The following is a 54,310-nucleotide window of genomic DNA, read 5'->3' as shown; positions in this document are numbered from 1 at the left end:
CATGTCACCCAACCCCAGCGAGTCGGAAGGTTTGCAATTTCTCAAGCGTCAAGAAGGCGGCTTTTTAGGAAAAGATTTTGTATCGCAAGCCGGATTACCTGTAATTAATATTCCCGGATGTCCCGCGCATCCTGATTGGATTACGCAGATATTAGTGGCGATCGCTACTGGACGCATAGCAGACATTGCTTTCGACGAACTAAATCGTCCCCAAACTTTCTTCAACACCTATACCCAAACAGGTTGTACCCGCAACGTCCACTTTGCCTACAAAGCATCAACTGCCGAATTTGGTCAGCGTAAAGGATGCTTATTTTATGACTTGGGTTGTCGCGGCCCCATGACTCATTCTTCCTGCAACCGCATCCTATGGAACCGCGTCTCATCCAAAACTCGCGCCGGAATGCCTTGCTTAGGTTGCACAGAACCAGAATTTCCCTTCTTTGACCTCAAACCGGGAACCGTATTCAAAACCCAAACAGTCATGGGAGTTCCCAAAGAATTACCACCAGGGGTTAACAAAAAAGACTACGCCTTACTCACAATGGTCGCCAAAGACGCAGCACCACCTTGGGCAGAAGAAGACTTTTTTACAGTTTAGGGAATTGGGCATTAGGCATGGGGCATTGGTTATTTCTTCCTCATGCTGCTCATCCCCACTCCCCACTCGTCTTAACAATTAAAGGATGGAAAAATGGGAATTCAATCATTAGATATTTCACCCGTTGGAAGAGTTGAGGGCGATTTGGATGTCCGAGTTGACATTGAGAATGGGCGGGTAGTCAACGCCTGGACACACGCCGAACTATTTCGCGGATTTGAAGTTATCTTACGCGGTAAAGACCCCCAAGCCGGATTAATTGTCACGCCTCGAATTTGCGGTATTTGCGGCGGTTCTCACCTAACTTGTGCATCTTGGGCATTAGATACAGCCTGGGAAACAGAAGTTCCTCGCAATGCAATTTTAGCGAGAAATCTCGGTCAAATTGTCGAAACAATTCAAAGTATCCCCCGCTATTTTTATGGACTCTTTGCCATTGATTTAACCAATAAAAAATACCGCCATAGTCGCTTTTATGAAGAAGCGGTGAGACGCTTTGCTGCTTTCACTGGCAAATCTTATGAACTAGGCATAACAATTTCTGCTAAACCTGTAGAAATTTATGCATTATTGGGTGGACAATGGCCGCACAGCAGTTATATGGTGCCTGGTGGGGTGATGTGCGCCCCCACCCTCACAGACATTACCCGCGCTTGGGCGCTTCTCGAATATTTCCGCACCAATTGGTTAGAACCAGTGTGGTTAGGTTGTTCATTAGAACGTTATGAACAAATCCAAACTTATGATGATTTTAGAAATTGGTTAGATGAAGACCGAAATCATCGAGATTCTGACTTAGGTTTTTATTGGCGCATGGGTTTAGATATTGGTTTAGATAGATATGGCGCTGGTGTTGGTAAATATGTCACTTGGGGATATTTAGCCCATGAAGATAAATACCAAAAGCCGACTATCGAAGGACGAAATGCGGCGATGATTATGAAAAGTGGAGTGTATGACAGCTTCGCAGACACTCACGTTTTAATGGATCAGTCATTTACCCGCGAGAATACAACTCACTCTTGGTACGATGAAGGGACAGAGGATATTCACCCTAGCGATCGCACCACTAAACCCACTGCAATTAATACCAAAGACTTCGATAACGCCTACTCTTGGTCGAGTGCAGTCCTGCACAAAGACTTCGGACGTTTGGAAACTGGCCCTTTAGCGCGGCAATTAGTAGCTGGTGGTAAACATGGCGAATCTTGGCAACATTACGACCCCTTCATCCTCGATGTCTTCAAAAACATGGGTGGTGCAAGTATTCATGTGCGTCAGCTAGCACGAGTTCACGAACTTGTCAAGTTATATCGGCAAGCCGAACACTGTTTACGCGAATTCAAATTAAACGACCCTTGGTATATCAAACCTAAAGAAAAAGATGGTCGTGGTTGGGGTGCAACGGAAGCAGCACGCGGTTCTTTATCTCACTGGGTGGAAGTAGAGGGCGGTAAGATTAAGAATTACCAAGTGATTGCCCCAGGTACTTGGAATATTGGCCCTCGTGACGGTGAAGGTATTCGCGGCCCCATTGAAGAAGCGTTAATTGGGACACCAATTTATGATTCTAGCGATCCGGTGGAAGTTGGTCATGTGGCGCGATCGTTTGATTCATGTTTGGTGTGTACAGTTCACGCCCATGATGCTAAGACTGGTGAAGAGTTAGCGCGTTTTCGGACTGCTTAAAAAATGCTAATGGCTAATGATTTTTTAGTTAATCATTAGCTCACTAGTATTAGATTTACTGATGTTACCTTTCCTATTAGGCTGCGACTATACATACTGTTGAGCAAATCGATAAGCAGAATAGTGTTTCAATTACACTTATTTACTCTACTTGCTAATACCCAGGAATTTGAAATTCATCTTCCTCATTCATTGTGATTAAATCACGGGCTTTATTGAACAAACTAGCTCCTATATTCGTTTCAGTATTATTGGCTAAGTGAACAATATCTTCTTTATGAGAGTGTCGGAGAATTATCTTAACATCTCCTTTTTGCAATATTGAACTCTCTGAAAGTCTTACCTCTAAAGGTTTAGTGACTAAATTAGTCTTAAGACTATGTTTACTTAGAGCTTGAGAAAAAAGTGGTAACATGACTTCTTTGTAAAGGAGATCATACTTAATAAATCCAAATGAGTTATTTTTTTGGATAAATATATTTGGCATTAGATCACGCTCAGGATATACAAATCGGAATGCCTCGAAAATCTCTAATGCAATAATTGAGGCTTGAACAACGTCTACCTGATTAGCTAGATAAGGTATAGAAGAAAAACTTGTCTTGTCAAATTGAACTTCTGAATTAAAGAACCTATCATGAAAAACCTCATTTCTGAAAGTTTCAAATTCTTGCAATTTTGGGAATATTCCTGAGCTATAAAAAACTTTATTTTCAATCTCTAGTAATTCAAAAACTGCTGTGAGGCGACCGTTGAGGTGTTTACCTCTAAAGTTTTTGAAATCCTTATCTTTAAGAAAACAAGCGATTTTTAGCAATGTGTTTATAAACGCTTCAATAGCAATAAACCAAAAACCTACTGCACTTATGGAAACATTTCCCTGATTGATTATGTCTTTTGATCGCTCCAGTTGCTCAAGATTCTGACATGAAAAGTAGAAAGCTTTAATTGAATAGTAAGGATAGGTGATTAGAAGCATAGAAGATTCATCATTTCCCTTTTTAGGGAACCAAGCATAAATCTGACCGATATTATCTTTTCTGAGGTCTTCCAATTTCATATTAGTGATTGGCTTCCAAAGCCTAGTAATTGATAATTGAGCGTAGACGCATAGAGCTTTTGGCTAGAGAGACTTACAGCTTACTGGATCAGTCATTCACCTAAGCGTAAACCCAGAGCCTCATCCTCTAGAAGCATCTCAATAACTTCACGCAAATTTTCCTGCAATTCATCCAAGGTTTCACCTTGAGAATGCGCTCCAGGAAAGCCAGGGACATAGCCAACATAGAACTTAGTGTCAGGATCTCTTTCAACGATCGCAGTAAAAGTTTTCATATCATAATCATCGACAACGCTCACTTTACAGCTTACTGGATTAGCCATCTACCTTAGCGTAGGTATAGCCCGTCGTAGACATCGCTCTTAATTTAGTCAGACCTAATCTTCGTGTTTCAAGGCTTGCATAAGAACTTCACCTGCACCAAACAAATTGTACGGTGTAGGCAAATCATAGGTCTTAAACGGTTCGAGAGGTGAAATATCTTTGCTGGTATCCAATTCTTCCGCCAAAATGCGGATTAGCTTAATTTTTTCTGATATAGAGAGTTTCCTGACAGCAGGAAGTAGCTCAGTGAGTGTCATGTTTCGCGCTCCATTTCTCCAACTAGAGTTACTTACAGCTTACTGGATTAGTCATTTACCTGAGCGATTGCCCAAAAGATAAATTTGGGTGAAATGAGAGATAAATAACCTATGCCTAATGCCATATTCCTAATGTCTTATATTCAAAACTCGTAGCGTAACACACTAAAACTTATAGAAATAGTGGGTTAGGCTTGCCTTAATCACTTCAACAAAACAGAAATTTACAAGGTAAGCTTGTGTCTGATTTAGCGCTACATAATTATCTCCCTCGCGTTCCCGATGCAGCATTGCAAGAATATATTGAATGGTGTGTTTTAGAACAGGCAAAAGCCGCAGAATGTAACTTTACTCCTGATACAAGTAAGTTAGATAATCTGCCACCAGAAGACTACGTTCCTAAACTTGTCGAGCAGTTCATGAAAGTTAAACCAGACCCAATTAAAGCAGGTTTGGTAGCTGCGATCGCAGGTAAGGAAGCAGACAAACACGCTTTATCCGGTTTAGCGATCGCAGCCGATTTTGTATCTCTTTATGTCAAGTATTTAATTCCTAAAGAAGGAAGTACTAAAGAACAGGCTGAAGAGATATTAACTCAAGCATCACAACATCAGTATGAGAAACTGACTGAAGTTGCCAAGAAACATGGTGTAGAGTTCTAGTTTCCTGCTGATAAGTTCTTTTTCAGAGGCTTTGTCTGTCCCATCAGTCAGAGCCTCATATTTTGCAAATTATGGCAATAACTCGAAATAATCAGTTTTATTTTATAATCGAGGAAACATATTATTAGTTTATAGTTAAATGGACAGAATCGTAGTTAACTCTCACATTCATTTCGGTAAACCTTGCATCGCCGGAACACGCATCACTGTACAAAGCATTCTTGAACTGCTTAATGACGGACTCTCATTTGAAGAAATTATCCGAGACTACTATCCAGACCTAGAAATTGAGGATATTCGTGCCTGCTTAGGATATGCGATCGCTCTAGTGGCAGCTGAAGACATTCGCCTAGTATCTATTTGAGCATGAGATTCTTACTAGATCAAGATGTGTATGCGGTAACAGCAAGATTTCTAGTTGATGCCGGATATGACGTAGTTCTTGTTGCTCAGATTGGTCTTTCGCAAGCAAGTGATGAAGAAATACTTAGAACAGCACAGGAACAAAACCGTATTCTCATCACGCGAGATAGAGACTATGGAAATCTTGTTTTTGTTAGAGCAATGGGATCTGGAGTCATATATCTCCGAATCTTACCTACAACTGTGAATAACGTTCATAACGAATTGGTACGAGTTATAGAAACTTACTCAGAAGTCGAATTGGTAGGCGCATTTGTAGTTGTAGAACCAGATAGACATAGGTTTAGAAAAGTATCTTTGTAAAACTTAAAAGTGGTCTAATAAGTTACCTTAAATAATTAAATCTCATCCCATGCTCACTATTATCGGTTGCGGCAATCTAAATCGCAGTGATGACGCAGTAGGCGTAATCATTGCCCAACGCTTACAGAAATATCTAGCTGAAAACCCTCATCCTAAAGTGCGAGTATATGACTGTGGCACGGCAGGAATGGAAGTAATGTTTCAAGCTAGAGGTAGTAAAGAATTAATAATTATTGATGCAAGTTCAACAGGTTCTGAACCGGGTGCTGTGTTTAAAGTTCCAGGAAAAGAACTGGAAGCTTTGCCAGAACCTAGTTATAACTTGCACGATTTTCGTTGGGATAATGCGTTAGCCGCCGGACGGAAAATCTTTCAAAATGACTTTCCCGAAGATGTGACAGTTTATTTAATTGAGGCGGCAAATCTTAGTTTGGGACTAGAGTTAAGTCCTGCTATTAAACATTCTGCTGATTTAGTTTTTGAAGAGGTAGCTGCACTTATCAGCCAGAATATCAACTTTTAATTAACAATCCAAAATCCCAAATCGTTCGACTGAGCGTAGCCGAAGTCTAAAATCCAAAATCGAATCATGCCCAATCCCGATAAACAGAAAGTTCATCTACCCTCATTTCAAAAGGTATGCCTTGACTTTCTGGCGGACAAACACGAATTTTAGCACTGCTAACAATTCCATATAGCAATGTCCCCATTGGCACAATTTTTTGCAAAATACGCCAATTAGTAACTTGATCGGGACATTCAATAACCAATGTTAGAGCATTGGCATGGGTTGTGACATACCACCGACAATCAGACAGAAGATTTTGAATAGTGCGATCGCACGCTTCATAAAAGTATCTGCTAATAGAATCCTCTAGTTGTTGCCGCAGTATAATATCTGCCGATGTCGGTTGCATAGGATGTGAGTCATCACCATTGAAGTAATACATCTTTCTAGCCATCTCTCTTTAGCTTCCTGCTTATATTCCAATCACCATTCCGTAAAGTACATCTTTATTTGTTTCTAATAATTCTTGGGTTTCGTCATCATAATACGCACCAATTCCACTACACTCAATCCCCAAATAATTACTAGTTAAATAAAGTCTCTGTCCAAGAAAACCAGCTATTTGCATAGCAGTTTGATAGTTTAAATAATCTGACACAAAAAATAAAGTTACAGCGCCATCTCTAGCAATAGCCTGATTAATGCATAAGTAACCTGTCTTTTCACTAAAATTACCTGCTTTAACCAGATACGTACCTTTATATAACCCAGGTGTCATTCCTTCTACTCGATGCACCACTGAGTAAATTTCTATTTCCTCATAGTTTTCTGTCGGTATTGACTGCTGAAGTTGTTGTACTACATATAAATAATCTTCTTGAGAAATAGACTCTTTCCGGAAACGTCTAATAGAACGTCTATCCCAAACTGTTTGAGAAAATTTATCCTTATTAAAGTCAAATTGAGGATACTCTAATTTCTGCTGACGACTCTTTTGTAGAGTAGTTGCTTTATAGGCATCTTCAATAAATTGATTGGATTCAAAATAATCAGTACCAGAGACAAAAGGAACTTTCAGCCTGAAGCGTCTGATTTTGTTGTCTTGTATTTCTCCTGACACCGCACAACCAGTAATAAACTCTTTATTCTCAAAACCCAAATCAGAATTGAGAGCAAGTTTATCAAAGTCAAAAAGTAGTTGTATATCTCGGTTGTGGAGAAAAGCTGAAGCTGCGAGAGGCTTCGCCACGCCAGAGGCGAACGCACCTAAATGGTGTCCGCTATCTAAGAAGCAATATCTGATGCTTCTATTTTGATATTTCCAGCTAGACCTATAATAAACACAACTAATTAAAAAGATGAATCCGTTGATACATTTACCCGGTATAATATAACTCTCTAACCCATCATCGATTAATTCATAGATGAGAGTTAGACAATTATTCTCAACTTCTACATGGTATATACCATTTACCATTCCCTCAATCTGGCGAATCTGTACGTAAACTTCTGTAGGATACAGAGCGCCTGCTGATGGATTCACCCGTAATTTATAAGGGCCATCTTTATATACTTTTTCTAGTGTTATCGCACTGGTTAATGAGATAAAAGCATGAACAGGATTATTGAGATTTAATTTCACTCTCCGATAAAATTTGGGATAAATTTTAAATGGAGATGGCTGTGTTGAAGCATCTACATAATTTGGATCAATTTGTACTGATAAGTAAGAATGCTTGGTAGCGTCATGATAAGCTTTGCCCGATATCTGACTTGATGGCATTTTTAATTATCCTTAAGACTTCTACATTGCTAGCAAAATCTATCGCTTTATAATCGTCTAAGTTTTTTAAATATAGATTAGGATTATGTTGTAAAAGTAACTTGACAACTTCTGTTTTTCCGGCTGATGCTGCGTACATTAAAACAGTGGCACCGTTATCATTTTGGTTGTCAATATTAATATTGAGGGACAGCAGTAAATTAATTAAATCGTAGTGATTACCAAAACAAGCAAACCATAAAGCATTGTTGCGATCGCTATTTCGAGCATTGATATCCGCACCAGCATCAATTAATTCTTTGACGACTGCATAAACTCCTTCTCTTGTCGCTTTCATCAAAGCTGTATCACCATTTTCACCTGGCTGATTTAAATTGCTAGGATTATAGCCTTTTGCTATTAGCCATTGGGTTGTTGCTTCACTCAAATTTTGACTATTGGTTCGATTCATAACTATTCCTTAGCTAACTTTATTTGTGCCAGTTTCCTAATATAAATTTGCTTGGCAAATAGAATGGTGAGCAATGCCCACCATTATTGGAAAAATGTTATCTAAATTCTCTTAACTTACATATATGTTATCAACTTTATAAGTTCAAATTCTGAATCATTTATAAAGAACACCAAACATTTTTCTTAAAAAAGCTTGAAAAATAATGGAAAGCAGTAATTATTACAGTTTTCTTCCATAAGATAGATTAACAGCAGATATGTTATAAAGGTGGATTTAGATCCCCGACTTCTTCAAGAAGTCGGGGATCTGTACTTGGACAGGAAGTGTATATATTTCTAAATTTACTGGCAACGATAAGAATATAAAATATTGTCTACATCTTCGATGGTAAGACTTTGTTTGTCAGCTAAAGTTTTCAACCTATGGGTAATATCTTTAAGTTGGGATAAATTAAATGAAAGCCCTAATTCATTAGCTCGGTGATTAACCGCCTGTTTTCCAGCCAATTTATGATTGATTAAAATTGAGCGAGTTACACCAAAACTCCGGGGATTAATAGCTTCATAAGTCTCAGAGTTATTGAGCATAGCCTTAGTATGAATGCCAGCTTTATGACTAAAAGCACTCTCCCCAAAAATACAGTGATTAAAAGGAATAGAAATTCCAACTTTTCTCGCCACTAATTCATGCAAGTAAGCCAGTTGTTCTAAGCGATATTTAGATTTAATTTGCTCTGGATTCGTAGCATATAACCTAGCGATGAATCCAGCTAGTGAGGTAATACCATTGCGTTCACCAATTCCCAGAACAGAAGTGTCAATATGAGTTGCTCCCGCTTCCAATGCTGTATAGCTGTTAGCATTTGCACATTCTGTATCATTATGTCCGTGAAACTCAATATCTAAATTGGTAAACTGGCGCAAAGTCTTTACTAATTCAAATACTTGCATTGGAGTACTAATTCCTACGGTATCGGCAATTCCTATGCGGTTGACAACTCCTAATTTTTCAATTTCCGAGTAAATTGTGATTAAATCTTCTATGGAAGTACGTGACGAATCCTCAGCAGAAAACCGTAACTCAATATCGGGAGCTTGCTGATGAATAAAAGTTAAAACTTCAGATGCTAAATCAATAATTTGATTAATATTTTTCCCATGACTGAACTGACGCATCAAAGAAGAACTACCGATAGTTAAATTAATTCCAGCTACGCCTGTTGCTAAGGCAACTTTAGCATCTTCTAAATGACAGCGAATATGAGTTAATATTTTGGATGGCAAACCTAACCGAGCCAATCGTTCACAATCCCGTCTAGATTGGGGTGAAGCAATTGGTGACGTTAATTCTATATATTCCACTCCAAATGCAGCAAGTGCTTCAGCAATTTCGAGTTTATCATCTAAAGAAAAATTGGCTTTGACGAATTGTTCGCCTTCACGGAGAGTGCTTTCTACAATTGCAAATTTAGATAGCGACATTGACTGCTCCTTTATGTTAATAGTTGACAATAATGTTTACTTATTATTTTTAATATCAACAGATTTGTCGATTCGAGAAATAATTGCTTTGGCTGATTGTTGAGGACTAGCTGTAGTCTCAATTATCAGAGAGCGATCGCTTGTATGCATCGCTTCTAAAATCTGTTTCGTGGCAACAGAATCATAGTTTTGACTCTCTTCCACAAATATTTTTAGTTTATCCCGCAATTCTACATCTGTAACAACTCGTTTGTTTACAAGTTCTAAGATTTCTTGTTCTTCTTTAGGAGTAAAATAGTTAGAAGCCTCTGGTATGCCCAAGCTAGCAAAATTCGTCAGTGCTTCTGGAAAAATTTGCCTATTATGTTCTAAATTTTGATTAGCAATCTGATCAAAAGGATCATCACGTTTTAAAAGCCTTTCTAAACGCAGCATATTTGGTGCAGTCAACATTATAAATTTAGCATTTTCTAACGCTTTAGCTGCATATAAAACTTCATTTACACCACGCAAACTATCAAAAACTAACATGGAATTGACTTCTTGGGGATTGACGTGCAGTGAAGCTAAAATGTGACCCATTCCACCAGGAAAGTATTCCCGATAAAGGCGAGCATAAGTTAGGCGTTGAATCCGGCAATGTGGTTGCACGACTTTCTCTTCCATTTTTAACATCGGCGCAATTATTAAGCGTTCGGTTAAAGCACGACGATTAGGTAAAAGTGTAAAATTTAAACCTTCTTCAGCCATAGCTTTTATGATTGTACTTTTTCCCACCCCAGTCATACCCACTATGATTAGTAAAGGAAAAGTTTTTATTGGCAACCAGTCTTTAGGAACAGGAAATCCTACGCCTACACCTGGACTTAAGTGTTCAAAAAATAGATTTTGCCTTGTTGTATTAACTAAATGCTGCACAAGATAAACCTCTTTTTTCGCCTCTCAAAATTGATTTTTAACTAAAATAGTCAAGGCTTTTCGTCCTTCAAAAAACGATGACTTCGTTTTGTAGCAAAGTTATTTGAGGTCTACTCTAATCCTTGATGCAACTATTTTTTCGTTAGTATAAATATAAAAATATTCTTCAGTCTTCGGTATTTATACATAAAAATAGCCATCTTAAATTGATGATATTATTTTTGATAGTGCCCATCAATATTAGCTTTTTTAAAATTGTCTTATCCTGAGTTTTGCAGCAAATGACCACACCTTATTGTAATGCTCATCAAATTTAGGTATCGCCGCTATATTAAGTAAATGAGAATTATTTCAAAATATTAAGATATCTTAAAGGAAATAAGTTTTAACATTAAAACTTGTTAACTTAATTAAAGTATAAATAGTTCAACTTAGCAAATAAAATCATGGAAATTAGCGCTCGCAATTCTCTCAAAGGCACTGTAAAAAAAATTACGCACGGGTCAGTTAATACTGAAGTAACTTTAGAAATAGCACCAGGAGTAGAGCTAGTGTCAATTATCACAAAATCATCAGCAGAAAAGCTAGGACTTGTAGAAGGTAAGCACGCTCATGCTGTGATTAAATCATCAGATGTGATAGTTGCTGTTGATTGAAAAAGAGGCAGATTTTCTAATCATATTTGATTTGTGAGAATTCAAGGCTATAGATCCCCGACTTCTTTAAGAAGTCGGGGATCTTGTTTTTGATTAAGTAATACTATACATAAAGATTAATTAATTTTAATTATCAATAATACGAACATAAATAGTGCCAATAGTTTCTAAATCTAGTGCCAAATCTGTGTCTAAAATTTTGATAATTAAAGAGGGTAATTTTTGTTTTAAAGTGATAGTAATTCCTGGTGTTACTTCCATTGATATCAATTTTTTCAATATTGTTTCGTCCTGACTTTTACAGAAGGTGACGATTCCTCGTTCTCCCGTTCTCAATAATTGTAATGAACAGCCAGTTACACTAAAGGGTTTAAACATTGTAATGATAAATTAGGAATTGTGAAGGATAGAAGGAAGTATATTTTCATCCTTCATCCTTCATCTTTTATTTGGTTGCTCAAAACAACAACCGAAGTAATAGTTTAGACGAGATATGCTTCTTGATGAGTCTTAATTGTGCAATTAGAACGAGGATAAGTTACACAAAGTAGAGCGTATCCTTTAGAAACCTGCTCGTCATCTAAAAAGTTTTGATCTTCTTGATTAACTTCACCTTCCACAACCTTGCCAACACAGCTAGAGCATGAACCAGCGTGGCAAGAAAAGGGCAACTCAATACCATTTTCTTCTGCTGCTTCTAAGATGGTAGTCTCTTCGTCAACTTCAATTGTGGTGTCGAGTTCTTCTTTTTTGTTGATTAATCTAACTTGGTACGAAGCCATTTTCCGATTCTCCTCAAACGTGATACAGTTGGTTTAATTTTTGAAGTTTTTGAGCAACCTATCCTACTATTTGCTTTCCTTCTTGTTACAGAGAAGCTACGCTTTAGCTAGTTTCTCTATTAAGGTTGAGGGATGCAAAGCGAAGGAGAAGCTAGTTAAAGGCAAGGCGATTGCATCTATAGAAAGCCTATACAATCAGACTTGGCGCTAACGGAATGATGTTAGCTGCAAGGTACACCAGTAGGCGTACCATCGTCTGTTTTAAAGGACTTTCCACAACCGCAGGTATCAGTTGCATTGGGGTTGATGAATTTAAAACCGCTTTCCATCACTCCCTCAACGAAGTCAACGATAACTCCGTCTAATAACGGCGCACTTTTGGCATCAACGTAAACCAGCACTTTGCCTTGCTGACTTACCAAATCATCTGGTTGGGGTTTGCTGGTGATATCGATCGCATATTCGTAGCCACTGCAACCACCATCTTTTACCGAGATGCGGACACCTTTAGTTACGCCATTAGCGTCGGGTGCGGAACCTTTGAGGAATGCCCGCAGATGAAATTCTGCTTTTTCTGATAAAATAACGGCCATTAAGTCTCCTGATTTGTAGCGATTAGTTGTTCTGATTTCAGGTGGGGACGAAAATTAACTATTTTGTGCAATACCTGTGGCTGTGGGTTCCATCGAATTGGATTGCGCGTGTCTCCAAGGCGCACTATTGCCGCATACTGGACAAGAGCGATCGCGGTGAGAACGGCGTTTAGCAAATTCCATCCGATTTAGGTCGATTGTCAGCAATTGCGACAATAGAGGCTGACTAAACCCGGTGATCAGCTTGATAGCTTCCAGTGCTGTTAGACAAGCTAGTGTTCCAGAGACAGCACCCATAACTGAAAAGCCGCGCTGATCCCAATCAGGCTTTTCTGGAAACAGACAAGACAAACAAGGAGTCACACCAGGAATAATCGTCGTCAGGTAAGCCTCCATCCCATTCATTGCGGCTTCTACCATTGGCTTACGCGATCGCACACAGGCTTCATTTAACAAATTACGCTCTGTAAAATTGTGGGCGCAATCAAGAGCCATATCAGCCGACTGCACTAACGAATCTACATTTTCCGGGGTGATGTAATCATGAACAGCTTCCACTTGGACATCAGGATTAATCGCATCCAGAGTTTCTTTAGCTTTGAATACCCTTGGCTTACCTACCCAATCATCAGTCATGAGAACCTGACGATTCATATCATCTAGCCGCAAGTCACCACCCCGGACTAGGATTAGCCGCCCAACGCCCGCTACTGCTAAGTAAAGCGCCGCCGTACCACCTAATCCCCCCACACCTGTAACCAAAACCGTCGCCGACTTCAGGCGTTTCTGTGCTGTTTCGCCAAAATTCGGAAGCATCATTTGGCGACGATAGCGTTCTAATTCGGTAGGCGTTAGGTTAACCAATTTATACCTCCTAATCAGAAGTGATTTCTGTCAGTGTGACTACATTTTTCGGCTTGTCGTTAAACACTTTGAACAGCTTTTGTTCATAAGCTGTCGATTCGATAAATAGCTGATAAGCTTTTTGCAAAGCCAAAGAATATTGATTTAGTTTCTCTTCTTGACTCAAGTCAGGAGAATTATCATCAATTTCCTGCATATATTGAGAAAATTTTTTCAGAATATGTAGACGATGTACATTTACAACTTCTAAGTCGTAGGACATATTAAAGAATTGAAAAAATTCTTCGGCATCTACGAGCTTCTTGAATTGATCAATAGTTCCAGTCATTTAGCATTCTCCAATTGTTTCAGATGTTGCTTAAGTTCATCTAACTGGCGATAGATTTCATAAGTTGCGGCGGCAACATCCATAAGTTGTTTGTAATCTGTTGGCAGACCTTCAGCTAAATCATGCAGATCCATCTTCATTTGACCTGCTTTGCTATTGAGGCGTCTGATTTTTGCTTGTAGTTCCTCAATTGTCATTTGTCCTTCGTCCTTTGTCCTTTGTCATTTGCTCTGACTTTTCACGGTATCTGGAAAACCTCTTTCTAAATCTCTCTCCTAGAAGGAGAGAGACTCTGAATTTTCCCCCTTACCGCATCGGGAAGGGGGCTAGGGGGTTAGGTTTTTCATGGGCTTTTCCACATGACCTGAATTGTCAGGTCTTTTACTAATGAGCAATGACCAATGACTAATTAAACTTTGCCAACTTCAGGAAAGCGTTGCGCCAAATCAAGGCCTTTTTTGACGTGGTTTTCTCCCTCTTCTGCTAATTTCTCTAGGGAGTCAAAGCCAAAGCGTTGAGCATCTCGCAAGGTTTTCACAGCTAGCAAAAGACGACCTGAAAAAACTAGCGCCCAGCCAAATCCTTCATGGCTCAAGTCAACTACAACCTGGGATATCAAACCTGTTTCTTGTTCAATCCCAGCAGCTACAGCTCGAAAAAATGCCATAATCCGAGCTTGAGTGATCGGATCAACTTCGCCCTCAACGGAGATTTCCCGTTTCTTTTGTTTGGTAACAATAAAGGGTTTGAGAATTAACTCATCCGACCAACTACGATAAACTCCATAACTGTCTTGACCACGGATTTGTTTAATTAATACCTTTAGAAAAGGCGAGTTCAAGACTTCAGTTGTAGCAGTTCCATTAACACTATTATTTGTGGTCATACTGTTGCTTCGTCTTCGATTTCATCAGCAAAGTTTTTGGTTTTTGGCTGCAAAGCTTTACGCAACCAAGGTGGAGGATTACCTTTGAGGGTTTTGACTAGCTTATTTAGCACTTCACTAATTTCTTCTTCTGGCGATCGCGCCTTCACTGGGGTGACACCTTTCTTGATTAACCGAGCAGCAGCACTACCACCAATTGCCACAACATAAATAATTGTGCAGTCTTCTAGAGCCGCAAGTTTTGGTGCGAGTCTACTCTCATTATTCTCTTCTTGGAGTTGGTCAACAAAGTTAAGAGTCTCTAGGAATCTATATCCTTCATCCGAGACTTCATAAACATCAATTTCGTCTGCTGCTCCAAAATGAGCATTAATATGAACTCGGTCACTTGTCGTGAAGGCAATTTTCATCGTATTTCTCCTCTCTACAGTTTTGAATTTTGAAGCAATACGGTTCAGTTAGTAATACTCGGAAGATCCCCCCAGCCCCCCTTAAAAAAGGGCCTAATTTAAAACTTGCTCTATTCCCTCCTTTTTAAGGAGGGTTAGGGAGGATCAATTTTTAACTGAACTGTTTTGAATTTTCAAGTGTTAATTCAAAACTCTGCGCTCACAATTCCGAACTCTTGGAACTGCTTAACTCTCGCTTCTTCTGCTTCTAAAAACAGGTTGCCGATGCCAAACACAATTTCCATCGTGCCTCGATAGCCAACTTTGGTAAATTGACCATTACCTAAGCGGTCGTAAATGGGCAATCCGAGACGATAAAGAGGAATCGAAAGGCGTTTTGCGATCGCACCCACATTCGAGTTACCAATCAGCAAATCAGAGCCATCTACTAAACTCTCAAAGTCTTCTAAATCGCCGATAGTGACGCTTTTCACCGGGAGTTTTTCTAAGAGGTGCGATCGCGTGGTTGTCACCACAGCATGAATCTGCGCTCCCATCGATTGCAGGAAATGCGCTGTTGACCACAACAAATCAGGTTCCAGCGCTAGGGAAACTCGTTTTGCACCGAAGTAAAAGTGGGTGTCCAGCATCGCATCTTGCAACTGACGACGTTGGCGGCGGTATTTTTCGGGTACGCTGTTACCGCTCAGAATCGCCAATGCTTGGATAAATTCATCTACTGGTTCTAATCCCGTCAGTTCGCCAAACACCTCATAAGGTGTGCCAAAGCGTTCTTCCAGAATCTTGGCAGCCCCCCGCATACTTTCACCCAATGCCAGGGTAAAGGCAGAACTACCGACTTCTCGTAGCTGTTTTAAGGTAGTTCCACTGACTGTAACCGCACTATAATTATCCTCTAAATGTCCATCTAGAGAAGCGCCAAGATCAGGTACAAAGATCGGCACTAATCCAAAGGATGTGACTATCTCCTTGATTTCCTGTACATCGCCAGGTGTGAAGGCAGAACCCGCCAAAATTGTGACTTGTTCAGTTCTGAGTCCACCTGCGCGAGGAATTTCCTGAACTATGCTTTCCACAGCGACAGCAAAACCATCTTGCAACGCACCTTTGAAATCTGGGGTAGGTGCAAAAACGATCGCTAAATCATTCAATTCTGGATGGCGATCGCGGATTTCCTTCAGAAAACCCTCAATGTCATCGCCTCTAGTTTCCGTTAACCCAGTACTACATAAACCAATAATTTCTGGGTTAGCCTTTTCCACCAGAGTCAGAATTGCTTCTTCCACATTCTCTTCACCACCCAAGATGGTAGTGACTTCCGTCATCGCTGTGGTAGCTAAAGGAATCGCTTCCCGGAAATGCCGCACTAGGACAACTTTAGCGAAAGCAGTACAACCTTGGGAACCGTGGAATAAGGGCATCGTCCCTTTCAATCCCAAAAAGGCTAAGGTTGCACCTAAAGCTTGACTTTGCTTGAGGGGATTAACTGTCAGTGCTTTGTTAGAAACGGTGACGATCGCCATTAAACTACCTCCTCATTTGCAAGCTCTTTACTCTGCGTTCTCTGCGCCTCTGCGGTTGAAAAATGATTTTTTTGAACCACAGAGGACGCAGAGAAGCCAGTGCGTTGCGGGGGTTCCCCCCGTTGTAGCAACTGGCGCGGCACAGAGAGAAAAAGATGAGAGTTTGGTGTACGCACAAAAACAGTTGCGATCGCCATTAAATTTCCTCCTCTTCTTCCCAAGGAGCGGGTTTACGTATTTGTTCCCAAATTGGGCTATACAGAGCTTCGTACAGTTCCCGCGCCATCTCAATCATTCCCACATAACCTGCATAAGGATGGTGACGTTCTTGGTTGATATCAAGGAAAGGAATTCGAGCTTTCAAAGCCGTGTATTGGTTACGTCCACCAGCAATCAGCATATCTGCGCCAGTGTCTTTAACCAGTTGTAGCAATTCTTGAGCGTTGCCTTTCTCCAGCATGATGCCATCGTTGCCGATCAACTTCTTGATTTTGGCTTTATCTTCTTCAGTACTTTTCCGAGTACTGGTAGCAACAACTTCAATGCCCAAGTCTCTAGCAGCCGATATAATCGACCAACTCTTAACACCACCTGTATACAACACAACTCGCTTACCTTTGAGTCGAGCGCGATAGGGAGCCAGTGCCAAATCAAGAGCAGCCGTTTCTTCTGCAATCAGCTTTTCTGTGCGCTCCTGTAAATCGCGATCGCCTAATTTAGCAGCGATATTTCGCAGACAGCGATTCATATCATCGATGCCGTAGAAAGACTCTTCAATGTAGGGGATGTTGTAACGCTCCTCCATCTTTCTCGCCATATTCAGCAACGCTCGTGAGCAGATCATGACGTTGAGCTTGGCGCGGTGGGCATAGCGAATTTCATCGTAGCGAGCATCGCCCGTAATTTTAGACAAAATACGGATGCCTAATTTTTCTAGCAGTGGTGTGACTCCCCACATTTCACCGGCGATGTTGTATTCACCGATTAAGTTAATATCATAGGGTGTTGTATGTTCCGGTTCTGCTGTTCCGACAACATATTCTAACAAAGCTTCACCGCCAAAACGGTTGCCGAGATTTTTACTGCCAATGAATCCTGGTGCAATGACGGGAACAACAGGAATACCAATTTTCTCAGCCGCCGCTTTGCAGACAGCATCCATATCATCGCCAATTAAGGCTGTAACACAAGTAGCGTAGACAAATATTGCTGCTGGTTGGTAGCGCTCTTTGAGTTCTAGAATCGCTTTGTAGAGTTTCTTTTCGCCACCGAAGATGACATCATTTTCACCCAAGTCAGTCGTAAAGCCCATTTTGTAGAGTTGCGGGCCAGACGACAGACTACCACGACTGCCCCAGGAATTACCAGCACAGGCGATCGGCCCGTGGACTAGATGCGCTGCATCTGCGATCGGTACTAAGGCAATCATTGCACCATCAAAGGCACAGCCCCCTTGAGCCGCGCCAGGTTGTGCCTGTTGAGCGCATGACTTGTTTTTCTTTTCAGTTTGTTTGTGCTGATTATGCTCGCATCCTGTCTCAGTCAGCAGCTCGTTGATTTTGCCTTGGGTGCTTTTCATCTCTATTCTCTTAATTGTTAATTGTCCTTTGTCATTTGTCATTTGTCCTTTGAATAACTAACAACTAATGACCAATACTTCTCTTACGAGACGCTACGCGGTAGTTGAATCTCGACTTCGCTCGATTACCGCGCAGTCGAAACTCAGTACAAGTGACCAATGACTAATGACCAATGACCAATGACTAACAAATGTATTTTGTGACATCCTCTCCACATACATCGGCAAGATAAGATAGAGCGCGGAAACGCAATCCTACAAATTCGTCATATAAAGGATTGAGTTTACATAGTGGTGGGATATCAATAGACTTCCCAAATAATTTAATTTGTCGCTCAAAGGGACAACAACAAGGAATTGTTTGGCAAATTAGATGAGCGAAGCGATTATTTTTAACCTGAATTCCATCCACTACACGCCGCAACGGATTAAGAAGATTGTGGAACCATCCTGGTTTTTTCTGGTTAGGTGGATGGTAATTAGGATGAGGGTGAGTGTGAGTATGTTCGTGAGTGTGATTGATGGTTTCCATTTATAAATCCCTTGGGTAAATGCTATCAAGAAAAAGGGGAGTTGGGGATTGGGAATTGGGGATTGGGCATTGGGTATTGGGTATTTTCCCAGTCCCTAGTCCCCAGTCCCTATTCCCTACTCCCCTTCTTTACCCTTTAATTAACACGTTGTGTTTCTACGCAATTTCTAACGAATCAAGTCGTAGGAAATATCTGTCTTAGAAGGAATGTTGGTGTTGCGATCGATTTCTTCAAACAGGGTATTTACAACCCAGTTAAGCAAGTTGATCACACCTTGATAACCAATGGTGGAATAGCGGTGTAAGTGGTGACGATCCATGATAGGATAACCAATTCTCACGAGAGGAGTCTTGGTATCGCGCCACAGGTACTTACCGTAGGTGTTACCGATGAGCAAGTCTACTGGTTCGGTGAACATCAAAGAACGCAAGTGCCACAAGTCTTTACCAGGCCAAACAGTTGCATGTTGACCGAAGGGGCTAGAAGCAAGCAGTTCTTTCATTTCTGCTTCAAATACTTCGTTGCTGTTGTGAACCAAGATATGCACAGGTTCAGCACCCATTTCTAGCATGAAGCCAACTACGCTGTATACTAAATCTGGTTCGCCGTAGATAGCAAAACGCTTGCCGTGAATCCAGGAATGGGAGTCAGTCATCGCATCAACTGCTTGACCGCGTTCAATTTCCAATTGTTCGGGAATGGGGATACCACTCAATTCGCTGAGTTTCATCAAGAACTCATCAGTACCCTTGATACCCCAAGGACGGGAAACTGAGGTTGGTTGCTTCCACTCTTTTTCAATATACTCGCGGGTTTTGAGGGTGGAGTGTGCTTGCAGAGCGATCGTAGCTTTCCCATTAATTGAATCTGCGGCATCTTCCAGCTTTGTACCACCTGGATACATATCGAACTCACCTGTGTTTGGTGAATCGAGGTAGTCGCTGTTGTCAGCTAGAATTGTGTAGTCAAAGCCGAACAAAGAAGCAATGCGCTTGATTTCGCGGTTGTTGCCTACGTAGGTGTCAAAACCTGGGATGAAGTTGATTTTACCATTGCTGGTTTCTTTCTTATGACCTGCGGTCAAGTTAGAAAGAATTCCCTTCATCATGTTGTCGTAACCAGTGATGTGGGAGCCAACAAAACTAGGGGTGTGAGCGTAAGGTACTGGGAAATCTTGAGGAACTGAACCAGCTTCCTTCGCGTTGTTGATGAAAGACTGCAAGTCATCACCAATTACTTCTGCCATACAGGTGGTGCAGACAGCGATCATCTTAGGCTTGTAGAGTTGGTAAGAGTTCGCCAAGCCGTCAATCATGTTTTGCAGACCACCAAACACGGCTGCATCTTCAGTCATTGAAGAAGATACACCAGAGAATGGCTCTTTGTAGTGACGGGTTAAGTGGGTGCGGAAATAAGCAACGCAACCTTGAGAACCTTGAACGAAAGGTAGAGTACCTTCAAAACCAACAGCCGCAAAGATTGCTCCCAATGGTTGACAACCTTTAGCAGGGTTAACGGTTAAAGCTTCACGAGCGAAGTTCTTTTCACGATAATCCCAACCCTTTGTCCATTCTGCAACCCGTTTTACTTCTTCGGGGTCGTGACCATTTTCAAACTGCTTTTTGTTTTCAAATAGCTGTTGGTACTCTGGTTGGTGGAATAACTCAACGTGATCTTGAATTTTTTCTGGATTCTGAGGCATTTCTGGATCTCCAAGCTTACTGAATTCTTTTACTGATTGAGGAATAAGGATTTGAGGCGGGGGTGGGAGATGGGAATATGATTCAAAATTCAAAATGCAAAAATCAAAAGAAATTTTTAATTTTTCAGTTTTGAATTTTGGATTCCCAACTCCCCTCTGGGGTTTTAGCCCCAGGTTATCCTTACTTATCGCTCTCTCCCATTTCCCTAGACGGCAGCCTTAGCCTTAGCTTCAGCCTTTTTAGCCTGAGCCTTTTCATTCCAAGGAGCGCCAATTAATGACCAGGTTGGGCTGTTGAGTGCCAAGTCCATATCACGAGCGAAGATGGCGAAGCCGTCATAACCGTGATAAGGGCCGGAGTAATCCATTTTGTGGTTTAATTCTTTTCAACTGTTTAATGTTTGCAGTAAGCAATGTCTCTGCTAAACATTGTTTTCTGAGAACACATTTATTTTTAGCCTAAATATAGGCTAAAAACACAGCGATGCATAATCAGGTTCAGGACTCACCAATCATCTAAATGTTGTCCTGAGCCGGGGCGTTGCTAAATCAAGGGATGATTCTTGTAGGGTGGGCAATCCTGCCCGTCTGGAAATACAAGGGACGGGCAAGACTTCGGCGTGAGCGCTCAGTCGAACGCTGCCCATCCCACAAAACCAGCAAAATCATCCCGCAAATATGCAACGCCGCCTGTTGTTTGTGTTCATCTCTGCAATTACAGCAATAAAGAGCGCACGATGAGAACTAAAGTACTACTGGAATTAGAGAAAGTTAATCTGCGTTTGAAGTCTGCAAAGGCAAAGGTGACAATTAGAGAATCGAATGGAAGTCTGCAATTACGGGCGACGTTACCAATTAAGCCGGGAGACAAGGATAGTAGTGGTACTGGGAGAAAGCAATATAATCTCAGTTTGAATATTCCCGCTAACTTGGATGGACTCAAGACGGCTGAGGAAGAAGCCTATGAATTAGGTAAGTTAATCGCTCGTAAAACGTTTGAATGGAATGATAAATATTTAGGAAATGAGGCAATTAAAAAAGAATTTAAAACTATAGGAGAATTACTCGAACAATTTGAAAATGAGTACTTTAAAACTCATAAACGCACAACTAAAAGCGGACATACTTTTTTTTATTACTTTTCCCGTACCAAGAGATTTACCAATCCTCAAGATTTAGCGAGTACTGCAAATCTGATCAGTTCAATAGAACAAATCGATAAAGAATGGGCTAAGTATAATGCAGCTAGAGCGATCGCAGCATTTTGTGTGACATTCAATATCGAAATTGACTTATCTAAATATTCTAAAATGCCTGAGAGTAATTCCCGAAATATACCAACTGATGCGGAAATATCTGAGGGAATTATCAAGTTTGAAGATTACCAAAATAACAGAGGTAATCAAGTTAATCAAAATGTTCAAGATAGCTGGCAACTTTGGCGCTGGACTTATGGAATGTTAGCAGTTTTTGGTTTGCGTCCACGGGAACTTTTTATTAATCCCGATCTTGCTTGGTGGTTGAGTGCAGAAAATACAGATTTGACATGGAAAGTCCATAAGGATTGTAAGACTGGTGAGAGACAAGCATTACCATTATATCGGCAATGGATTGAGGATTTTGATTTGAGAAATCCTAAATATTTAGAGATGTTAAGGGGTGCGATCGCTAAAAAAGATAACACAAATCATGCTGATATAACGGCGTTAACACAGCGAGTTAGTTGGTGGTTCCGTAAAATAGGATTGGATTTTAAACCTTATGATTTACGCCATGCATGGGCAATTCGGGCGCATATTCTGGGGATACCAATTAAAGCGGCAGCGGATAATTTGGGGCATAGTGTGCAAGTTCATACGCAAACCTATCAGCGTTGGTTTTCGCTAGATATGCGGAAGCTGGCGATTAATCAGGCTTTGAGTAAGAGAAATGAAGTTGAGTTGATTAGGGAAGAGAATGCTAAGTTGAGGATGGAGAATGACAATTTGAGATTGGAGGTTGAAAAGTTGAAAATGGAAATGGTTTATAAACAAAGTTAAATTTGCTAATAACATTGATGTAGTGTGTTGTGGCGCACTGCAACGCACCCCTTACAATCTGTACTAACTTAAATTTTGCGCCATGCAGCATTAATCCTTGATTTACCTGGCACAATTTCTATAAGTCTTTTACGCCGCAGTCTATCAAAAATATTATTGATTACTGCACGTGATTCTACTCCAATGGCTTCTCGGGCAATACGATTAGTTATTTCTTCATGAGATGCAAGATAGTTCATGACTAGTTGCTCATACTCTGGATATATCTCATATCCTGAAATGACATTTTCTTGACTAGAGTCAATAGTTCCAACTTTGCACCATGCTGCATTTCTTTTTGCTCTTCCAAAAACAGCTTCAATAAGTCTCCTATCTCTTAGTCTACAAAATGCTTCTTTGATAGTTGCTTCTGAACCAATTCCAGTTTCCTCTCGAGCAATTTTGTTAGTAATCTCTTTATGCTCGTCTAAATATGCCATTATTGTTGCTTCTATTGAAGCTAGAGGTTCGTGTTTAATGTGTACAACTACAGAAGTTTCAGTTTCATATATCTCAGGAGGTTGCAGTCTCAACCGAGCCATCGCTTGAAAAGCAGTATTCAGACCTTCTCCAACATCTTTATTAGGTGGGTTGGGAAATTTGTTGATTATACGAACAATAGCTCCGTTACGGGCATACTGCTCTTTAAGAATATTTTTTACTGTAATGTGACCAGGCAATTTTCCTGGATTTTCAATTTCGATTCTGTTGTCAAAAATGCGAATGTGAGTATCAGAGGCTATACTATAGTCTCTATGTAGCAAAGCATTTGTTACAATTTCATGAATAGCTTCTTCTGGATAGGTGATTGATTCTAATCCTTTATCTCCTACTTTTGGAATTCCTTCAACTATTTCTTTTGTTTTTGCTACTGTTTGCATAATTTGCTCGTACAAACAACCTTCAATAGTTATTGGATCAAAGGCAAGAGTGTCTCGTGTTCCTTCTAGTCCTTTTGTTTTATATCGATAGACTTTAACGCCACAATGCTTTGGAAAAATAGCTTGAGGCTCATCAGTAAATAGTAAAATACCTGCAATTATTGGCTTATTCTTTTGAATTAATTGCTGTTTTTTGAGCCACAACTCAGCCTCTGTAGTTGGAACTACAAAGCTAATAAATTGGAATATTACCTGTGAGGTTGTCATTATCTCAAGCTCTACGTCAATAGTTTTTCTCTCAAATGACTCAATGCCTTTGTCGAGCTTTAATCTTTCTAGAGCTTGTTGAGTTTTAATAGGCAGAGTTTGTGCTCCACGTCTTAAATATGGAACACCATCTGAAGCCTCCACTACTCCTCGTGATTTAAGGATTGTCACTTGCAGGACTAAACCAGGAGAACCTTCAGAAATAAGGAATGTATATGAATAACCATCTCCAAGAGGAAAAAGTTGTTCAAAAATTTGTAAATGCCCATTTGCAGATTCCTGATCAGCAAAACCTCGCCAATATCTTATTTTTTTGTCTTCTACAGTATCCTCATCAATGCCAATGAAAAGTTCTCCACCATCAGCATTGGCAAATCCAGAAATAAACTTACATAACTTCCCTGGTTGTACATCGATCGCCTTTAGGTCGAGAAAGTGGCTTTCTTCGGATAGAAGTATCTGATTTAACTGATTAGAGGTGATTCTAACTACTTCAATTGACATATAGCTATGGGCGGTATAATAAGTATTAGATTTTTGGCATATATCTTCGGCACATATTCGGCACACAATGTAACCGAATGAGGGGCTAACTTAGTTCTCGTATCCTCAATTATCTTGTTTTTGTGTCATTAATATTACTAATGATCGGCTATGTTTAAGTGTCCCTTCGTCCATGGGTACAATTTCTCCATCTCGATATTCGCTGCGTCCTTCGGCTTTTTCTTCGATCGCGCGATATTCATCTAAGCTGTAGCGGCGCGAGATGGTAGAAATCATAGGTCGTAGGCGATCGCATTGGCTATATGACAACAATATTATTTTGTCACAAATTTGATTGTGAGGGGATATCTTCTGTTTTCTACGAGATGCTGCGCGATCGCCTTCAGATTCTGCAAAGGCGAATGTGTCTACACCTAATGCTGCTTGAGTGAGATAAACGATAGAATTTAGGCAAAGACTTTATCTTTCTGGTTAGCTATCTACGATGTCTGCAAGAGATAGGTTTCATGCATTGGTCAGGATTGCCCTTGAGAAAGAAGGATGGGTAATTACTCACGATCCCTACCACATTGATTTGGGTTTTGTTGATTTTTATATCGATTTAGGTGCGGAACTATTGCTAGCAGCGACAAAAGATGATAAAAAGATTGCTGTTGAAATCAAAACATTTTTAGCAGCCTCAACAATTTCTGAGTTTCATACTGCAATTGGACAATTTATTAACTACCGCATTGCTTTGGAAGATGATGATCCAGAGCGGTGGTTGTATTTGGCAGTTCCGCTCGACGTTTATAAGCGATTTTTTAGATATCCATTTATTCAAACGGTTATTATCCGTAACAAAATCCCCCTTTTGGTGTACGACACAGAAAAACAGGAGATTGCAGAATGGATAAGCTAAATTTGTATCGTGAACTAATTCAAAAATTATTGACGGCGCGAGGAAAGTTGCGTTCTGAGAGCGATCCAATAGAAAGTCAAACCATTTTTGATACTACAAAAGACCACTATCAGCTTGTGCATGTGGGATGGAAGGATAGTAGTACCCGGATTTATGGCTGTGTGCTGCATATAGATATCAAAGATGGGAAGATTTGGGTGCAGCATGATGGAACGGAGGATGCGATCGCAGATCAACTTGTGAGCGAGGGAGTGCCTAAGCAAGATATTGTGATCGCATATCATGCACCTCATGTAAGGCAGTATACAGAGTTTGCTGTAGGCTAAACCTATTGAAAAAGCCTGTTTGCGATCGCTACTCGCAAACAGACTTTTTTATACTTCTAATTAAGCTTGCTCCCAAAGCTGACGTACATAATCAGGCAGTGCGCCAGCAATTTCCTGAATTCGCTCTGGGGAAAGTTCGTCTTTGGTAGCAGAAAATACTGCTTTAACTGCCTGTTCTGCATCGACTGTTCCTGAAACCCCTCCTTCATTAGCAACCCGCGTTAGAAATAGCTTGGAATCAATTCCAATAGGAGCCGGGCCTCTTAAAGGTTGACGGATTCGACTTAAAAATCTCACAAGGGGATTGCTATCTTTCCAGAGATCGGACACTTCAAACTGGAGTGCTTTTTCATCTGTAGGTATAGCCTCTGTATGCAGTTCTGCCTCGACGCGATCGCTAGCTTCTGTGGTCATTAAGTCCCGCATGACGCGAAACACAACTTCGGTAAAGTCTCTGGCATCATAGGGATCTGCAAATCCGGCTTTAACCTGGACTTTTTCTAGAAACGAACGATGTTCGTCGGCGATCGCAGTTCGAGTATCTTCAATCTCTGTTGGGTCAACTTCTGGAATATTTGTTCTAAAACTTTGATCTGGCATTGTTTTTTCTTGTGGTTATTAATTTTGAGTCTTTATGCTTACTTTATGTAAGGTCGCACAAATCAAAAATCATTGGAATCTTCCAGAAGTTTGAGATGGGATCTATTCAAAAGTTAGAAATTCATCTGGTTTGCTCATAGCTGTAAAGTCATGGTTGAGGTGAAGAGAACAATACTTCTGATGTTTGTGCCCGTCTGTGTCGAAAACCAGTCAAAATAGATGAGTTGGTATAAAATCAGCCGAAACAAAGATGCTAGAAACAACAAATATCGAAATTAACACCTCCTATGTCAAAGTACCTAACAATGGCTTAGAAATCGATGCTTACTTAGCTCAACCAGCACAAAACGGAACCTTTGGCGCAGTTATCGTTTTTCCCGAAATTTTTGGAATCAATCGTAATATTCGAGATATTACTGAACTAATCGCCAAACAAGGTTATGTAGCGATCGCCCCAGCGATGTATCAACGTACTGCTCCCGGTTTTGAGGCTGACTTTAGCCCAGAAGATGCTGGCTATAGTCCAGAAGCATATCAGCTTGGGTTGCAATACTATCAACAAGTAAAGTATCAAGAAATTTTAAGCGATATTAAAGCTACCATTACTTACTTAAAATCTCTACCCAATGTCAAAGATGATGCGATCGGTGTCATTGGTTTCTGTTTTGGTGGTCATGTTGCTTATATAGCTGCAACTTTACCCGATATCAAAGCAACAGCTTCGTTTTACGGTGGTGGAATTACTACTTATAGTTATGGCGAAGACACTCCAACCATTAATCGCACCCCGGAAATTCAAGGTACTATCTACACATTTTTTGGTACAAGAGATTCGTTAATTTCTCAGGAGGAAAACGAGGAAATTGAGGCAGAACTAAAAAAACATCAAATCAATCATCGTGTATTTCGATATGACGCCGGACACGGATTCTTCGCCGGATTTTTCAAAGACCAATACCCATTTCTAACTCAGAACCCAATGTACAATCCCGAAGCTGCTCCTGATGCTTGGCAACATGTTCTAGAACTGTTGCAAAATAACTTGTAAAACTTGAATGTGTAAATCATGATGGGTGCGTTATCGATCTGACTTCTAACTAAGCAGCATTTCGTGCCTTTGTTGACCGCTTTACTTCTGAAGCCTCTCCAGAGACTTTTGACATCCCAAAATCAAATGCAGAGATTGAAGAAGTTAAAATTTTGATTAGACAAAAGTTAGAACAATTAAATATCAGACATACGCCGTAAAACCATGTTAAACCACTTCATCAACCTTTAGCCGCAGAGGAATCTGAATGATAAACTCGGTTCCTGTACCAGAATTTGAGAAGCACTCTAGTTTACCGCGATGTTTTTGTGTGATTATTTGGTAGCTAATAGACATACCCATTCCGGTGCCTTTGCCAATGGGTTTGGTGGTGAAAAAAGGATCGAATATTCGTTGCTGAAATTCTTGAGAAATCCCAATTCCGTTATCAGCGATCGCAACTTCTAACCACGTTGAATTAACTACCGATGTGCGAATCTTAATTTGACTGGGATTGTCCTCGATTTCCTGATAGGTACGCTTAGTATTATTTTCTTCTAAGGCATCAATGGCATTCACTAAAATATTCATAAATACCTGGTTGAGTTGTCCGGCATAGCATTCTACTAGCGGTACAGCGCCGTAGTCTTTGATCACCTCAATTTCAGTTTGTTCTGATTTAGCTTTGAGGCGGTGTTGCAAAATCATCAAGGTACTGTCGATGCCCTCATGAATATCAACGCTTTTGAATTCCGCTTCGTCGATGCGGGAAAAGTTTCGCAGCGACAATACAATTTGGCGAATCCGCTCGGTGCCTACTTTCATCGAAGACAACATTTTTGGCAAGTCTTTCTGCAAAAACTCCAGATCGATATCTTCAGCAGCGATTTGAATTTCAGCAGCAGGGTTGGGATTATACTGCTGATACAACTGCACAATTGCTAATAAATCTTCGGTATATTGTTCCATATATTCGAGGTTGCCATGAATAAAGTTGACTGGATTATTAATTTCGTGTGCGACTCCCGCAACTAGTTGTCCCAAACTAGACATTTTTTCACTTTGAATAACTTGAGATTGAGTGCGCTGCAATTCCCCTAATGTATTTTTTAGTTCATTAGTGCGTTCTTCTACCCGGTTTTCTAGTTCTTCCTTACTTTTCTCTAAGGCAGTAAAAGATTCGTGCAATTGTCCTGCCATCTGGTTGAAAGAGTTGAACAGGGTATTAAGTTCTTGAATGCTGCTAGTTTTTACTGTCTGAGCTAAATTGCCGGATGCCATTGCCTCGCTTGCCCGATTTAGGCGGAGAATCGGGCGTACAATCCAATGAGAAGTAAACACGCCCATCACCGAGGCAATGACTAATGCGCCAAAACAAAGGGCGATGGTGGTGCGTGTGTTGGCGTTAATTTGCGCCATGAAGGTGTTTTCTGGCACACTCACCACCATCAGCCAATTTAAACCATACTTGTCACGCCAAGGTAAAACATCGACAAAATGCCGTTTTCCTTGCACTTCAAGTTGAAAATCTGTATCTTGGGTAATAGACCCAAACCCGGAGGTTTGGAGGCGTCTGGCAATGTTCTGTATAATTGGGTCAGAGCTATGGATGGCCTGCAATCGCTGGATCTTTTGATTGACGAGGACAAAAGGCTTCTCTGTACCGGAACTGGCAATTAATGTGCCATCTCGCTCCAAAAGAAACACCCTCCCAGACTGACTAATATTTAAACTGCGTAAAAAATCGCTGAGTTTCAGCAGGTGAATGTCCGTTGCTATCATTCCTAGTAAGCGATTTTGCGAATCATAAATTGGACGACTGGCAGAAGCGCTGATATAAGGGCCTGTTGGAAAATTTGCAGTGACAATTTTTGCCCAAATCGGTTTACCAGCAGCAATGGGTTGGGTATACCAAGATTCACTGAAATTGTTCCAAGTCCACCGAGCATTGATCTGAGTTCGATTACCTTGATTATCTGTGGCATAAGTGGAAGTATTATTGGTCAGCTTGCCAGTCCAATCATCAATGGTGATCGTCTTGCCATCATAACGAGCCGCTCCCAGCCCCTCACCCGTTGTGAGTCCAATACCAATATAAGTTAGGTTATATGCCTGCATCTGATCCCAGAAATACTTACTAAGGGTTTGACGATCCCGCACATCCAGTATTCCCCTGCGGATGGCATCTGCATTTATTTGATTCAGGGTTTGCGGAATGGAAAGATAAGACTTTAGGTGTTCATCCACTACCTCAGTGGTACGATCTATTAACTGTTCTGCTAGGTCGTTAACTGCTCTTTGTCCATTTTTAAAAGACAAATAACCCACTAAACTAACAGCTCCAAAAATTTGGATCACAAAGGGAACAACAAGAACAATCTGTAATGAGAATGCTTTACCTTTCCTGAGATAGTGAGTTTTCATTGCTGGCAACTGGAAGTTGTGCTAATTTGATTTGGTTCTATAGTTCCCAAAATGTCCACATACTCACGCCTGTTTAAATTTTTTTGTTAAATCACAGGCAGTTGTTGGCTGGAATGGTACTTACTTAAGCAAAAGTTGCTGCCCAGATCCCGACTTCTTAAATAAGTCGGGGATCTAGCGGTTATCAATCCAGTTTTAGAGTGACTTGTCGCAAAGCCCAAGGTTATTTGGTAGTTTTCAAAGAATATATAAGTTCAGTGGGAGCATCCCAATTTTGCAAATTTATCAAGATGATAGATTATGATTGCGAATATAGTGGGTTCCACCAGTGACGACGCGTTTTCTAATTGATACTATTAATGTAGTTTTATAAGTTCAGTTTTTAAATTTGGAGTAATCTATGCAGCAATTCCAAGTAACATCAGATAGCTTGAATATACGTTCAGCACCTATTGTTGACGACACTAATCGAATAGCAGTTCTTCCAAAAGCGCATATCGTATCTAAAATCGAAAATTTGGATAATGAAAAGTGGTGGAAAGTTGCAACTATTCTCGAAGGAAAAATTTTAGAAGGTTTTGTCTCTCATAAATTTCTTAATCCAATCACAATCTTTTCTATTAAGACTCTTCTTGAAATTGGTGAAATTTCTATTCTCCAGGCAGATAGAGAATCTGCATTTTTCTATGAAGCAGGTATGAGCATTAATGCTGATGGTGCGCCTAATGCTTATCACCCAGAAGATATAGGGATTGATTTTTTGGCAAATGCTGGGTATTCAGATAACTGGTGGGCACTAGCTGTAGATAGAGACGATAATCCCTTTATTCAGCGTAGTACTGATCCATGTCCCGGATACTATATTTCTACAACTGCATTATTCGACTCTAGATGTGTAAAACATGATCCACATCGGTATGTTGATTCAACAAAGATTTCATATATTGTTCTTCCGGGAAATGGTGATTTTAAAAAGGTTACAGGCGTTAAATTAGGAGATTTTGCAGTTGTTTACAACACTAATAACGAAAAACTTGCTTTTGCAATCTACGCTGATGTTGGTCCGAAAAACCAGATTGGAGAGGGTTCAATAGCTCTGTCTCAAGCTCTTGGAAATGATCCATTGGTGGGTTCAAGAGTCAGGCGAGGAATTCCCAAGAATCTCGTTTATGTTGTTTTTCCAGGTTCCGGGAATGGACAGCCAAGAACAACTTCAGAAATAGAAACTGAAACTAAACGACTCTTTGAAATATGGGGTGGTGTAGAACGGATAAAGTCTTTATAAGACAATACGCTTGGGTTAAGGATAATAAGTAATAAGTAATAAGTAATGAGTAATAAGTAATGAGTAATAAGTAATGAGTATTACTCATTACTTATTACTCATTACTTCAAAATTAAAGACAGTTGGAGTTGGGGATTTAAATGGCTTTTCCACATAACGTGAAAAGTCAGGTTCTAGATCCCCCTAAAATCCCCCGATAAATTGGGGGATTTAGATTCCAGTTCCCCCCTTTTTTAAGGGGGGTTAGGGGGGATCAACAAGTGCCCAAAATCACAACAAATTACTTTTTAAACAACCTTTTATAATGATTTGGCATTGCTGACAAAATTTCGAGTAATAGCGCATATTCTAACTTGTCGCTGCTGGTTTCTTTCCATTCTTGCTTTCCACACTAGCAACGAATGACGGTTGCTCATCACTGGTAGTTGGCGACTCGCCTCGCAGTCCCTTCCGGCGCTGGTTCTTAGGAATTCCTCCCGCCATACCGTACTCTACACTGCTTTTGCCATATCGAGTTGCCACTGCCATTAACATGTGTTCTGTCATATCTCCCAACTCGTCTTCTGTATTCCCATAGATCACTTATCTGTTCGCAGGGCAAGCACCCAATCAGAAAAATGGGTAGAAGGAGTATTTGTCAGAACTAACGAACAAATGAAATTTGGATATGCTCGTAAAAATGAGACAAAAGGATACAAAGCTACCTATGTTTATGGTGTGTCTGATGCTTGCCCAAAGGAATAAAACGTTCTGCTATGCAATGTGTTGTTTTGTGTCGGTCATTACAAAGTCTCACAATAGCCTGGTGGGGCAATTACTTTATAAAAGTAACTTGTTGAGGGGTAATTACACCCAACACAAATCCCCATGCAGTACGAGATGTAGTACGTTACGCCTTTGCAACAACATACTTTAGCAATACTAGGAATTTGATAACATTAACAAAGTAAGCGATCGCCTATTACCTAACTTCGGCGATATCTACGATGGGTTACGCCCTCTTCAACAGAGATCACAAAAACACTATGGCAAAGCGTAAAAAAAGCAATCTCCAGTGGATTAAGGAAACTCTTGAACTAAAACCTGACCATCGCTGGGAATCTCCATCAGGCTACAAAATTTTTGTCGCCGATCGAGGCGCTGTTCGCTTCAATGTTCCCCAGAATTGGGTTTTTGAGCCACAAGAAAAATCTTTCAAGTTCATGGATAAAAAACCACCCAACGACGACTGCTGCTTAGAAGTATCTTTCAACCGCCTACCACCCAACGACTGGAGCCAGTTTCCGCTAAAATCTACCTTGAAGAAAATTATGGAAGACGACAGTCGCAACGTCATTTCCAAGGGAGAAGTTGTTACCATTAAGCGCCAAACTGCCAGAATTGTCTGGACAGAGATCAAGTTTATTGACACTCAAGAAGAACCACGAGAAGCTTTTTCGCGGACTTGCATCGGTTTGGGGTCAAATGTTCAGTGCTTGATTACATTCGATTATTGGGCAGATCAAGCAGAACAATTAATACCCATTTGGGATGAAGCAATGCGTAGTCTCACGCTAGGGTTGTATATCCGTGACCCCATGACTGGTCTAGCTTTTCCAGACTGAGCCACAAGGATGAATCGTGATAATAAGTTAAATTGAGGCTTGCTTTCAATATCGGGAATGAATCTAAATCCACTCACACAGCTAATTTTAGAACGAGGTTTTGACCGATTTCAATCAGGATTAAGATCGCGTTTCGCTGCTTTTCGGCTGAAATATACACTGACCTACTGTGAACCCAGTGATAATTCAGCTATGCGTCTTGACTTTGAGAGTTCATTACATCTTGGTAGAGTAACAGTTTGGGAGTCAGGAACTTGTGAAATGGATATTTTTGAAATATCTACTGGTAAGCTGTTCCACATTTAACTTGCATATATTGGGCGGGCGAGACGCCCACCCCACAAGAAATGTACAATTTCAAATTATGCAAACTAGATGTGGTTTAGCTTAACAATGTCTTTGATGAAAGTCACCAGTTCAATAACGAAAAAGAATTTTATCGAACCTATCCAAGACTGGTAATTTTTATGCGTGATATGTTGCGACTTAAGTCAGACGATATTTAGTTAAAAACCATTATAAATAAGGGAATTCCAAATAAAAAAACATCCCAAATTTTTTGTGGGACGGGTGGGGACACCCATCCCAAATTTAGAGCGCTCATGTTGCCCACCCCACAAAATGGATAATTTATTTCTTGTCAGTCCCTAAGTGCTAGCGTTTTCGTTTTTCTTAGTGCAGCAATCCTATTTGATTTGCTCTCCACACACAGAAAGATCCCCGACTTCTTGAAGAAGTCGGGGATCTTTCTGTTCATAACTCATTTAGGATTATTACTCTAACAGCATCACAGCCATTTAATCTCCACCTTCAGGAGTATATGACATTAATAAATTCAGACATGAGATATTACTTAAGTCATAATTTAACTAGTTACTTTTATCACTAGTGTATAGCTGTTTAAAATCATATCCTTATAAACATGAGACATCAACCAGATTAAGGTTTACTGAACTTTAATCATGCAGTTTACTAAAGGAGATTTAATCATGAATATCAAACAAATTCTTGCTGGTGTAGCGCTTCTTTTACCATTTGCTGTTACTTCTATTCCTTCACAAGCCTCAGCATCACAGGTTATTGTTAATCACCATAGTCCTAATAGACCTGCTCAAATAATAGCACAAAAACCACCACAAGCTAGGCGTTATACGCCACCAGCCAAAAAGAAAGTGTTAGTTTCTGCACATTGGGAAAAAACAAATCATGGTCGCAAGTGGGTTGCCGCTCATTATGTATATAAGTAAAAACGCCTAAAACCCCAAGCAATTGTCATATAAGAAGCAAAATCTTCTTATCATCTCCTGACTAGAAGTAGGGAGAGTATCAAATGCAAGGCAAATAAAAACTTTTTACTTAATATTTGAGAGATACTCATGAAATTGGCATCATTAACAAATGTTTTAGTTGCAGGTGCGATCGCTCTCGGTGCAACTGCAACCATCAACCAGCCAAGTCAAGCTGAAAGTCCGCGAGGATTTTATTGTGACACATCAGGAAACAAACCTGTAACTGTGTACACAAATCCTAGAGGTGTTACCGAGCCTTGGATTCGCTGGACTTCTAATTACTTCAGAGATGCTGGCTACAATAAACTGACGCGTTGCCAAGACGTGAGCCACCGCTTGGAAACTTACCGCCGCAACAGAGAACTGAAGTTTATTACTGTCGGCAAAATGAATGGACAAAATGTGGTTTGCACCGCAAATCAAGTTAGTGGACGTTGTGAAAACTTGATATTGACCCTTAAACCTAATGAAGATAGCGTGCAAGCGCTAAATAATCTTCTGGCTTGGCACCAACCCCTGAGTAAAAGCAATAGAACACCTTACGTTGATTTGAGAGAACATCTAGGGATTCCCAAAGAATAAATCACAGCTATTTCCAGGTAAATGAAAAGGGGGGTTATAAACCGCGTCTACACAAGGCTTTACCCACCGACCTGGGTTTCAAACACTCAATTTTTCTTTAGTCCGCAGAGGCGGACTACCCTGCGGGAAGCCGCAAAGCGTCTATGTTTGTGTAGCCGCTTTCATTTGACACGCACAAGCATTGCTTGTGCCCCTACCACAGATAGTTTTTCCTGTGCTAAATTTGAACTGGGATAGTCAAAAAGTTACAAAGCTATAGCTTAGGTTCTATATGCCTAACTGGTGCGCCAAGCTTTTGCATTAGCGTATACCGCCGAGTAGTTTAAACTATATCGTTTGATTAGCTCAATTGGCAGAGCAATCGACTCATAATCGATGCGTCACAGGTTCAAATCCTGTATCAAACCCCAAGAAGTTAGCTCAATTGGTAGAGCAATCGACTCATAATCGATGTGTTGTAGGTTCGATTCCTATACTTTCACCCAACCCTGTCCGGGTTAAAAGACAATACCCTTCCAAGGTAGCCAATATGGTACGGATCTTAACAGATTCGAGACCCCTCCTTTTCTCAACTCTGCGGTGCAAGTGTTCTGCTGTCGGTCATCACTCGTAAGGGTAATGATCGGTAGCCACAGTCAAGGAGCAAGCGCAACTGCATTTTTCCCTAACTTGAGTATGTCCCTTCGTTTCCTACATCTAGTTTTCCTTCAAGATTCTAGATTGGCAATCGAACGGCATATTTGAGCGCGGTTCTTTTTCCTAGATTGCCATTGAGCAGTCGAAGAAAAGTAACAGCAATCTTAATCCAGCTTTGGAGAAGCTTTTGCCCACACCTAAACTGTAAACACTTGCATTAGCAGAGTAAAAAATATTTTGTATTATGTACAGCAAAAATCTCAGCACTACCCCATTAGCGACTGAAAGCAATCTAGAAAGGTTGCAAACTGATAATTTAGCACTTTTGCGATCGCATGGTTTAGCTGAATATAATACTCCCAACGAAATAGCCTTTGCAATATGTCCCTTCGTTTTTTACATCTAGTTTTCCTTTGGGATTCTAGATTGACAAAGCCAACGGCATATTTGAGCGTGGTTCTTTTCTAAATTGCCATTGAGTAGTTTAGAAAAAGTAACAGCAATCTTAATCCAGCTTTGGAGAAGCTTTTGCCCGCACCGGAACTGTAAACCTGCACTGGCAGAGTAAATAAATCTTTTGTAGTATATAGTAGTACAAGAAGCTAAAACCAATCCTTTAGCCTTTGTCTACTCCAGGACTTGATCTGTGAGACATAGGTGGTATTTGAGTTCAAGCAAGGTTATAAATGTTTTTATCAAATCTTCTTAACTGGTTGAAGGTATCACACAAATTATTTATGCAAATTACTCTGTGGCAAACATTTTATATAAAACTTAACGAAATTGGCATCTTATATCACCGCAGCGACTTTAAGAAAATTTTGCAGCCGGGTACACATACATATTTTGGTCGGCACTGGCAAGTCAAAATTTATGATCTCAATCAGCCACAAGCTCAAATTGAAAACCTAGAATTGTTGTTGCGAAGTCACGAAGCCGAACTGCGAGAACATTTATTGATTATCAGAACTGCATTCAACCAAGCTGCTTTAGTCTGTTGTGGTCAGAATTGGGTAAGTGTTGCACCAAATCAATTACGAGCTTTTTGGCGTGGTTTTATTGAGGTAGAATCTCATCTCTTCAACTTAGAAGAAAGCTTAGAATTACCTAGTTCCTTTGTGCAGCAATTGCGCTCAGTTACCTTAAATGGACTGAAGAAGTTCCAAATCTCCGAGTCTGAGATTGGTTTGCTATATCTGCAAAATAATTTTGTGCGACCTCTAGAATCAGGAGAGTATGCTTTTTGGTCGGTAGATAGAGATGTTACAGTCCGAACTCTCAGCCGAATTATCCCTAACCCAGATTTTCCCCTGGAAGACGTACTCATTGAAAAACATCCCGATTTTATTGCTGCTTACTGTAAAACCGTGCAATTACTGACTTCGCAAGTTGCAATTGTCCGATATCGGGGTAAAGTGATTTCTATTTTGCCGCCTACAAGCCGCAAGCTATTTTGGCAAGGTGTCGAAGTGGAAATTCTCGATATCAGCGCTGATGCTCAGTTACAGCCTAACTTAGTGGCTGAGTTAGTTGAGGGTTCAACAGAAGTGAAATTGCTCAGTCGTAACTGTTTGCATATTTGTCAAGTTCTGGCCCAGCACGTGGGACTAGTATACATTAATCAAGAGTTTCAAGGACAGCGATCGCCAGGAGTACACGCTTGGTGGTTATTTGGCCGCTCTTTTCAAACCGAAACCATTGACTTGAGACTACAAAACATGGAAGTATCCGGTCAAGACATTCTCTCTAAAGATAAAGTACCTCTGCGGTTGAATTTGACCGCAGGCTTCCGCATCCAAGACCCATTGAGGGCAAAAAACGGGTTATCAGATATTTCTGGGTTCTTGTACAAAGAATTACAATTTGCTTTGCGTGGTGCTGTTGGCGAACGCAACTTAGATGGTTTATTGGAAGATAAAGGTGCAATTGATCGAAGCATCTCTGAATACATTCGCCAGAAAGCCGCAGACTATGGAATTGAAGTAGATTCTGTAGGTGTCAAAGATATTATTTTACCTGGTGAAATTAAAGCTATCTTGAGCAAAGTAGTGGAGGCAGAAAAAACCGCTCAAGCCAACGTAGTCAGACGTAGAGAAGAAACTGCTGCTACTCGCAGTATGCTAAACACAGCGAAAGTGATGGAGGATAACCCCGTTGCATTGCGTTTAAAAGAACTGGAAGTATTAGAGAGGATTGCAGAGAAGATCGATCGCATTCAAGTTAACGGTAGCTTAGATAGTATTTTAACAGACTTGATTCGGATGAATCCTCAATAAACAGGGCAAATATTCACCAAAGAGAGCAGGGAAAGAAGAATGTCTCTTCTCTCTCTGCTTACCAATCTATCAACCATTTTCAAGCATCCAAACTAAAAATCCTATAATTTGTTCTACAGGTGGAAGGGGATAATCCATCAAATCAATAGTGACAGTATTATCCTCCAGTTTCAGAAATCGCCATTGCGTACCACTGCTAATGGAACCATATATTACCGGAACTAGACGATTTTTGGCGGCGTTGAATCTTTGTGCTGCAACCATTTCGGCAATACATTGTCCAAACCCAGTTCTTAAATCAGCTTTTTTTGCTTCCACAATCACAATGCATGGTGCTTCAATTTCTAGCACTTCCGGCGAACGACTCAAAAGGAAATCACACATTCCATTAAGTCCAACTGCCTCATCAACTGTAAAATCTTCCCCAGAAAATAAACTAATTTGCCGATTTAATATCCGTCTAACTTCTAATAATACTGGGTAAATAATTCCTTCTGAACGCGCTTTTTCACTTGCTGAAGAAACAAGTGGTAGACTTTCTTCAAGATATGCAGTCAGTGTAGCAGATGCTTCGATAGGTTTCGTGACAGGAAGAAATCGCCCACCCTCCTGTGTTTTTAACCCGAAAGCTTCTTTAACTTTACTGATATTTGTAAACTGACTATAAGACATAATTTCTAATTACTTTACAAGTTCATATTCAGTTTAGCGAGTTAGGGCGATGTCTATGACTGGTTCTTGTATATCGCTCCTTCTCATTGTATATTTACACTGAGTTCGGATTAAAATATATACTTGATAGATAAACTCTAAATTATGCCGATTCAATGGCATGGGGTAACAGCGATGTCAATTGATGAAGTTGAAAACCAGCAAAATAATGATCTAGTTCAAACCGCTACAGACTTAGTAGAGAAGCTAGTAAAGGCAAAAGATAAGAAAAAACCTAAAAAATCAAAACGTATTTTTGATGGTAGCACAGAAGCTTTTGCCAAGAAAATTCCCAAAAAGACTTTTGAAACTGAACTAGAGCAACTCCAGATTGAGCTAGTCAAAATGCAATACTGGATTAAGCACACTGGCTATCGGGTTGTCGTCATCTTTGAAGGGCGCGATGCTGCCGGCAAAGGAGGAGTAATTAAACGCATTGCCGATCCACTCAATCCTCGCGGCTGTCGTGTAGTGGCACTGGGAACCCCCTCCGATCGCGAGAAAACTCAGTGGTATTTTCAGCGTTACGTGCAACATCTGCCGGCAGCAGGTGAAATTATTCTCTTCGATCGCAGTTGGTACAATCGAGCCGGAGTTGAACGGGTAATGGATTTTTGTACCGAAGCAGAATATCAAGAATTCATGCAATCTTGCCCAGAATTTGAACGAATGCTGGTGCGATCGGGCATTGTTTTAATTAAGTATTGGTTCTCCGTCAGCGATGAAGAACAAGAAAAACGCTTTCTTTCTCGCAGTCACGATCCAGCAAGGCGTTGGAAACTCAGCCCAATGGATTTGGAATCACGCGATCGCTGGGTAGAATATTCTAAAGCCAAAGATACCATGTTTGCTTACACAAATATTCCAGAAGCTCCCTGGTTTACCATTGAAGCAGATGATAAAAGACGGGCGCGGCTCAACTGCATTCATCATTTGTTGAGCAAAGTTCCTTACGAAGATATGACACCTCCTCCCTTAGAACTTCCGTCTAGACCGGTAGCTGAAGATTATGTTCGCGCCCCCCGCAATGAGCAGTTCTTTGTCCCTCAAGTGTATTAAGCATCCTGAGGCAAAACTATGGCGTACAGCGATTTTACTCTAGAAAAAGTTGCGGCTGTTTTGGGAATCACCACCCAAGAAGCCGATTTGTTTCCCAAGCTTGTACCTCTTTCTATTCCTTCGTGGTTAAATGAAACTTTAGGAAAGCGAACCCAATTAGCTCTGATTAGTGAAAAGGCTCGGAGCGAATTTATTATTGTACCGATTTTACTAACCTGTCGGGATCTGAGCCAAGATAGCTTGGCTATTTTCTCTGGACAAAGACTTGACATTGATCCTGCACAGGGATTGATTGGGGAATGTGATTTTATTTTAGCAATGGCTCCACCTTTACCACCGTTGCGTAGCCCAATTATCACTGTTGTGGAAGCGAAGAAAAATGATGTTGAAGCTGGGTTAGGACAGTGCATCGCGCAAATGGTGGCGGCGGATTTATTCAATCGTTCATCTGGACAAGCAGAAATACCTGTGTATGGATGCGTGACAACAGGAGAAGTTTGGCAGTTTCTTCAACTTTCACAAAAAGTGGCTTTGCTTGATAAGCAAAGATATTACTTGGATAATGTCGGAGCTATTTTGGCAATTGTGCAGACAATTGTTCAGCAATTCAGTAGTTAAATTGTGTGATCCTTGGAAGGAATAATGCAAAGCTTAAACTTAGATAAAACCATCATTGAAAATTACATGATTTATAACGTATTTTTTGGAACAATGATAACCACAATTTAACGTACTGAAAGATGAGCCATTTTCTAACACTTGTGATTGTTGATCGCACAGAACCAAACCCAAGCAAAAAGGCTAAAGAATTGATGCTGCCATATTTTGAAACGGATGAAGATAATCCATCCTTGCAAGCAAAATGTGACGGATTTGCTATTGGTGGTCAGTATGATGGCATAATTTGGGGTAAGGAGCAGCATTACAATCTCAATCCAGAAGAATTTCAACATCGATACGGGCTAGATATTGTGCAATCAGAAGACAATATTCGTCCTATCTCTGCCCTAATGTCTGACTTAGTTTCATACGCTATCGTTACGCCTGATGGAAAGTGGCACGATCGTGAAGGAAAGTCTAATGAAGAATGGCTAGAAAAGTTCCGAAGTCTTTTACGCCAATATCAAGACAATATAGTGGTTGCGATTGATTGTCATTGTTGATAAAAGGGATTTTGACAAAATACCCGGATTGTTAATAGAGGATTGGACGATTTAATGCGATTGCCTATTCTATTGTCGAGTGAGTGCGATCGCAACAACAGTCTACTTCTTTTACTGCGATGTCTACGACGGGCTATTCGGCGATGTCTACGACGGGCTTCGCCTACGCACTATCTCGTAAATTAGTTTTGTTAACGCGCAATCATCAGGATTTCAGCAAGATACGCGGATTGTTAATAGAGGATGTTTAATGCGACGCTGAACAGCCCGTCGTAGACATCGCTTAGGTGGTAAGTTAAAGACGATAATATTGGAGTATCAGGCATTAGCAAAGATGGTAAAGCCGTTTATTTATGTAATTCCTTACCGCAATGAAACCAAAAGTTTACATTGAAACCTCCATTCCCAGTTTTTATTATGAGGCACGTACTGAACCTGATATGTTGGCACGGGGGGACTGGACACGGGAATGGTGGAGTCATAGTGATAACTATGTGCTTGTAACTAGTCTTGCAGTGCTGGATGAACTCAATCGAGGTAACTTTCCTGGAAAGAGCGAGGCAATAAAACTGATTAGTGGCTTGTTATTTGTCCCGATTGAATCTGTGGTTGCTGAAATCGTTGAAGTGTATATTCAGCAACAACTGATGCCCAAAGATCCACTTGGAGATGCACTACATCTTGCCCTAGCTTCCTATCATAAATGTGATTTTCTCTTAACTTGGAATTGTCGTCACTTGGCAAATGCCAATAAGTTTGGGCATATCCGACGGCTGAACGTTATGCTGGGGTTATACGTTCCAACGCTAGTTACGCCATTAGAGTTGATAGGAACCCAAAATGATGAAGAATGATGAGGCAATTAGCCAAATACGTAAAATTCGCCATATTATATCTCTAGAGAATGGACACAACCCCCAGAAGTTGGTGAATTACTATATTCAACTTCAGAAAGAATATCCTCACCTTATACAGTACAAAGAGCAGCAGACAAAAGTTCTAGAATCCCCAGCACAACAAGGTATTGAAGCCGAAGCATAGAAGTGAGCGGTTAAGTTTGCAAAGTTATCTGCGGGGAATGATAGGGAATGTTACTGCGATGTCTACAACGGGCTATTCAGCGATGTCTACGACGGGCTTCGCCTACGCACTATCTCATAAATTAGTTTTATCAACGCGCAATCATCGGGATTTCAGCAAAGTAGCCGGACTGTTAATTGAGGATTGGACAGTTTAATGCGATCGTATCCTCATCCCATGTTCGCCTAGTTTATTGTCGAGCGAGGGCGATCGCAACAACAGTCTACTTCTTTTACTACGATGTCTACGACGGGCTATTCGGCGATCGCACATCTCATAAATTAGTTTTATTAACGCGCAATCATCGCGATTTGGGCAAAGTACCCGGATTGTTAATAGAGATAGTAACAGTTTAAGACGGTAGGTTCGCCCATAATAATGATCGTCTATACTTGCTCATAAGAAACTTTGTAACTACAATGTATGTATGAGTGAGATAGAATTTGAGTGGAATCTCTCCAAGGCTAAAAGCAATGGGCGTAAGCATGGCGTATCATTTTAAGAGGCTAAAACTGTCTTTTATGATGAAAATGCGCGTTTAATTTACGAGGAAAGAGCATTCAGTTGAGGAAGATCGGTTTCTTCTGCTAGGTATGAGTGATGAGTTTCGATTATTAGTGGTATCTCATCTGTATAAAGATAGCGATTGCCTAATTCGTATTATCTCTGCTCGTACAGCTACAAGACACGAACGTAAGCAATATGAGGAGTTTTTGCTATGAAAGATGAATATGATTTTTCTGAGTCTGTTCGTAATCCCTATGTAAAAAATCTGAAAAAGCAAATTACAATCCGCTTAGAAGAAGATGTGATTGAATACTTTAAGTCTCTTGCAGAAGAAACAGACATTCCCTATCAAACTTTAATTAATCTCTACTTACAGGATTGTGCCAAGTCTAAGCGTAAACCTTCTCTCGACTGGGCATAATATTTAAATAGTTTAGTGAAGTTGATCAAAAGTATGGATGTGCGGATGGAAGCGTTGGCGCAGTCCACCGTAGGCATCGCACTATCTCGTAAATTAGTTTTATTAACACGCAATCATCGGGATTTCAGCAAGATACCCGGATTGTTAATTGAGGATTGGACGGTTTAATGCGACACTGAATAGCCCGTCGCAGACATCGCCTAGTTTATTGTTGAGTGAGTGCGATCGCAACAACAGCCTACTTCTTTTACTGTGATATCTACGACGTGCTATTCGGCGATCGCACTATCTCGTAAATTAGTTTTATTAACACGCAATCATCGGGATTGTGCAAAATACCTGGATTGTTAATTGAGGATTGGACGGTTTAATGCGATCGTATCCTCATCCCATGTTCGCCTAGTTTATTACCGAGTGAGGGCGATCGCCACAACAGTCTACTTCCTTTACTGCGATGTCTACGACGGGCTATTCGGCGATGTCTACGACGGGCTTCGCCTACGCACTATCTCGTAAATTAGTTTTATTAACACGCAATAATCAGGATTTGGGCAAAGTACCCGGATTGTTAATTGAGGATTGGACGGCTTAATGCGACACCGAATAGCCTGTCGTAGACATCGCCTAGTTTATTGTCGAGTGAGTGCGATCTCAGGCTGATATTGTTTAAGGGTATTTTTACGGAATTTTTTTTAAAATGAAATTTTATGTAATTTACGTCTAGGTAACATTTCGGTCGCAATAAAATAAAGTTGAGGTTAAGGTATTTTGATATTGTTAAATGAGGTATAACAACTAATCAAGATGTCTCAGCACACAGCCCTAAATGAACAGCAACAAAACAAACTAGTAAATAAAGTTTCAGCGATTCGCTTCAACCTTGGTATAGGTAATTTTGATGAAGCTAAACAAAGAGCTTTCTCAGCAGAACAATCATTGATTGAAGAAGGTATGTCTCCGTTCGGCATTACAGCACTTCCGGCAGCTATAAGGTACACCCTCAAAGCTGAAAGCTATGATAGGAGAGAGGTAAGAAGAAAATTGTATTGCATAATAGCCGGAAGCGCTGTATAACCTTTTATGAACATATTCCAATGGATTTCGCAAATATTGGAGATTTTAATACAGCTGCAAAGCTTTTAAATTCTTGCTTGGTTTTTCTGGATAATAATAAAACTTTTTTTGAGGATGCCTTCTATTTTCGGATTAGGGAACTTGCTGAAAATGCCAGACAAAATATGGTTATGCAAATGAATAGGGAGACTGGCATGGGTTTTCAATATATAGATATCACTGCTAAAGGCGCTGACAGCAATCAATATCAAGTTTTATTCAAGGGAGCTTCAGTAGGTATTATTATAAAGCAAGATGATATTTGGTTTGCGTTAAGACCCGGAAGTAATACATGCGAAGCTAAAACATTTATGCATCAATCTGATGCTGCTAAACATCTAGCAGAATTAGCAAGATTAAATTGCTAAACTTGAATTTAACAGGTATATTACTCCTGTGTTTAGTGATAGTGTTTGCTGTCATGTGATCGCATCTAAGGTAATTGTTTTTTGTTTATTGAAAGTGATTTTTTCTGAGGTAGCTTGTAATGAAACTTTTTAAGCAGAGTAATGAATATGGTTATCCAGTAACTATAGGCTGTTTCAAATGTAAGCGATGTGGTCAAGTAGACAATATGATTAAATTGATAACAAATTTTACTCCTGCTACTGACCAGATTGTTTCTGAGCGTCTTAATCCTGCACCAGATGCCGTTCAATTCAAAGAGGAATTTATGACATCTGATGATTACTACAATGAGGACAATTCAGGTCAACCAATTCTATTAGGTGTTCAATACAGTGTTGAGCGAACTTACTATCGCTGGCATTTTGTACAGTGTCCCCAATGTAAAAGCAAGCACATACTTGAATCCAAATACGATTCTGAGGTAGACGAAGAATATACTAGCTTTTTTCCATTATTTTAGTTGACAAAAAACTTCGTAATAATCTGATACAAGCAAGATTAAAGCTATAATTTAGTCTAATAAAATGTCAGCTTGAAAAGTTTTTTAAATAACAGTTTTTATGTGATCAAAATGCAAGCAAACTCTAAAAACCAGACTGCATAAGAGTTATATTGTCTGAAGCATAAAAACAGATTATTCTTACATAACCCTGCAACTTGCATTTAGGCTAGAAATAGACTCTTTTTTCTACCGCCGCCAAAAAACCTTGCATTATATGATGTTGAAGAGCGATCGCTAGGTTCGGAGTAATCCCAAGAGTGCATTTGACGGAAAGGTAGACCCATCTTTTGGAAGACGTACTTCTCTTTCACACCAGAAGCTACTAGGTCAGGCTTCAGCGCTTTGATAAATTCCTCGAATTCGTAAGCGGTAACGTCGTCATAAACGATGGTGCCGTTTTCGATGTAATGAGTGGTACGTTTGTAATCGTCATTATGAGCGAACTCATAACCTGTACCAATCATCTTCATGCCCAAGTCTAGGAAAGCTGGGACAACGTGGCGAGGACGTAGACCACCAACCATGATGGCAACAGTCTTACCATCTAAACGGGGGCGATACTTAGCAATTACCGCATCCATTGTGGGCTGATATTTGGCGATAACTTTCTCAGCGTTTGCTTGAATTGTTTCGTCAAACTTAGAAGCAATTTCCCGTAAAGATTCAGCAATCTTGGTGGGGCCGAAGAAGTTGTATTCCAACCAAGGTATACCATAAGCTTCTTCCATGTGACGGCTGATGTAGTTCATCGACCGATAACAGTGGATGAGGTTCATCTTCACATTGGGGGTCATCAACATTTCGTTGATTGTGCCATCACCTGACCACTGAGCGACTACGCGCAAGCCGATTTCTTCTAACAGGATGCGGCTAGCCCAAGCATCTCCACCGATGTTGTAGTCACCAATGATGGCTACATCATAAGGAGTACCTTCAAACTTGAGTGTACCGTCTTTTTTCGCTTGGTCGGATCTGGTGAAAACCCAGTCACGAACCATGTCGTTAGCGATGTGGTGTCCCAAAGATTGGGAAACACCCCGGAAACCTTCGCAACGCACAGGTACAACTGGCTTGCCAATTTCTTTCGATGTCTTCCGAGCTACAGCTTCGATGTCATCCCCAATTAGACCGATGGGGCATTCAGATTGAATGGAAACACCACGGTTGAGAGGGAAAAGTACATCAAGTTCTTGGATGAGCTTGGTAAGTTTCTTGTCACCACCAAAAACGATATCTCGTTCTTGGAAGTCAGAGGTGAAGTGCATGGTACCAAAGGTATCAATACCTGTGGTGCCGATGTAGTAGTTACGACGACCAGACCAAGACCAGTAACCGCAACCTACAGGCCCGTGGCTGATGTGGATCATGTCCTTAATAGGACCCCAAACCACACCTTTAGAACCGGCGTAAGCACAACCACGAGCGGTCATTACACCTGGAAGGGATTTGATGTTAGACTTAACGCCGCAATCGGACTTACCTTCTTCGTATACGTTTAAATGTTTTTCGCGCTTTTTAGCAGCTTTTTCAGGATAAGCACTGAGAACTTCTTTAATTAGCTCTTTTCTTTCTTCGATGATGTTTTTGTTTTCTGGAGGAGTCATACTTAGCCTCTGTGACTTGTAAGGATGCGGGTATAGGGGGACTAGGAGTCCCCTCTAAGATTAGGGGGGAGATTAGGGGAAAGGTCAAAGGTCAAAGGTAAGATGGAGATTCTTCCTTTTTCCTTTTTCCTTGTGCTAAAGCGTTATTTTTTAGCCGCGACTTAGACTACAGGAGCTTCGGTAGCAGTTTTGCCAACCAGCATTGCAGTGTTTTCGTCGCTTTCGAGAATACCGAATTCAATCAACAATTCTTCTAGTTCTTCCATTTCGATGGGTGTAGGAATATCTAGCTTCTTGTTGTTAATGATCTTTGTAGCCAATGTGCGGTATTCGTTAGCTTGGTTGCTTTCTGGTGCGTACTCGTTAACAGTCATCCGGCGCAATTCTGCGTGTTGAACGATGTTGTCACGGGGTACGTAGTGAATCATTTGGGTGTTCAACCGTTTTGCCAAGGTTTCGATTAGTTCGATTTCTCGGTCAGTGTTACGGCTGTTACAAATCAAACCACCCAAACGCACGCCACCGGTGTGAGCATACTTAAGAACACCACGAGCGATGTTGTTAGCAGCGTACATCGCCATCATTTCACCGGATGTAACGATGTAGATTTCTTGTGCCTTGCCTTCACGGATAGGCATTGCGAAACCACCGCACACAACGTCACCTAATACGTCGTAAGATACGAAGTCTAGGTTTTGGTAAGCACCATTTTCTTCTAAGAAGTTGATGGCGGTGATAATACCACGACCGGCGCAACCTACACCGGGTTCTGGTCCACCAGATTCTACGCAACGAACGTCACGGAAACCGGTTAGCATTACTTCTTCGAGTTCGATATCTTCTACTGCACCACGTTCTGCGGCGAGGTGAAGAACGGTTGTTTGAGCTTTGCTGTGCAGCATCAAACGGGTGGAGTCAGCTTTAGGGTCGCAACCGACGATGAGGATGCGTTGACCCATTTCTGCCATAGCTGCCAAGGTGTTTTGGGAAGTGGTAGATTTACCGATACCGCCCTTACCGTAGAAAGCTATCTGTCTAATCTTTTCTTCTGTCATTGTTCGTGTTTCCCTGCAATTGGTTGGTTGGTGGGTCTGTGCGTTTGTCAGTTGCGTTCACGCCAGTTGAGCGACAGTAGTGAGCGCGTGTAGAGCATCGTTGTTAGCGTTGGCATAAATGCCTGCTGGGGGCGATCGCTCCACAGCTAAAATAATTGAAAGAAGGTACATATATTTCCTGGCTAAATTTCTTTTCTTTTGTCCTTAGTCATTAATCATTTGTCGTGACTAATGACTAAGAGATTACGCAATTTACAAATACGTCATAATGTGTTTCAGCTTGCAAGATTCAATAGAACTTGATGTTGTTATTTGTCAACAATCAATGCATAAGTCCTATTTACTTGTTCAAAATAGCGCCCTTCATATTTGTGACGCGATCTAGTGCAGCTTTGGTGTTTTCTGCTGACACTCCACGCACAGCCATTGCTTCACCGAGATGCTTGGCGATCGCATCGAAGTGTGGTTGCTGTAGGTTCATTCCTGCGTGGGTTTTGTCCATTGGACGACCGCCGTATTGCTTTGGCCCTTCAAATATTTGACCTAAGAAAGCAACTAGATGATTGCGTTGCTTCACCATGTCTGTACCAGCAAAAACGGGACTGAGGAGGCTGTCTGTAGCAATGCGTTTGTGGAGTTCATCTACTACTTGTTCAATAGCTGGTTGTCCACCAATGTTGTCGTACAATGTACTCATATTCTGTTCCTTTGAAGCGAGTTAGATGATGAAATTCGCAAGTAGGCACTTAATCTCTTTGCCTATATGCTGTTAGCCGTAATAGTGATAGGACTGATACCAATTCGTAATACTTCGGCTACGCTCAGTACAAGTTCGTAATACCTTGGGGGGAGCGATCCTTCGGGTGTCTACGTAATTCGTAAAAAAGATAAGTTAGATTTCAATCTGTATCTTTCTTTTGGCGAATTGGTATGAAGCATTGAGTGGAGACAATGATTCAATTCAAATCCTACTTTCTGTTCCTGGCTGAATGCATATTAGGGCGTATTTGTAGAATACGTTAAGTCCTACAGCAATTCCTAAACTGCTTCGACTACAAGGCTCTTGCTGACACGATCTTGTAATCTGGCTTCGATCGCAATTTTCAGAGTTGCTGTACTACTAGAACAGGAACCGCAAGCACCTTGCAGTACAACTTTAACGCGATCGCCTTCTACATCATAGAGTTCTACATCTCCCCCGTCTGCAATGAGTACGGGTCTGACTTCTTCATCAAGAACCTTTTGAATTAGAGCAATCTTTTGCACGTTTGTTAGCGATCGTTCCTTAGATGTAACAATTTCTGTGGCAACTTGTACGCCGTAATTGTTGAGAGCAGGTGAGGCGTATTCCTGTTGAACTGATCTAATAATATCATCAATGTTCGCCAGACAGGAACCGCATCCGCCACCAGCTTTTACATAATTTGTTACTTGTTCGGCATCCGTGAGATGATTTTCTAGAATCACGCGACGAATTTTAGATTCGCTGATGCCAAAGCAACTGCAAATTAACGCGCCTTCATCGTCATCATCATGGCTAGCTAGAGGTATGCCACGATAATTGTAGATAGCGGCTTCTAGCGCTTCTTGTCCCATGACAGAGCAATGCATCTTTGCTTCTGGTAAACCACCCAGGTAATCTGCAATGTCTTTGTTGGACACTTTCAAGGCTTCATCTAAGGTTAAACCTTTGATCATTTCGGTTAATGCACTAGAAGATGCGATCGCACTAGTACAACCAAAGGTTTGAAAACGAGCATCTAGAATCTTATCAGATTCTACTTCTACTTTGAGGTGCAATCTCAGAGCATCGCCGCAAGCAATGCTACCGATTTCGCCCGTTGCAACCTTAACTCCAACTTCGTCCGTTTCTTCGATTGCTCCCTGATTTTTGGGATCGTAAAACAGTTCTAATACTTTATCGGTGTAATCCCACATAATGAATTTTAGATTTTAGATTTTGGATTTTAGATTGGGGGATTGGGTGCTGGGTATTGGGAAAATTCTTCCTTAATTCCCAGTCCCTAATCCCCAGTCCCCAGTCCCCAGTCCCCAGTCCCCAGTCCCTAGTCCCTAACGATGCGCCAATGCTTGCTCTTGTTCTTGCAGCCAGCCTGCATCATCATTTTTGAAGGGTGAGAGGGCGCGTAAACGTTCTACAATACTGGGCATTACCTCTATTACTCGATCGATTTCGGCTTCGGTGGTGTAGCGACAAAGACTGAAGCGGATAGAACCGTGCAAAGTTGTATAGGGTAAGCCCATTGCCCGAAGGACGTGGGAAGGTTCTAGTGAACCGGAGGTGCAAGCAGAACCGGATGATGCACAGATACCGTATTTATTCAAGGATAGTAAGATAGCTTCACCTTCAATATACTTGAAGCCGATATTTGTGGTGTTGGGCAATCTCTGCGTAACGTCACCATTGACTACACAATCGGGAATTGTAGCTAGTAAAGTTTGTTCAAGGCGATCGCGCAGCTTTCTTTCTTTTGCCGTCGCTTCTTCTAAGTGTAACAGTTCTAGTTCCGCAGCTTTGCCCAAGGCGATAATTGCTGGAACATTCTCAGTTCCCGCCCTCCGTCCGCGTTCTTGGTGTCCCCCAATCATGAAGGGACGGAACCGAACCCCACGCCGAATATATAAAGCACCAATTCCTTTCGGCCCGTGCAGTTTGTGACCAGACAGGGTTAACATATCCACGGTGCTAGTCTTCATATTCAAGGGGATTTTTCCCACTGCTTGCACCGCATCTACATGGAAGATAGCGCCAGATTCTTTGACGCGCAACCCAATTTGCTCAATCGGGAAAATCGTGCCAGTTTCGTTATTCGCATACATAATTGTCACCAGGGCGGTGTTACCCGTCAAGGAAGCTTCTAGTTCATCTAGATCGAGCTGCCCTTGATGATTTACAGATAGATAGGTAACACTATAACCTTGGGTTTCTAATTGTTTGCAGACATTGAGTACTGCTGGATGTTCAACTTGGGTAGTGACGATATGTCGCTTTTCTGGTTGCGCCAACAGTGCGGCTCGAATCGCCGCGTTATCTCCTTCAGTACCGCAACTTGTGTAGACAATTTCAGACTCATCGGCTCCCAGCATAGCTGCAAGTTGTTCTCTTGCTGTTCTCACTGCTTTACCGACTTGCCCACCAAAGGTATGCATACTGGAGGGATTGCCGTAATAATCTGTGAGGTAAGGTAACATTACCTCTATAACTTCTGGGTCTACCTTAGTGGTAGCATTATTATCAAGATAGATGCAGTTATTTTGCATTGTTGTCTTCAATTACAAATTAGGAATTATTTAATTAAGATTCAGATCCCATTGTTTGGGATTGACGCTTTTGCAACTGCTCAGAGTATTTCTGGGAATAGCTTTTAAACCAACGTTCCCAGTAATCTTGTTTATTTGTTAATTTAGCAACTACGTGATTGTAATTGGTAAACCAGCCTTCCCAATAATCGCTAGGCTGCTTAACGCAACCGTCGCAAGTGGGACAACCAGCTTTACACTGAGGCACGGTATGAATACTACCAATACAGTTTGTACAAAGTTCAGGGTCAATCCAGTGCTGTCCGTCAACCACTTTAATTGCATTTGTGGGACATACCGTTAGACAGAGATTGCAGGAAATACACTGGCTAGTAAGAATTTTGTAAGCCATGATTTATTCTCCTTTTGGGGATTGGGTACTGGAGATTGGGTACTGGGTACTGGGTAATGGATACTGGATACTGATTGGGAAAATTCTTCCTTAATTCCCAGTCCCCAGTCCCCAGTCCCTAATCCCTAATTCCCTAATTCCTTAACGTATTGCTCGTAGAACTCTAAAGCAACCTTCTCAATCACGTCGTAAGCTTCAACAGCCTGTATTCCAGCTTCTTGCAATTTCTCTTGAGGACTGTTACCAATCTTGGAGACTAAAACTGCTTTGCAATCTGCGATCGCTTTCATAATATGCTCAAAAGAAGCTTCTTCGCCGTATCCACCTTGGCAGTATTGGTCAATTTTGCGATGACCGACAAAGCGAACTTCGTTTCCACCCACTTCGTAAATTTGGAATTCTTTCGCATGACCGAAGTGTTGGTTAACTAATCCGCCGCCTTTGGTTGCTACTGCAACTAAAACTTTCGGACTATTGGCAATTTTCTTACCAGCTAGCGCCTTATCTTTGGCTACTTTCAGTTCTTCTTTAAACTTCTCAATTCCTTCGTGAACAGTAGCGCGTTGTTCCATGTCATATTCGGGAGCCATTTCCAAGAATTTCTCTTTAGAAAACTCTTGGCTGCGGTCTTCTCCTAACAATCCGACTGCATCGGCACGACACTGGCGACAGTGACGCATCATTTTCATGTTACCAGAGCAGTTGTCTTGAACTTCTTTGAGTTCTTTGGGTGTGGGACCGCGTTGACCGATTAAACCGAAGTGTGTGCCATGTTCTGGTGCAGAAATCAATGGCATGATGTTGTGCAAGAATGCACCTTTCTCACGGATGACTCGATTCACTTCGACTAAGTGATGGTCATTAATTCCGGGAATCATTACAGAGTTAACTTTGCAAAGGATATCAGCATCTTTCAGGGCTTGCAATCCTTCCATCTGTCTTTCGTGGAGAATTCTTGCGCCTTCAATGCCTTTATAACGCTTGCGGTTGTAGTGAACCCAAGGATAAATCTTAGCACCGATCTCTGGATCTACCATGTTAATGGTGATCGTAACGTGATCTATATTTAATTGTTTAATGCGATCGATGTAGTCTGGCAGCATTAAACCATTGGTTGATAAACACAGCTTGATGTCTGGTGCTTGTGCTGCAATCAACTCAAATGTGCGGAAGGTTTTTTCTGGGTTCGCCAATGGGTCGCCAGGACCGGCAATTCCCACAACTGTCATTTGAGGAATCTTACCACCAATGACCAAAGCTTTGTGTGCTGCTTCTTCTGGTGTTAGCAATTCGCTAACTACTCCAGGACGGCTTTCGTTAGCGCAATCATATTTGCGGTTGCAATAGTTGCATTGAATGTTGCAAGCTGGAGCAACTGCAACGTGCATCCGGGCGTAGTGGTGATGAGCATCTTCGCTGTAGCAGGGATGTTTAGCAATGCGTTCTTGGAGCTTTTCGTCTCTTTCCACGGTGGCGCTGCTGTTGCTGTCGCAGCCGCAATCACCGGATTTTGCTTGGGTTGGCGATTCCGTAGCGTTGGAGTTGAGGAGTCGTGTAGACGATGATGTCATTGAGTTTCGCAAAAAGGTCGGTGGACTCGGCTGCCACTGTGGGAGATGCTGTTGCTGCTCTCTATGCCCAGAATTGAAGTCGCGTCTTTCACACTGCCTGCAAACCCTTGGGTTCGGGCGACTTGTTTTCAAGTCAGGCAGGCAATAGATATCTGATGTTCGGCTGGTGTGTGTCAACGTTCGGTTCTTGGGTAGAATTGGTGCTTACAGCCGCGACTTCTCTTCACTTCAGGCATGGTGCTATGTCATCCCTCCACTCACCCTTCGCTTTGTTTTGTTTCAGAGCGTTAGGTGATTGGCGATATAAGATTTATAGCAGCCGTCTCCCAGGCAGATGTTGCGTCTCTCTAGGATAGAATTTATTGGATTTATTACTTTTGTACTCAAATAAGAAAAACCCTAATTCTTCAAGCATTACAAGAATTAAAAAAGTTTTTTTCGGATAGGGGTTCTAGTATTTTTTAGTTGGGGTTCTAGTGTTTATAGATGGGGGTTCAGGATTTCTTTGTACTCAGCTAAAACCCAATCCCAGCAATAACTTTAACTAACTTTAAACTAGGTTTGGGTTATTTAAATGTGTACTCAGACTGCCCTCAAATTCCGTGAAAAGCAATAAGTGCCAAGGGTTTGAGGGTGAAAAACTGGAGTAGTCTATATCGTTCTACTCCAGAAACGTGCGAAATTCAATTCTGTATCTAACATATCATTTTTTTGAAGGTAAAAATGCAATTCATATTTATTTAATTTTTGCTTTGACCCTTCGACTTCTCTACGAGACGCTACGCGAACGCTCAGTGTTAAGAATGATGTTCAATTGTGGTTCTAAGTCTTATCTGATAAGCGATATGAGGTAATGAAAATAGGTGTGTTGCTGCATATCATTTTCAAAAAACTTAACTTTTAACTCTTTTTTTTCATTCCCACAATGAGGAGATGGGTAGGAGACTGTCGGATTTTGTGTTTAAGAGAAACAACAAACTATAATCTAACATGATTGTGCGATCGCAATGAATTTTCTGAATTGCTCACTACAAACCTTAACAAAAAACCCCCTTCCCGTGTCGGGAAAGGGGAAAATTCAAAGTCTCTCTCCTTCTAGGAGAGAGATTTAGAGAGAGGTTTTCCCGATATCGTGAAAAGTCAGAGTGTCATTTAGCTACAATCAAAGCAAGCGTGAAAAAATCTTAGTTATGATCGCCATCCCCCAACAGCCGCCAGAAATGACCGTTGAGGAATATCTCGAATGGGAACCTCAGCAAGACGTTCGCTACGAATATGCCAATGGCGAAGTATTTGCCATGACAGGCGGTACAATTCCCCATAACGACATTGCACTTAACTTGTACACTGCCTTACGCCCTCATCTACGTTTCAGGGGTTGTCGAGCGAATGTGTCAGACGTGAAAGTGCAACTTACTCCCCAGAGCCGCTACTATTATCCTGATGTTATTGTCAGTTGCGACCCTGAAGACCTTAACGCCCGCAAATTTATCCAACATCCCAAGCTGATTGCTGAAGTTCTTTCGCCAGGGACAAGCGCGAAAGATCGGGGTGAAAAATTTACTTATTATTTGACAATCCCCAGTTTGCAAGAATATATCTTGATTGACTCGGAAAAAATCTCTGTCGAACGTTACTGTCGGGGTGAGGGTAGGATGTGGCTTTACTATCCCTACACGGCTGGAGATATGGTCACTCTATCGAGCATTGAATTTGAATCTCCGATTGAACTGCTGTATGAAGGTGTTGTATTTAGCACTGAAGAATAAATGGAATGTTCTTTATTATCTTTTAAAAAACGATGTCTATGACGGGCTGCGCCTACGCACCTTAAGCAATTGCATAACCTGTGTAGGGTCTTAACTCCGGTGGACGAAAGCCAAGGACGATGTGTTCTTTAGGAATTCCAGCCCGTTCTAAATCGGCGGCAATGCCTTCTTCAGTGCCATCCCGTTGAATCCAGATTTTGCCATCAATCAGGTCAATATTGAACCAGACAACCATGAATGCGGCGATCGCCATTCCAACCTAGATCCATCCACAAATAGCGAGTCTCTTTCAGAGAGGCTGCGCCAACGCGCTTTCGATCAAACACCACTTCCGATTGAATCTTGGCATAAGAATAGGGTAGCGAAGCATATTCACTGAGGATAGTTTCAATCACCTGGCGATAGTGGTCTAATTTGGTATAATCCATTGTTTAATAACCTCCTGTTTTGGATCAAAGGTAATTAGCTTTAAACGATGATTTCTCTGTAAAAGTTTGCCGATGAGTTCTTCAAACAAATCATCAAAAACTCTGTTAGGTACTGCAAGATATAACATTCGCTCTGGCTCTAACTCAACGATTAAGTAGAACGAGGCGAAAAAAACAAACTGTGTAAAGATAAGTAAATACGTATAATGTGTCTACCGAGGTAACAGAGGTATGGGCAGCCGTCTAA

General features: G+C 41.0%; 68 protein-coding genes, 2 tRNA genes and 3 pseudogenes (1 of these 73 cut by a window edge). 35 read left to right on the top strand and 38 right to left on the bottom strand.

Annotation, left to right across the window (positions count from 1 at the left end; all coding sequences use genetic code 11):
• Window positions 1-601 carry the 3' portion of a hydrogenase small subunit gene (locus V7K50_RS02370; protein WP_334956881.1) on the top strand. Its footprint begins 362 nt before the window's first position, so the window shows 601 of its 963 coding nt (coding positions 363-963); the start codon falls outside the window, past its left edge; its stop codon occupies window positions 599-601.
• Between the two features lie 93 nt (window positions 602-694).
• Window positions 695-2,290: a nickel-dependent hydrogenase large subunit gene (locus tag V7K50_RS02365; protein WP_334956879.1), complete on the top strand. Its 1,596-nt coding sequence runs from the start codon at window positions 695-697 to the stop codon at window positions 2,288-2,290.
• A gap of 154 nt (window positions 2,291-2,444) precedes the next feature.
• Here V7K50_RS02365 and V7K50_RS02360 read toward each other — a convergent pair whose 3' ends face one another.
• From V7K50_RS02360 to V7K50_RS02350, 3 genes are all read right to left on the bottom strand, one after another.
• Entirely contained in the window at window positions 2,445-3,350 is a 906-nt protein-coding gene (locus V7K50_RS02360) for a hypothetical protein (RefSeq protein WP_334956877.1), read from the bottom strand.
• A 92-nt stretch (window positions 3,351-3,442) separates the two neighbouring features.
• Entirely contained in the window at window positions 3,443-3,673 is a 231-nt protein-coding gene (locus V7K50_RS02355; protein ID WP_442944534.1) for a type II toxin-antitoxin system HicB family antitoxin, read from the bottom strand.
• 54 nt (window positions 3,674-3,727) lie between these two features.
• The gene (locus V7K50_RS02350) at window positions 3,728-3,931 is read right to left on the bottom strand and encodes a hypothetical protein (protein WP_334956875.1); all 204 of its coding nucleotides are present in this window, start codon (window positions 3,929-3,931) and stop codon (window positions 3,728-3,730) included.
• Window positions 3,932-4,170: 239 nt separating this feature from the next.
• Here V7K50_RS02350 and V7K50_RS02345 point away from each other — a divergent pair, with 239 nt between their 5' ends.
• The 4 genes from V7K50_RS02345 to V7K50_RS02330 all read left to right on the top strand — a co-directional run bounded on the left by V7K50_RS02345 (window position 4,171) and on the right by V7K50_RS02330 (window position 5,842).
• The gene (locus V7K50_RS02345; RefSeq protein ID WP_334956873.1) at window positions 4,171-4,593 is read left to right on the top strand and encodes a hypothetical protein; all 423 of its coding nucleotides are present in this window, start codon (window positions 4,171-4,173) and stop codon (window positions 4,591-4,593) included.
• Window positions 4,594-4,732: 139 nt separating this feature from the next.
• On the top strand, window positions 4,733-4,957 hold the full coding sequence (locus V7K50_RS02340) for a DUF433 domain-containing protein (RefSeq protein ID WP_334956871.1): 225 nt from the start codon (window positions 4,733-4,735) through the stop codon (window positions 4,955-4,957).
• Window positions 4,958-4,959: 2 nt separating this feature from the next.
• Complete coding sequence (locus V7K50_RS02335; protein WP_334957255.1) at window positions 4,960-5,319, top strand: DUF5615 family PIN-like protein; 360 nt, start codon at window positions 4,960-4,962, stop codon at window positions 5,317-5,319.
• Between the two features lie 49 nt (window positions 5,320-5,368).
• Window positions 5,369-5,842 (top strand): hydrogenase maturation protease, encoded by a 474-nt coding sequence (locus V7K50_RS02330; protein WP_334956870.1) that lies wholly within the window; start codon window positions 5,369-5,371, stop codon window positions 5,840-5,842.
• Between the two features lie 64 nt (window positions 5,843-5,906).
• Here the strand turns inward: V7K50_RS02330 and V7K50_RS02325 are convergent, their stop codons facing one another.
• From V7K50_RS02325 to V7K50_RS02305, 5 genes are all read right to left on the bottom strand, one after another.
• Entirely contained in the window at window positions 5,907-6,281 is a 375-nt protein-coding gene (locus V7K50_RS02325; protein WP_334956869.1) for a hypothetical protein, read from the bottom strand.
• Window positions 6,282-6,299: 18 nt separating this feature from the next.
• The gene (locus tag V7K50_RS02320; protein WP_334956867.1) at window positions 6,300-7,610 is read right to left on the bottom strand and encodes a nitroreductase family protein; all 1,311 of its coding nucleotides are present in this window, start codon (window positions 7,608-7,610) and stop codon (window positions 6,300-6,302) included.
• Complete coding sequence (locus V7K50_RS02315; RefSeq protein WP_334956865.1) at window positions 7,573-8,061, bottom strand: ankyrin repeat domain-containing protein; 489 nt, start codon at window positions 8,059-8,061, stop codon at window positions 7,573-7,575. The genes V7K50_RS02320 and V7K50_RS02315 overlap by 38 nt, the downstream gene beginning before the upstream one ends.
• A 344-nt stretch (window positions 8,062-8,405) precedes the next feature.
• Entirely contained in the window at window positions 8,406-9,545 is a 1,140-nt protein-coding gene (gene lysS / locus V7K50_RS02310; protein WP_334956863.1) for a homocitrate synthase, read from the bottom strand.
• A gap of 36 nt (window positions 9,546-9,581) precedes the next feature.
• Window positions 9,582-10,463: an AAA family ATPase gene (locus V7K50_RS02305; protein WP_334956861.1), complete on the bottom strand. Its 882-nt coding sequence runs from the start codon at window positions 10,461-10,463 to the stop codon at window positions 9,582-9,584.
• A gap of 446 nt (window positions 10,464-10,909) precedes the next feature.
• Here V7K50_RS02305 and V7K50_RS02300 point away from each other — a divergent pair, with 446 nt between their 5' ends.
• Window positions 10,910-11,119 (top strand): TOBE domain-containing protein, encoded by a 210-nt coding sequence (locus V7K50_RS02300; RefSeq protein WP_334956860.1) that lies wholly within the window; start codon window positions 10,910-10,912, stop codon window positions 11,117-11,119.
• A gap of 126 nt (window positions 11,120-11,245) precedes the next feature.
• Here the strand turns inward: V7K50_RS02300 and V7K50_RS02295 are convergent, their stop codons facing one another.
• From V7K50_RS02295 to V7K50_RS02230, 14 genes and pseudogenes are all read right to left on the bottom strand, one after another.
• A complete protein-coding gene (locus V7K50_RS02295; protein ID WP_334956858.1) occupies window positions 11,246-11,497 on the bottom strand; it encodes a FeoA family protein in 252 nt (83 codons plus the stop codon).
• 104 nt (window positions 11,498-11,601) lie between these two features.
• Window positions 11,602-11,901 carry a 2Fe-2S iron-sulfur cluster-binding protein gene (locus V7K50_RS02290; protein ID WP_334956856.1) on the bottom strand — a complete coding sequence of 100 codons (300 nt, stop codon included), beginning with the start codon at window positions 11,899-11,901 and terminating at the stop codon, window positions 11,602-11,604.
• Between the two features lie 221 nt (window positions 11,902-12,122).
• The gene (locus V7K50_RS02285; protein WP_292755175.1) at window positions 12,123-12,494 is read right to left on the bottom strand and encodes a HesB/IscA family protein; all 372 of its coding nucleotides are present in this window, start codon (window positions 12,492-12,494) and stop codon (window positions 12,123-12,125) included.
• Window positions 12,495-12,548: 54 nt separating this feature from the next.
• The gene (locus V7K50_RS02280; protein ID WP_334956853.1) at window positions 12,549-13,358 is read right to left on the bottom strand and encodes a HesA/MoeB/ThiF family protein; all 810 of its coding nucleotides are present in this window, start codon (window positions 13,356-13,358) and stop codon (window positions 12,549-12,551) included.
• A gap of 10 nt (window positions 13,359-13,368) precedes the next feature.
• Entirely contained in the window at window positions 13,369-13,686 is a 318-nt protein-coding gene (nifW, locus tag V7K50_RS02275) for a nitrogenase-stabilizing/protective protein NifW (protein ID WP_334956851.1), read from the bottom strand.
• A complete protein-coding gene (locus tag V7K50_RS02270; RefSeq protein WP_323229308.1) occupies window positions 13,683-13,883 on the bottom strand; it encodes a CCE_0567 family metalloprotein in 201 nt (66 codons plus the stop codon). Before V7K50_RS02270 ends, nifW begins: the two co-directional genes overlap by 4 nt.
• Window positions 13,884-14,095: 212 nt before the next feature.
• Complete coding sequence (locus V7K50_RS02265; protein ID WP_334956848.1) at window positions 14,096-14,572, bottom strand: NifX-associated nitrogen fixation protein; 477 nt, start codon at window positions 14,570-14,572, stop codon at window positions 14,096-14,098.
• Window positions 14,569-14,982, bottom strand: a complete 414-nt coding sequence (nifX, locus tag V7K50_RS02260) for a nitrogen fixation protein NifX (RefSeq protein ID WP_334956846.1) — start codon at window positions 14,980-14,982, stop codon at window positions 14,569-14,571. The genes V7K50_RS02265 and nifX overlap by 4 nt, the downstream gene beginning before the upstream one ends.
• Window positions 14,983-15,167: 185 nt before the next feature.
• Window positions 15,168-16,505, bottom strand: coding sequence for a nitrogenase iron-molybdenum cofactor biosynthesis protein NifN (nifN, locus tag V7K50_RS02255; RefSeq protein WP_334956843.1), 1,338 nt, complete (start codon window positions 16,503-16,505; stop codon window positions 15,168-15,170).
• Window positions 16,505-16,702: a hypothetical protein gene (locus V7K50_RS02250; RefSeq protein ID WP_334956841.1), complete on the bottom strand. Its 198-nt coding sequence runs from the start codon at window positions 16,700-16,702 to the stop codon at window positions 16,505-16,507. Before V7K50_RS02250 ends, nifN begins: the two co-directional genes overlap by 1 nt.
• Window positions 16,702-18,084, bottom strand: a complete 1,383-nt coding sequence (nifE, locus tag V7K50_RS02245; RefSeq protein WP_334957253.1) for a nitrogenase iron-molybdenum cofactor biosynthesis protein NifE — start codon at window positions 18,082-18,084, stop codon at window positions 16,702-16,704. Before nifE ends, V7K50_RS02250 begins: the two co-directional genes overlap by 1 nt.
• Before the next feature lie 184 nt (window positions 18,085-18,268).
• The gene (locus V7K50_RS02240) at window positions 18,269-18,616 is read right to left on the bottom strand and encodes a Mo-dependent nitrogenase C-terminal domain-containing protein (RefSeq protein WP_292755192.1); all 348 of its coding nucleotides are present in this window, start codon (window positions 18,614-18,616) and stop codon (window positions 18,269-18,271) included.
• Window positions 18,617-18,783: 167 nt separating this feature from the next.
• Entirely contained in the window at window positions 18,784-20,319 is a 1,536-nt protein-coding gene (gene nifK / locus V7K50_RS02235; RefSeq protein ID WP_334956839.1) for a nitrogenase molybdenum-iron protein subunit beta, read from the bottom strand.
• A 206-nt stretch (window positions 20,320-20,525) separates the two neighbouring features.
• A pseudogene (locus V7K50_RS02230) lies at window positions 20,526-20,693 on the bottom strand (nitrogenase molybdenum-iron protein alpha chain); the annotation flags it as partial.
• 363 nt (window positions 20,694-21,056) lie between these two features.
• Here V7K50_RS02230 and V7K50_RS02225 point away from each other — a divergent pair.
• Window positions 21,057-22,358 (top strand): site-specific integrase, encoded by a 1,302-nt coding sequence (locus V7K50_RS02225; protein WP_334956837.1) that lies wholly within the window; start codon window positions 21,057-21,059, stop codon window positions 22,356-22,358.
• Window positions 22,359-22,426: 68 nt separating this feature from the next.
• On the opposite strand, the gene V7K50_RS02220 is transcribed toward V7K50_RS02225, so the two are convergent.
• Both V7K50_RS02220 and V7K50_RS02215 read right to left on the bottom strand, forming a co-directional pair.
• On the bottom strand, window positions 22,427-24,049 hold the full coding sequence (locus V7K50_RS02220; protein ID WP_334956835.1) for an ATP-binding protein: 1,623 nt from the start codon (window positions 24,047-24,049) through the stop codon (window positions 22,427-22,429).
• Window positions 24,050-24,193: 144 nt separating this feature from the next.
• Window positions 24,194-24,325: pseudogene (locus tag V7K50_RS02215) on the bottom strand (Uma2 family endonuclease); the annotation flags it as partial.
• 208 nt (window positions 24,326-24,533) lie between these two features.
• Here V7K50_RS02215 and V7K50_RS02210 point away from each other — a divergent pair.
• A complete protein-coding gene (locus tag V7K50_RS02210; protein WP_334956833.1) occupies window positions 24,534-24,950 on the top strand; it encodes a XisH family protein in 417 nt (138 codons plus the stop codon).
• Window positions 24,938-25,276, top strand: coding sequence for a XisI protein (locus V7K50_RS02205; RefSeq protein WP_334956831.1), 339 nt, complete (start codon window positions 24,938-24,940; stop codon window positions 25,274-25,276). The genes V7K50_RS02210 and V7K50_RS02205 overlap by 13 nt, the downstream gene beginning before the upstream one ends.
• Before the next feature lie 60 nt (window positions 25,277-25,336).
• Here the strand turns inward: V7K50_RS02205 and V7K50_RS02200 are convergent, their stop codons facing one another.
• Window positions 25,337-25,876: a DUF2267 domain-containing protein gene (locus V7K50_RS02200; RefSeq protein WP_334956829.1), complete on the bottom strand. Its 540-nt coding sequence runs from the start codon at window positions 25,874-25,876 to the stop codon at window positions 25,337-25,339.
• Between the two features lie 250 nt (window positions 25,877-26,126).
• Here V7K50_RS02200 and V7K50_RS02195 point away from each other — a divergent pair, with 250 nt between their 5' ends.
• The gene (locus V7K50_RS02195; RefSeq protein ID WP_334956827.1) at window positions 26,127-26,924 is read left to right on the top strand and encodes a dienelactone hydrolase family protein; all 798 of its coding nucleotides are present in this window, start codon (window positions 26,127-26,129) and stop codon (window positions 26,922-26,924) included.
• A gap of 207 nt (window positions 26,925-27,131) precedes the next feature.
• Here V7K50_RS02195 and V7K50_RS02190 read toward each other — a convergent pair whose 3' ends face one another.
• Window positions 27,132-29,327 carry an ATP-binding protein gene (locus tag V7K50_RS02190; RefSeq protein ID WP_334956825.1) on the bottom strand — a complete coding sequence of 732 codons (2,196 nt, stop codon included), beginning with the start codon at window positions 29,325-29,327 and terminating at the stop codon, window positions 27,132-27,134.
• A gap of 400 nt (window positions 29,328-29,727) precedes the next feature.
• Here V7K50_RS02190 and V7K50_RS02185 point away from each other — a divergent pair, with 400 nt between their 5' ends.
• The gene (locus V7K50_RS02185) at window positions 29,728-30,612 is read left to right on the top strand and encodes a glycoside hydrolase family 75 protein (RefSeq protein WP_334956823.1); all 885 of its coding nucleotides are present in this window, start codon (window positions 29,728-29,730) and stop codon (window positions 30,610-30,612) included.
• 348 nt (window positions 30,613-30,960) lie between these two features.
• Here the strand turns inward: V7K50_RS02185 and V7K50_RS02180 are convergent.
• A pseudogene (locus tag V7K50_RS02180) lies at window positions 30,961-31,179 on the bottom strand (hypothetical protein); the annotation flags it as partial.
• 458 nt (window positions 31,180-31,637) lie between these two features.
• Here V7K50_RS02180 and V7K50_RS02175 point away from each other — a divergent pair.
• The 8 genes from V7K50_RS02175 to V7K50_RS02140 all read left to right on the top strand — a co-directional run bounded on the left by V7K50_RS02175 (window position 31,638) and on the right by V7K50_RS02140 (window position 36,999).
• Window positions 31,638-32,216 (top strand): hypothetical protein, encoded by a 579-nt coding sequence (locus tag V7K50_RS02175; RefSeq protein ID WP_334956821.1) that lies wholly within the window; start codon window positions 31,638-31,640, stop codon window positions 32,214-32,216.
• A 57-nt stretch (window positions 32,217-32,273) separates the two neighbouring features.
• Entirely contained in the window at window positions 32,274-32,522 is a 249-nt protein-coding gene (locus tag V7K50_RS02170; RefSeq protein WP_334956819.1) for an immunity protein TriTu family protein, read from the top strand.
• Window positions 32,523-33,205: 683 nt separating this feature from the next.
• Window positions 33,206-33,463: a hypothetical protein gene (locus tag V7K50_RS02165; protein WP_334956817.1), complete on the top strand. Its 258-nt coding sequence runs from the start codon at window positions 33,206-33,208 to the stop codon at window positions 33,461-33,463.
• Between the two features lie 129 nt (window positions 33,464-33,592).
• The gene (locus tag V7K50_RS02160) at window positions 33,593-34,087 is read left to right on the top strand and encodes a COP23 domain-containing protein (RefSeq protein ID WP_334956815.1); all 495 of its coding nucleotides are present in this window, start codon (window positions 33,593-33,595) and stop codon (window positions 34,085-34,087) included.
• 334 nt (window positions 34,088-34,421) lie between these two features.
• Window positions 34,422-34,497: transfer RNA gene (locus V7K50_RS02155), tRNA-Met, on the top strand.
• Window positions 34,497-34,566: transfer RNA gene (locus V7K50_RS02150), tRNA-Met, on the top strand. Before V7K50_RS02155 ends, V7K50_RS02150 begins: the two co-directional genes overlap by 1 nt.
• Before the next feature lie 401 nt (window positions 34,567-34,967).
• The gene (locus V7K50_RS02145) at window positions 34,968-35,129 is read left to right on the top strand and encodes a hypothetical protein (RefSeq protein WP_334956813.1); all 162 of its coding nucleotides are present in this window, start codon (window positions 34,968-34,970) and stop codon (window positions 35,127-35,129) included.
• 331 nt (window positions 35,130-35,460) lie between these two features.
• Window positions 35,461-36,999, top strand: coding sequence for a slipin family protein (locus tag V7K50_RS02140; protein WP_334956811.1), 1,539 nt, complete (start codon window positions 35,461-35,463; stop codon window positions 36,997-36,999).
• A gap of 69 nt (window positions 37,000-37,068) precedes the next feature.
• Here V7K50_RS02140 and V7K50_RS02135 read toward each other — a convergent pair whose 3' ends face one another.
• Window positions 37,069-37,671, bottom strand: coding sequence for a hypothetical protein (locus V7K50_RS02135; protein WP_334956809.1), 603 nt, complete (start codon window positions 37,669-37,671; stop codon window positions 37,069-37,071).
• A 144-nt stretch (window positions 37,672-37,815) separates the two neighbouring features.
• Between V7K50_RS02135 and ppk2 the strand changes: the two genes are divergently transcribed.
• The 14 genes from ppk2 (at window position 37,816) to V7K50_RS02065 (ending at window position 43,921) form a co-directional block, all read left to right on the top strand.
• Window positions 37,816-38,769 (top strand): polyphosphate kinase 2, encoded by a 954-nt coding sequence (gene ppk2 / locus V7K50_RS02130; RefSeq protein ID WP_334956807.1) that lies wholly within the window; start codon window positions 37,816-37,818, stop codon window positions 38,767-38,769.
• Window positions 38,770-38,787: 18 nt separating this feature from the next.
• Window positions 38,788-39,387, top strand: a complete 600-nt coding sequence (locus V7K50_RS02125) for a hypothetical protein (RefSeq protein ID WP_334956805.1) — start codon at window positions 38,788-38,790, stop codon at window positions 39,385-39,387.
• 122 nt (window positions 39,388-39,509) lie between these two features.
• Complete coding sequence (locus tag V7K50_RS02120; RefSeq protein ID WP_334928261.1) at window positions 39,510-39,932, top strand: hypothetical protein; 423 nt, start codon at window positions 39,510-39,512, stop codon at window positions 39,930-39,932.
• A 371-nt stretch (window positions 39,933-40,303) separates the two neighbouring features.
• Window positions 40,304-40,786, top strand: a complete 483-nt coding sequence (locus tag V7K50_RS02115; RefSeq protein WP_334956803.1) for a type II toxin-antitoxin system VapC family toxin — start codon at window positions 40,304-40,306, stop codon at window positions 40,784-40,786.
• Window positions 40,773-40,973 (top strand): hypothetical protein, encoded by a 201-nt coding sequence (locus V7K50_RS02110; protein ID WP_334956801.1) that lies wholly within the window; start codon window positions 40,773-40,775, stop codon window positions 40,971-40,973. Before V7K50_RS02115 ends, V7K50_RS02110 begins: the two co-directional genes overlap by 14 nt.
• Window positions 40,974-41,031: 58 nt before the next feature.
• On the top strand, window positions 41,032-41,169 hold the full coding sequence (locus V7K50_RS02105; protein WP_334956799.1) for a hypothetical protein: 138 nt from the start codon (window positions 41,032-41,034) through the stop codon (window positions 41,167-41,169).
• Entirely contained in the window at window positions 41,150-41,368 is a 219-nt protein-coding gene (locus tag V7K50_RS02100; protein ID WP_334956797.1) for a hypothetical protein, read from the top strand. Before V7K50_RS02105 ends, V7K50_RS02100 begins: the two co-directional genes overlap by 20 nt.
• 237 nt (window positions 41,369-41,605) lie before the next feature.
• A complete protein-coding gene (locus V7K50_RS02095) occupies window positions 41,606-41,734 on the top strand; it encodes a hypothetical protein (protein WP_334956795.1) in 129 nt (42 codons plus the stop codon).
• Window positions 41,731-41,940 (top strand): BrnA antitoxin family protein, encoded by a 210-nt coding sequence (locus V7K50_RS02090; protein WP_181928133.1) that lies wholly within the window; start codon window positions 41,731-41,733, stop codon window positions 41,938-41,940. Before V7K50_RS02095 ends, V7K50_RS02090 begins: the two co-directional genes overlap by 4 nt.
• A 15-nt stretch (window positions 41,941-41,955) precedes the next feature.
• A complete protein-coding gene (locus tag V7K50_RS02085; RefSeq protein WP_334956793.1) occupies window positions 41,956-42,108 on the top strand; it encodes a hypothetical protein in 153 nt (50 codons plus the stop codon).
• 183 nt (window positions 42,109-42,291) lie between these two features.
• Window positions 42,292-42,456 carry a hypothetical protein gene (locus V7K50_RS02080; RefSeq protein ID WP_334956791.1) on the top strand — a complete coding sequence of 55 codons (165 nt, stop codon included), beginning with the start codon at window positions 42,292-42,294 and terminating at the stop codon, window positions 42,454-42,456.
• A 288-nt stretch (window positions 42,457-42,744) separates the two neighbouring features.
• The gene (locus V7K50_RS02075; protein WP_334956789.1) at window positions 42,745-43,014 is read left to right on the top strand and encodes a hypothetical protein; all 270 of its coding nucleotides are present in this window, start codon (window positions 42,745-42,747) and stop codon (window positions 43,012-43,014) included.
• 20 nt (window positions 43,015-43,034) lie between these two features.
• Entirely contained in the window at window positions 43,035-43,421 is a 387-nt protein-coding gene (locus V7K50_RS02070; protein ID WP_334956787.1) for a hypothetical protein, read from the top strand.
• Window positions 43,422-43,627: 206 nt separating this feature from the next.
• Entirely contained in the window at window positions 43,628-43,921 is a 294-nt protein-coding gene (locus V7K50_RS02065) for a hypothetical protein (protein WP_334956785.1), read from the top strand.
• A gap of 203 nt (window positions 43,922-44,124) precedes the next feature.
• Here V7K50_RS02065 and nifD read toward each other — a convergent pair whose 3' ends face one another.
• The 7 genes from nifD to nifB form a co-directional block, all read right to left on the bottom strand.
• Window positions 44,125-45,567: a nitrogenase molybdenum-iron protein alpha chain gene (nifD, locus tag V7K50_RS02060; protein ID WP_334956783.1), complete on the bottom strand. Its 1,443-nt coding sequence runs from the start codon at window positions 45,565-45,567 to the stop codon at window positions 44,125-44,127.
• Window positions 45,568-45,728: 161 nt separating this feature from the next.
• A complete protein-coding gene (gene nifH / locus V7K50_RS02055) occupies window positions 45,729-46,622 on the bottom strand; it encodes a nitrogenase iron protein (RefSeq protein ID WP_334956781.1) in 894 nt (297 codons plus the stop codon).
• 340 nt (window positions 46,623-46,962) lie between these two features.
• Window positions 46,963-47,319 carry a globin domain-containing protein gene (locus V7K50_RS02050; protein WP_334956779.1) on the bottom strand — a complete coding sequence of 119 codons (357 nt, stop codon included), beginning with the start codon at window positions 47,317-47,319 and terminating at the stop codon, window positions 46,963-46,965.
• Between the two features lie 341 nt (window positions 47,320-47,660).
• Entirely contained in the window at window positions 47,661-48,560 is a 900-nt protein-coding gene (nifU, locus tag V7K50_RS02045; RefSeq protein ID WP_334956777.1) for a Fe-S cluster assembly protein NifU, read from the bottom strand.
• A gap of 135 nt (window positions 48,561-48,695) precedes the next feature.
• Window positions 48,696-49,904 (bottom strand): cysteine desulfurase NifS, encoded by a 1,209-nt coding sequence (gene nifS, locus V7K50_RS02040; protein ID WP_334956776.1) that lies wholly within the window; start codon window positions 49,902-49,904, stop codon window positions 48,696-48,698.
• 34 nt (window positions 49,905-49,938) lie between these two features.
• On the bottom strand, window positions 49,939-50,295 hold the full coding sequence (locus V7K50_RS02035) for a 4Fe-4S dicluster domain-containing protein (RefSeq protein ID WP_334956774.1): 357 nt from the start codon (window positions 50,293-50,295) through the stop codon (window positions 49,939-49,941).
• A gap of 125 nt (window positions 50,296-50,420) precedes the next feature.
• Window positions 50,421-51,866, bottom strand: a complete 1,446-nt coding sequence (nifB, locus tag V7K50_RS02030) for a nitrogenase cofactor biosynthesis protein NifB (protein WP_334956772.1) — start codon at window positions 51,864-51,866, stop codon at window positions 50,421-50,423.
• Between the two features lie 1,190 nt (window positions 51,867-53,056).
• Between nifB and V7K50_RS02025 the strand changes: the two genes are divergently transcribed.
• A complete protein-coding gene (locus V7K50_RS02025; protein WP_334957251.1) occupies window positions 53,057-53,635 on the top strand; it encodes a Uma2 family endonuclease in 579 nt (192 codons plus the stop codon).
• 61 nt (window positions 53,636-53,696) lie between these two features.
• Here the strand turns inward: V7K50_RS02025 and V7K50_RS02020 are convergent, their stop codons facing one another.
• From V7K50_RS02020 to V7K50_RS02010, 3 genes are read right to left on the bottom strand one after another with little or no spacing between them, the layout of a single operon-like run.
• Complete coding sequence (locus V7K50_RS02020; protein WP_334956770.1) at window positions 53,697-53,888, bottom strand: element excision factor XisI family protein; 192 nt, start codon at window positions 53,886-53,888, stop codon at window positions 53,697-53,699.
• Window positions 53,848-54,063 carry an element excision factor XisI family protein gene (locus V7K50_RS02015; protein WP_334956768.1) on the bottom strand — a complete coding sequence of 72 codons (216 nt, stop codon included), beginning with the start codon at window positions 54,061-54,063 and terminating at the stop codon, window positions 53,848-53,850. The genes V7K50_RS02020 and V7K50_RS02015 overlap by 41 nt, the downstream gene beginning before the upstream one ends.
• On the bottom strand, window positions 54,045-54,254 hold the full coding sequence (locus tag V7K50_RS02010; protein ID WP_334957249.1) for an element excision factor XisH family protein: 210 nt from the start codon (window positions 54,252-54,254) through the stop codon (window positions 54,045-54,047). Before V7K50_RS02010 ends, V7K50_RS02015 begins: the two co-directional genes overlap by 19 nt.
• Window positions 54,255-54,310: the final 56 nt, after the last annotated feature.

It is taken from the genome of Nostoc sp. (assembly GCF_036917135.1).
Lineage (GTDB): Bacteria > Cyanobacteriota > Cyanobacteriia > Cyanobacteriales > Nostocaceae > Nostoc.
Note: the sequence above shows the minus strand (reverse complement) of the source record. Positions and strands in the feature narration are given on the sequence as shown.

What these genes read in the sequence shown, in the direction of transcription:
- V7K50_RS02365 (WP_334956879.1), top strand. Translation starts at nt 695, where the DNA reads ATGGGAATTCAATCATTAGATATTTCACCCGTTGGAAGAGTTGAGGGC.
- V7K50_RS02360 (WP_334956877.1), bottom strand. Translation starts at nt 3,350, where the DNA reads ATGAAATTGGAAGACCTCAGAAAAGATAATATCGGTCAGATTTATGCT.
- V7K50_RS02355 (WP_442944534.1), bottom strand. Translation starts at nt 3,673, where the DNA reads ATGGCTAATCCAGTAAGCTGTAAAGTGAGCGTTGTCGATGATTATGAT.
- V7K50_RS02350 (WP_334956875.1), bottom strand. Translation starts at nt 3,931, where the DNA reads ATGACACTCACTGAGCTACTTCCTGCTGTCAGGAAACTCTCTATATCA.
- V7K50_RS02340 (WP_334956871.1), top strand. Translation starts at nt 4,733, where the DNA reads ATGGACAGAATCGTAGTTAACTCTCACATTCATTTCGGTAAACCTTGC.
- V7K50_RS02335 (WP_334957255.1), top strand. Translation starts at nt 4,960, where the DNA reads ATGAGATTCTTACTAGATCAAGATGTGTATGCGGTAACAGCAAGATTT.
- V7K50_RS02330 (WP_334956870.1), top strand. Translation starts at nt 5,369, where the DNA reads ATGCTCACTATTATCGGTTGCGGCAATCTAAATCGCAGTGATGACGCA.
- V7K50_RS02325 (WP_334956869.1), bottom strand. Translation starts at nt 6,281, where the DNA reads ATGGCTAGAAAGATGTATTACTTCAATGGTGATGACTCACATCCTATG.
- V7K50_RS02320 (WP_334956867.1), bottom strand. Translation starts at nt 7,610, where the DNA reads ATGCCATCAAGTCAGATATCGGGCAAAGCTTATCATGACGCTACCAAG.
- V7K50_RS02315 (WP_334956865.1), bottom strand. Translation starts at nt 8,061, where the DNA reads ATGAATCGAACCAATAGTCAAAATTTGAGTGAAGCAACAACCCAATGG.
- lysS (WP_334956863.1), bottom strand. Translation starts at nt 9,545, where the DNA reads ATGTCGCTATCTAAATTTGCAATTGTAGAAAGCACTCTCCGTGAAGGC.
- V7K50_RS02300 (WP_334956860.1), top strand. Translation starts at nt 10,910, where the DNA reads ATGGAAATTAGCGCTCGCAATTCTCTCAAAGGCACTGTAAAAAAAATT.
- V7K50_RS02295 (WP_334956858.1), bottom strand. Translation starts at nt 11,497, where the DNA reads ATGTTTAAACCCTTTAGTGTAACTGGCTGTTCATTACAATTATTGAGA.
- V7K50_RS02290 (WP_334956856.1), bottom strand. Translation starts at nt 11,901, where the DNA reads ATGGCTTCGTACCAAGTTAGATTAATCAACAAAAAAGAAGAACTCGAC.
- V7K50_RS02285 (WP_292755175.1), bottom strand. Translation starts at nt 12,494, where the DNA reads ATGGCCGTTATTTTATCAGAAAAAGCAGAATTTCATCTGCGGGCATTC.
- nifW (WP_334956851.1), bottom strand. Translation starts at nt 13,686, where the DNA reads ATGACTGGAACTATTGATCAATTCAAGAAGCTCGTAGATGCCGAAGAA.
- V7K50_RS02270 (WP_323229308.1), bottom strand. Translation starts at nt 13,883, where the DNA reads ATGACAATTGAGGAACTACAAGCAAAAATCAGACGCCTCAATAGCAAA.
- V7K50_RS02265 (WP_334956848.1), bottom strand. Translation starts at nt 14,572, where the DNA reads ATGACCACAAATAATAGTGTTAATGGAACTGCTACAACTGAAGTCTTG.
- nifX (WP_334956846.1), bottom strand. Translation starts at nt 14,982, where the DNA reads ATGAAAATTGCCTTCACGACAAGTGACCGAGTTCATATTAATGCTCAT.
- nifN (WP_334956843.1), bottom strand. Translation starts at nt 16,505, where the DNA reads ATGGCGATCGTCACCGTTTCTAACAAAGCACTGACAGTTAATCCCCTC.
- V7K50_RS02250 (WP_334956841.1), bottom strand. Translation starts at nt 16,702, where the DNA reads ATGGCGATCGCAACTGTTTTTGTGCGTACACCAAACTCTCATCTTTTT.
- nifE (WP_334957253.1), bottom strand. Translation starts at nt 18,084, where the DNA reads ATGAAAAGCACCCAAGGCAAAATCAACGAGCTGCTGACTGAGACAGGA.
- V7K50_RS02240 (WP_292755192.1), bottom strand. Translation starts at nt 18,616, where the DNA reads ATGGAAACCATCAATCACACTCACGAACATACTCACACTCACCCTCAT.
- nifK (WP_334956839.1), bottom strand. Translation starts at nt 20,319, where the DNA reads ATGCCTCAGAATCCAGAAAAAATTCAAGATCACGTTGAGTTATTCCAC.
- V7K50_RS02225 (WP_334956837.1), top strand. Translation starts at nt 21,057, where the DNA reads ATGAGAACTAAAGTACTACTGGAATTAGAGAAAGTTAATCTGCGTTTG.
- V7K50_RS02220 (WP_334956835.1), bottom strand. Translation starts at nt 24,049, where the DNA reads ATGTCAATTGAAGTAGTTAGAATCACCTCTAATCAGTTAAATCAGATA.
- V7K50_RS02210 (WP_334956833.1), top strand. Translation starts at nt 24,534, where the DNA reads ATGTCTGCAAGAGATAGGTTTCATGCATTGGTCAGGATTGCCCTTGAG.
- V7K50_RS02205 (WP_334956831.1), top strand. Translation starts at nt 24,938, where the DNA reads ATGGATAAGCTAAATTTGTATCGTGAACTAATTCAAAAATTATTGACG.
- V7K50_RS02200 (WP_334956829.1), bottom strand. Translation starts at nt 25,876, where the DNA reads ATGCCAGATCAAAGTTTTAGAACAAATATTCCAGAAGTTGACCCAACA.
- V7K50_RS02195 (WP_334956827.1), top strand. Translation starts at nt 26,127, where the DNA reads ATGCTAGAAACAACAAATATCGAAATTAACACCTCCTATGTCAAAGTA.
- V7K50_RS02190 (WP_334956825.1), bottom strand. Translation starts at nt 29,327, where the DNA reads ATGAAAACTCACTATCTCAGGAAAGGTAAAGCATTCTCATTACAGATT.
- V7K50_RS02185 (WP_334956823.1), top strand. Translation starts at nt 29,728, where the DNA reads ATGCAGCAATTCCAAGTAACATCAGATAGCTTGAATATACGTTCAGCA.
- V7K50_RS02175 (WP_334956821.1), top strand. Translation starts at nt 31,638, where the DNA reads ATGGCAAAGCGTAAAAAAAGCAATCTCCAGTGGATTAAGGAAACTCTT.
- V7K50_RS02170 (WP_334956819.1), top strand. Translation starts at nt 32,274, where the DNA reads ATGAATCTAAATCCACTCACACAGCTAATTTTAGAACGAGGTTTTGAC.
- V7K50_RS02165 (WP_334956817.1), top strand. Translation starts at nt 33,206, where the DNA reads ATGAATATCAAACAAATTCTTGCTGGTGTAGCGCTTCTTTTACCATTT.
- V7K50_RS02160 (WP_334956815.1), top strand. Translation starts at nt 33,593, where the DNA reads ATGAAATTGGCATCATTAACAAATGTTTTAGTTGCAGGTGCGATCGCT.
- V7K50_RS02145 (WP_334956813.1), top strand. Translation starts at nt 34,968, where the DNA reads ATGTACAGCAAAAATCTCAGCACTACCCCATTAGCGACTGAAAGCAAT.
- V7K50_RS02140 (WP_334956811.1), top strand. Translation starts at nt 35,461, where the DNA reads ATGCAAATTACTCTGTGGCAAACATTTTATATAAAACTTAACGAAATT.
- V7K50_RS02135 (WP_334956809.1), bottom strand. Translation starts at nt 37,671, where the DNA reads ATGTCTTATAGTCAGTTTACAAATATCAGTAAAGTTAAAGAAGCTTTC.
- ppk2 (WP_334956807.1), top strand. Translation starts at nt 37,816, where the DNA reads ATGCCGATTCAATGGCATGGGGTAACAGCGATGTCAATTGATGAAGTT.
- V7K50_RS02125 (WP_334956805.1), top strand. Translation starts at nt 38,788, where the DNA reads ATGGCGTACAGCGATTTTACTCTAGAAAAAGTTGCGGCTGTTTTGGGA.
- V7K50_RS02120 (WP_334928261.1), top strand. Translation starts at nt 39,510, where the DNA reads ATGAGCCATTTTCTAACACTTGTGATTGTTGATCGCACAGAACCAAAC.
- V7K50_RS02115 (WP_334956803.1), top strand. Translation starts at nt 40,304, where the DNA reads ATGAAACCAAAAGTTTACATTGAAACCTCCATTCCCAGTTTTTATTAT.
- V7K50_RS02110 (WP_334956801.1), top strand. Translation starts at nt 40,773, where the DNA reads ATGATGAAGAATGATGAGGCAATTAGCCAAATACGTAAAATTCGCCAT.
- V7K50_RS02105 (WP_334956799.1), top strand. Translation starts at nt 41,032, where the DNA reads ATGTCTACAACGGGCTATTCAGCGATGTCTACGACGGGCTTCGCCTAC.
- V7K50_RS02095 (WP_334956795.1), top strand. Translation starts at nt 41,606, where the DNA reads ATGAGTGATGAGTTTCGATTATTAGTGGTATCTCATCTGTATAAAGAT.
- V7K50_RS02090 (WP_181928133.1), top strand. Translation starts at nt 41,731, where the DNA reads ATGAAAGATGAATATGATTTTTCTGAGTCTGTTCGTAATCCCTATGTA.
- V7K50_RS02075 (WP_334956789.1), top strand. Translation starts at nt 42,745, where the DNA reads ATGTCTCAGCACACAGCCCTAAATGAACAGCAACAAAACAAACTAGTA.
- V7K50_RS02070 (WP_334956787.1), top strand. Translation starts at nt 43,035, where the DNA reads ATGGATTTCGCAAATATTGGAGATTTTAATACAGCTGCAAAGCTTTTA.
- V7K50_RS02065 (WP_334956785.1), top strand. Translation starts at nt 43,628, where the DNA reads ATGATTAAATTGATAACAAATTTTACTCCTGCTACTGACCAGATTGTT.
- nifD (WP_334956783.1), bottom strand. Translation starts at nt 45,567, where the DNA reads ATGACTCCTCCAGAAAACAAAAACATCATCGAAGAAAGAAAAGAGCTA.
- nifH (WP_334956781.1), bottom strand. Translation starts at nt 46,622, where the DNA reads ATGACAGAAGAAAAGATTAGACAGATAGCTTTCTACGGTAAGGGCGGT.
- V7K50_RS02050 (WP_334956779.1), bottom strand. Translation starts at nt 47,319, where the DNA reads ATGAGTACATTGTACGACAACATTGGTGGACAACCAGCTATTGAACAA.
- nifU (WP_334956777.1), bottom strand. Translation starts at nt 48,560, where the DNA reads ATGTGGGATTACACCGATAAAGTATTAGAACTGTTTTACGATCCCAAA.
- nifS (WP_334956776.1), bottom strand. Translation starts at nt 49,904, where the DNA reads ATGCAAAATAACTGCATCTATCTTGATAATAATGCTACCACTAAGGTA.
- V7K50_RS02035 (WP_334956774.1), bottom strand. Translation starts at nt 50,295, where the DNA reads ATGGCTTACAAAATTCTTACTAGCCAGTGTATTTCCTGCAATCTCTGT.
- nifB (WP_334956772.1), bottom strand. Translation starts at nt 51,866, where the DNA reads ATGACATCATCGTCTACACGACTCCTCAACTCCAACGCTACGGAATCG.
- V7K50_RS02025 (WP_334957251.1), top strand. Translation starts at nt 53,057, where the DNA reads ATGATCGCCATCCCCCAACAGCCGCCAGAAATGACCGTTGAGGAATAT.
- V7K50_RS02020 (WP_334956770.1), bottom strand. Translation starts at nt 53,888, where the DNA reads ATGGCGATCGCCGCATTCATGGTTGTCTGGTTCAATATTGACCTGATT.
- V7K50_RS02015 (WP_334956768.1), bottom strand. Translation starts at nt 54,063, where the DNA reads ATGGATTATACCAAATTAGACCACTATCGCCAGGTGATTGAAACTATC.